50 protein-coding genes, 1 tRNA gene and 1 rRNA gene are annotated in these 52,968 nt (G+C 34.8%); 32 read left to right on the top strand and 20 right to left on the bottom strand.

What is annotated here, in order from left to right:
* Positions 1-73: ribosomal RNA gene (gene rrf / locus KM885_RS18330) — 5S ribosomal RNA — on the top strand; the annotation flags it as partial.
* A 635-nt stretch (positions 74-708) separates the two neighbouring features.
* On the opposite strand, the gene motB is transcribed toward rrf, so the two are convergent.
* Positions 709-1,476 (bottom strand): flagellar motor protein MotB, encoded by a 768-nt coding sequence (motB, locus tag KM885_RS12450; protein WP_047185563.1) that lies wholly within the window; start codon positions 1,474-1,476, stop codon positions 709-711.
* Positions 1,466-2,266 (bottom strand): flagellar motor stator protein MotA, encoded by an 801-nt coding sequence (gene motA / locus KM885_RS12445; protein WP_216884075.1) that lies wholly within the window; start codon positions 2,264-2,266, stop codon positions 1,466-1,468. The genes motB and motA overlap by 11 nt, the downstream gene beginning before the upstream one ends.
* A 431-nt stretch (positions 2,267-2,697) precedes the next feature.
* Here motA and KM885_RS12440 point away from each other — a divergent pair, with 431 nt between their 5' ends.
* From KM885_RS12440 to KM885_RS12425, 4 genes are all read left to right on the top strand, one after another.
* The gene (locus tag KM885_RS12440; protein WP_060668715.1) at positions 2,698-3,978 is read left to right on the top strand and encodes an ABC transporter substrate-binding protein; all 1,281 of its coding nucleotides are present in this window, start codon (positions 2,698-2,700) and stop codon (positions 3,976-3,978) included.
* A 71-nt stretch (positions 3,979-4,049) separates the two neighbouring features.
* Complete coding sequence (locus KM885_RS12435) at positions 4,050-5,138, top strand: ABC transporter ATP-binding protein (RefSeq protein ID WP_047185560.1); 1,089 nt, start codon at positions 4,050-4,052, stop codon at positions 5,136-5,138.
* Positions 5,135-6,004: a carbohydrate ABC transporter permease gene (locus tag KM885_RS12430; RefSeq protein WP_047185559.1), complete on the top strand. Its 870-nt coding sequence runs from the start codon at positions 5,135-5,137 to the stop codon at positions 6,002-6,004. Before KM885_RS12435 ends, KM885_RS12430 begins: the two co-directional genes overlap by 4 nt.
* A gap of 15 nt (positions 6,005-6,019) precedes the next feature.
* On the top strand, positions 6,020-6,844 hold the full coding sequence (locus KM885_RS12425) for a carbohydrate ABC transporter permease (RefSeq protein WP_275276477.1): 825 nt from the start codon (positions 6,020-6,022) through the stop codon (positions 6,842-6,844).
* Between the two features lie 113 nt (positions 6,845-6,957).
* On the opposite strand, the gene KM885_RS12420 is transcribed toward KM885_RS12425, so the two are convergent.
* Positions 6,958-7,791, bottom strand: a complete 834-nt coding sequence (locus tag KM885_RS12420) for a metallophosphoesterase family protein (RefSeq protein ID WP_052771736.1) — start codon at positions 7,789-7,791, stop codon at positions 6,958-6,960.
* A 251-nt stretch (positions 7,792-8,042) separates the two neighbouring features.
* On the opposite strand from KM885_RS12420, the gene KM885_RS12415 reads away from it, so the two are divergent.
* From KM885_RS12415 to KM885_RS12390, 6 genes are all read left to right on the top strand, one after another.
* Positions 8,043-8,119, top strand: a tRNA-Met gene (locus tag KM885_RS12415).
* Between the two features lie 357 nt (positions 8,120-8,476).
* Positions 8,477-8,929, top strand: coding sequence for a tRNA (adenosine(37)-N6)-threonylcarbamoyltransferase complex ATPase subunit type 1 TsaE (gene tsaE, locus KM885_RS12410; protein ID WP_216884074.1), 453 nt, complete (start codon positions 8,477-8,479; stop codon positions 8,927-8,929).
* A 12-nt stretch (positions 8,930-8,941) separates the two neighbouring features.
* A complete protein-coding gene (gene tsaB, locus KM885_RS12405; RefSeq protein WP_204798634.1) occupies positions 8,942-9,640 on the top strand; it encodes a tRNA (adenosine(37)-N6)-threonylcarbamoyltransferase complex dimerization subunit type 1 TsaB in 699 nt (232 codons plus the stop codon).
* Between the two features lie 2 nt (positions 9,641-9,642).
* Entirely contained in the window at positions 9,643-10,092 is a 450-nt protein-coding gene (gene rimI, locus KM885_RS12400) for a ribosomal protein S18-alanine N-acetyltransferase (RefSeq protein ID WP_047185555.1), read from the top strand.
* Positions 10,089-11,099 (top strand): tRNA (adenosine(37)-N6)-threonylcarbamoyltransferase complex transferase subunit TsaD, encoded by a 1,011-nt coding sequence (tsaD, locus tag KM885_RS12395; protein WP_060668712.1) that lies wholly within the window; start codon positions 10,089-10,091, stop codon positions 11,097-11,099. The genes rimI and tsaD overlap by 4 nt, the downstream gene beginning before the upstream one ends.
* A 294-nt stretch (positions 11,100-11,393) precedes the next feature.
* On the top strand, positions 11,394-12,566 hold the full coding sequence (locus KM885_RS12390) for an FtsW/RodA/SpoVE family cell cycle protein (protein WP_060668711.1): 1,173 nt from the start codon (positions 11,394-11,396) through the stop codon (positions 12,564-12,566).
* Between the two features lie 132 nt (positions 12,567-12,698).
* On the opposite strand, the gene KM885_RS12385 is transcribed toward KM885_RS12390, so the two are convergent.
* On the bottom strand, positions 12,699-14,624 hold the full coding sequence (locus tag KM885_RS12385) for an ABC-F family ATP-binding cassette domain-containing protein (protein WP_145524115.1): 1,926 nt from the start codon (positions 14,622-14,624) through the stop codon (positions 12,699-12,701).
* A gap of 155 nt (positions 14,625-14,779) precedes the next feature.
* On the opposite strand from KM885_RS12385, the gene KM885_RS12380 reads away from it, so the two are divergent.
* Positions 14,780-15,415, top strand: a complete 636-nt coding sequence (locus KM885_RS12380; RefSeq protein ID WP_047185551.1) for a redox-sensing transcriptional repressor Rex — start codon at positions 14,780-14,782, stop codon at positions 15,413-15,415.
* 31 nt (positions 15,416-15,446) lie between these two features.
* Here KM885_RS12380 and KM885_RS12375 read toward each other — a convergent pair whose 3' ends face one another.
* Positions 15,447-16,148, bottom strand: coding sequence for a CPBP family intramembrane glutamic endopeptidase (locus KM885_RS12375; protein ID WP_060668709.1), 702 nt, complete (start codon positions 16,146-16,148; stop codon positions 15,447-15,449).
* Positions 16,149-16,472: 324 nt separating this feature from the next.
* Between KM885_RS12375 and groES the strand changes: the two genes are divergently transcribed.
* Positions 16,473-16,757, top strand: a complete 285-nt coding sequence (gene groES, locus KM885_RS12370; protein WP_047185549.1) for a co-chaperone GroES — start codon at positions 16,473-16,475, stop codon at positions 16,755-16,757.
* Between the two features lie 47 nt (positions 16,758-16,804).
* Positions 16,805-18,436 (top strand): chaperonin GroEL, encoded by a 1,632-nt coding sequence (gene groL / locus KM885_RS12365; RefSeq protein WP_060668708.1) that lies wholly within the window; start codon positions 16,805-16,807, stop codon positions 18,434-18,436.
* Positions 18,437-18,542: 106 nt separating this feature from the next.
* Here the strand turns inward: groL and KM885_RS12360 are convergent, their stop codons facing one another.
* Complete coding sequence (locus tag KM885_RS12360; RefSeq protein WP_216884073.1) at positions 18,543-19,700, bottom strand: site-specific integrase; 1,158 nt, start codon at positions 19,698-19,700, stop codon at positions 18,543-18,545.
* Between the two features lie 29 nt (positions 19,701-19,729).
* A complete protein-coding gene (locus KM885_RS12355) occupies positions 19,730-20,731 on the bottom strand; it encodes a helix-turn-helix domain-containing protein (RefSeq protein WP_216884072.1) in 1,002 nt (333 codons plus the stop codon).
* Between the two features lie 174 nt (positions 20,732-20,905).
* On the opposite strand from KM885_RS12355, the gene KM885_RS12350 reads away from it, so the two are divergent.
* The 8 genes from KM885_RS12350 to KM885_RS12315 all read left to right on the top strand — a co-directional run bounded on the left by KM885_RS12350 (position 20,906) and on the right by KM885_RS12315 (position 26,085).
* Positions 20,906-21,208 (top strand): helix-turn-helix domain-containing protein, encoded by a 303-nt coding sequence (locus KM885_RS12350; RefSeq protein ID WP_057994667.1) that lies wholly within the window; start codon positions 20,906-20,908, stop codon positions 21,206-21,208.
* Between the two features lie 79 nt (positions 21,209-21,287).
* Complete coding sequence (locus KM885_RS12345; RefSeq protein WP_216884071.1) at positions 21,288-22,103, top strand: phage replisome organizer N-terminal domain-containing protein; 816 nt, start codon at positions 21,288-21,290, stop codon at positions 22,101-22,103.
* A 13-nt stretch (positions 22,104-22,116) separates the two neighbouring features.
* Positions 22,117-22,908, top strand: a complete 792-nt coding sequence (locus tag KM885_RS12340) for an ATP-binding protein (RefSeq protein ID WP_216884070.1) — start codon at positions 22,117-22,119, stop codon at positions 22,906-22,908.
* Between the two features lie 486 nt (positions 22,909-23,394).
* Positions 23,395-24,270, top strand: coding sequence for a VirB6/TrbL-like conjugal transfer protein, CD1112 family (locus KM885_RS12335; RefSeq protein WP_216884069.1), 876 nt, complete (start codon positions 23,395-23,397; stop codon positions 24,268-24,270).
* Positions 24,271-24,561 carry a hypothetical protein gene (locus tag KM885_RS12330; protein WP_216884068.1) on the top strand — a complete coding sequence of 97 codons (291 nt, stop codon included), beginning with the start codon at positions 24,271-24,273 and terminating at the stop codon, positions 24,559-24,561.
* The gene (locus KM885_RS12325; RefSeq protein ID WP_216884067.1) at positions 24,558-24,911 is read left to right on the top strand and encodes a hypothetical protein; all 354 of its coding nucleotides are present in this window, start codon (positions 24,558-24,560) and stop codon (positions 24,909-24,911) included. The genes KM885_RS12330 and KM885_RS12325 overlap by 4 nt, the downstream gene beginning before the upstream one ends.
* A gap of 31 nt (positions 24,912-24,942) precedes the next feature.
* Positions 24,943-25,131: a hypothetical protein gene (locus KM885_RS12320; protein WP_057994670.1), complete on the top strand. Its 189-nt coding sequence runs from the start codon at positions 24,943-24,945 to the stop codon at positions 25,129-25,131.
* A 243-nt stretch (positions 25,132-25,374) separates the two neighbouring features.
* Positions 25,375-26,085: a plasmid mobilization protein gene (locus KM885_RS12315; RefSeq protein WP_206271138.1), complete on the top strand. Its 711-nt coding sequence runs from the start codon at positions 25,375-25,377 to the stop codon at positions 26,083-26,085.
* Between the two features lie 377 nt (positions 26,086-26,462).
* On the opposite strand, the gene KM885_RS12310 is transcribed toward KM885_RS12315, so the two are convergent.
* A complete protein-coding gene (locus KM885_RS12310) occupies positions 26,463-26,681 on the bottom strand; it encodes a hypothetical protein (protein ID WP_206271139.1) in 219 nt (72 codons plus the stop codon).
* Positions 26,682-27,428: 747 nt separating this feature from the next.
* Between KM885_RS12310 and KM885_RS18110 the strand changes: the two genes are divergently transcribed.
* Both KM885_RS18110 and ltrA read left to right on the top strand, forming a co-directional pair.
* Positions 27,429-27,560, top strand: coding sequence for a hypothetical protein (locus tag KM885_RS18110; RefSeq protein WP_257457360.1), 132 nt, complete (start codon positions 27,429-27,431; stop codon positions 27,558-27,560).
* Between the two features lie 12 nt (positions 27,561-27,572).
* Positions 27,573-28,841: a group II intron reverse transcriptase/maturase gene (gene ltrA / locus KM885_RS12305; protein ID WP_216884065.1), complete on the top strand. Its 1,269-nt coding sequence runs from the start codon at positions 27,573-27,575 to the stop codon at positions 28,839-28,841.
* A gap of 165 nt (positions 28,842-29,006) precedes the next feature.
* Here ltrA and KM885_RS12300 read toward each other — a convergent pair whose 3' ends face one another.
* The 4 genes from KM885_RS12300 to KM885_RS12285 form a co-directional block, all read right to left on the bottom strand.
* On the bottom strand, positions 29,007-29,597 hold the full coding sequence (locus KM885_RS12300; protein ID WP_216884064.1) for a class I SAM-dependent methyltransferase: 591 nt from the start codon (positions 29,595-29,597) through the stop codon (positions 29,007-29,009).
* Between the two features lie 223 nt (positions 29,598-29,820).
* Positions 29,821-30,438 carry a CadD family cadmium resistance transporter gene (locus KM885_RS12295; protein WP_216884063.1) on the bottom strand — a complete coding sequence of 206 codons (618 nt, stop codon included), beginning with the start codon at positions 30,436-30,438 and terminating at the stop codon, positions 29,821-29,823.
* 77 nt (positions 30,439-30,515) lie between these two features.
* Positions 30,516-32,696, bottom strand: coding sequence for a cadmium-translocating P-type ATPase CadA (cadA, locus tag KM885_RS12290; RefSeq protein ID WP_216884062.1), 2,181 nt, complete (start codon positions 32,694-32,696; stop codon positions 30,516-30,518).
* Complete coding sequence (locus KM885_RS12285; RefSeq protein ID WP_206271143.1) at positions 32,689-33,054, bottom strand: ArsR/SmtB family transcription factor; 366 nt, start codon at positions 33,052-33,054, stop codon at positions 32,689-32,691. Before KM885_RS12285 ends, cadA begins: the two co-directional genes overlap by 8 nt.
* A 369-nt stretch (positions 33,055-33,423) precedes the next feature.
* On the opposite strand from KM885_RS12285, the gene KM885_RS12280 reads away from it, so the two are divergent.
* The 4 genes from KM885_RS12280 to KM885_RS12265 all read left to right on the top strand — a co-directional run bounded on the left by KM885_RS12280 (position 33,424) and on the right by KM885_RS12265 (position 40,354).
* Entirely contained in the window at positions 33,424-34,056 is a 633-nt protein-coding gene (locus tag KM885_RS12280) for a recombinase family protein (protein WP_206271144.1), read from the top strand.
* A 14-nt stretch (positions 34,057-34,070) separates the two neighbouring features.
* On the top strand, positions 34,071-36,065 hold the full coding sequence (locus KM885_RS12275) for a site-specific DNA-methyltransferase (RefSeq protein ID WP_216884061.1): 1,995 nt from the start codon (positions 34,071-34,073) through the stop codon (positions 36,063-36,065).
* Between the two features lie 11 nt (positions 36,066-36,076).
* Positions 36,077-39,124, top strand: a complete 3,048-nt coding sequence (locus KM885_RS12270; RefSeq protein WP_206271146.1) for a type III restriction-modification system endonuclease — start codon at positions 36,077-36,079, stop codon at positions 39,122-39,124.
* A gap of 180 nt (positions 39,125-39,304) precedes the next feature.
* Positions 39,305-40,354 (top strand): CHAT domain-containing protein, encoded by a 1,050-nt coding sequence (locus KM885_RS12265; RefSeq protein WP_206271147.1) that lies wholly within the window; start codon positions 39,305-39,307, stop codon positions 40,352-40,354.
* Positions 40,355-40,809: 455 nt separating this feature from the next.
* Here the strand turns inward: KM885_RS12265 and KM885_RS12260 are convergent, their stop codons facing one another.
* Together KM885_RS12260 and KM885_RS12255 are read right to left on the bottom strand one after the other, a co-directional pair.
* Positions 40,810-41,031, bottom strand: coding sequence for a hypothetical protein (locus KM885_RS12260; RefSeq protein WP_216884059.1), 222 nt, complete (start codon positions 41,029-41,031; stop codon positions 40,810-40,812).
* A 22-nt stretch (positions 41,032-41,053) separates the two neighbouring features.
* On the bottom strand, positions 41,054-41,767 hold the full coding sequence (locus tag KM885_RS12255) for a GAP family protein (protein ID WP_216884058.1): 714 nt from the start codon (positions 41,765-41,767) through the stop codon (positions 41,054-41,056).
* A 101-nt stretch (positions 41,768-41,868) separates the two neighbouring features.
* On the opposite strand from KM885_RS12255, the gene KM885_RS12250 reads away from it, so the two are divergent.
* The gene (locus KM885_RS12250; RefSeq protein WP_216884057.1) at positions 41,869-42,462 is read left to right on the top strand and encodes a TetR/AcrR family transcriptional regulator; all 594 of its coding nucleotides are present in this window, start codon (positions 41,869-41,871) and stop codon (positions 42,460-42,462) included.
* A gap of 455 nt (positions 42,463-42,917) precedes the next feature.
* On the opposite strand, the gene KM885_RS12245 is transcribed toward KM885_RS12250, so the two are convergent.
* The 4 genes from KM885_RS12245 to KM885_RS18105 form a co-directional block, all read right to left on the bottom strand.
* Entirely contained in the window at positions 42,918-43,829 is a 912-nt protein-coding gene (locus tag KM885_RS12245) for an alpha/beta fold hydrolase (protein WP_216884056.1), read from the bottom strand.
* Positions 43,789-44,370, bottom strand: coding sequence for a PadR family transcriptional regulator (locus tag KM885_RS12240; RefSeq protein ID WP_216884055.1), 582 nt, complete (start codon positions 44,368-44,370; stop codon positions 43,789-43,791). Before KM885_RS12240 ends, KM885_RS12245 begins: the two co-directional genes overlap by 41 nt.
* Before the next feature lie 1,242 nt (positions 44,371-45,612).
* On the bottom strand, positions 45,613-45,705 hold the full coding sequence (locus tag KM885_RS17940) for a putative holin-like toxin (RefSeq protein WP_222115735.1): 93 nt from the start codon (positions 45,703-45,705) through the stop codon (positions 45,613-45,615).
* Between the two features lie 345 nt (positions 45,706-46,050).
* The gene (locus KM885_RS18105) at positions 46,051-46,179 is read right to left on the bottom strand and encodes a hypothetical protein (RefSeq protein WP_276202691.1); all 129 of its coding nucleotides are present in this window, start codon (positions 46,177-46,179) and stop codon (positions 46,051-46,053) included.
* Between the two features lie 408 nt (positions 46,180-46,587).
* On the opposite strand from KM885_RS18105, the gene KM885_RS12230 reads away from it, so the two are divergent.
* Positions 46,588-47,547, top strand: coding sequence for a PD-(D/E)XK nuclease family transposase (locus KM885_RS12230; RefSeq protein ID WP_060668796.1), 960 nt, complete (start codon positions 46,588-46,590; stop codon positions 47,545-47,547).
* 375 nt (positions 47,548-47,922) lie between these two features.
* Positions 47,923-48,249, top strand: a complete 327-nt coding sequence (locus KM885_RS12225) for a hypothetical protein (RefSeq protein WP_047185546.1) — start codon at positions 47,923-47,925, stop codon at positions 48,247-48,249.
* Between the two features lie 349 nt (positions 48,250-48,598).
* On the opposite strand, the gene KM885_RS12220 is transcribed toward KM885_RS12225, so the two are convergent.
* A complete protein-coding gene (locus KM885_RS12220) occupies positions 48,599-49,237 on the bottom strand; it encodes a YczE/YyaS/YitT family protein (protein ID WP_145523819.1) in 639 nt (212 codons plus the stop codon).
* Between the two features lie 778 nt (positions 49,238-50,015).
* Here KM885_RS12220 and KM885_RS12215 point away from each other — a divergent pair.
* A complete protein-coding gene (locus KM885_RS12215) occupies positions 50,016-51,554 on the top strand; it encodes an AbgT family transporter (protein ID WP_216884054.1) in 1,539 nt (512 codons plus the stop codon).
* Between the two features lie 113 nt (positions 51,555-51,667).
* Here the strand turns inward: KM885_RS12215 and KM885_RS12210 are convergent, their stop codons facing one another.
* On the bottom strand, positions 51,668-52,534 hold the full coding sequence (locus tag KM885_RS12210; protein WP_047185542.1) for a Cof-type HAD-IIB family hydrolase: 867 nt from the start codon (positions 52,532-52,534) through the stop codon (positions 51,668-51,670).
* Between the last annotated feature and the right edge of the window lie 434 nt (positions 52,535-52,968).

The following is a 52,968-nucleotide window of genomic DNA, read 5'->3' as shown; positions in this document are numbered from 1 at the left end:
AACACAGAAGTTAAGCTCTCCAGCGCCGATGGTAGTTGGGGGTTCCCCCTGCGAGAGTAGGACGCCGCCAGGCAATATGGAAAGACAGGATATGATAGAAAAATCATATCCTGTCTTTTTTGCAGATAGGAAAACCACCATAGCGTCCAAGGGTATGCCACCGCCATTTATCATGAAAATGGATTTCTAGCCAAAAAAAGAAGTATAAACTTCAATTGTTTCTAGTTATACCAACATTACAACTGGTTCAAAAAAATTTGGCGGACTTTTAAAGGGGATACGCTATTAGGAAACGGTCGGAAAAAGTTGTTCCATAATTGTACGGCTGAACAGAATCACATCCATCAGATACTTCATGATGTGAATATCAACTTACTTCTGTTCTTTCTTATATTTTTGGTAAGATAGGGCGTAAAATCTTGGAAGCTATAATAAATAAGAAAAGAATCTAGTATATCATCTTTAAATCAACAAACGGCTAAAAGCCCTTCAAAAAATAAAAATGAGGGGCCTGGCTTAGTGCTGCCTTTGTAGATTAGTATTTTTTATCCTATCTAAACGGGCAGTAAGACTCCCACCTTAAGCTTCTGGGAAAACAAAAGGTGGGTGGGAGTCTTACTGCCCGTAAAGGTTCGGTAAGTGCGAATAACCATCAGTGGGGGATGAAGGAAAGCCTCACTAACGGAAGTCTTCTTTATACAAAGATATTTACTCTGTGATATTAATTTCATAATTAGGCAGAATTAGTACTTCTACGCGTCTATTTTTCTCCCTGTTTTCTGCACTTGTATTGGGAACAACAGGCTTGTTTTCACCATATCCTTTCGCACTAAACAGGGCAGGATCTAATTTCTCGTTTTCTAGGATAATTTGCATGAAATTAAGTGCTCTAGTTACACTTAGATCCCAATTTGATGCATAGCCAGAATTATGAATTGGCACATCATCACTATGTCCACTAATTACGATTTCATGCGGTGGATCGGCAACAAGTAAATTAGAAACCTCTCTTGCCACCTTTTCTCCATCTTTCTTCACTTCAGCACTACCAGAGTCAAAGAAGACATTATTTACAATCGTAATTAATAGTCCTTCTTCCGTTAATTTGGTTCCTATATCCCCTTCAAGATGTTGCTCCTGGATATAGGTATTAATACTACCCTGAATGCCTTGCAACTTTTCAAGCTCGAGTTCACTACTTGTTTTATTTTTTTCTTTATTTTCATCATTTTCATCGTCTTCCTTTTGTGCTGTAGGTATCTCATTAGGTTGCTTATTCTGGTCTAGAATTCCAATTCCACCAGAAGAAAACTCACTTTCAAACACTTGGGAGAGTCGTTCGTATTTCTCAGCATTAATATCACTCATGGCAAAAAGTACAATAAATAATGCAACTAATAATGTCAACAAATCAGAATACGGAAGGAGCCATGATTCGCTAATGTGATTACTTTTCTTTTTCTTTCTACGCATCATGATCCTCCCGTTGATTATTTTTTTTTTTTAGTTCAGCAAGTTCCTTTGTTGCGATAAAAGCTCCTAATTTATCTCTCACCATCATCGCAGAATTTCCATTAGCAACGGATAGAATCCCCTCTACAATCAGCTCTTTTTGCCGAATTTCTTGTTTTGACTTTTCCCGTAATTTATTAGCAAACGGATGCCATAAGACATATCCAGTAAAAATTCCTAATAATGTTGCGACAAAAGCAGCAGAGATTGCATGGCCCAGCTTCTCGATATCTGTCATATCCCCTAATGCAGCAATCAATCCAATTACGGCTCCTAATACTCCCAGTGTTGGTGCATAGGTTCCTGCTTGCGTAAAAATTGCCGCACCTTCTTCATGCCTTGCTTCCATTGCATCGATTTTTTCTATCAACACTTCTTTAATATAGTCGGGAGACTGCCCATCTACAACGAGTTCAATCCCAGACTTAATAAATGGATCATCCATGTTAGTTAATTGACTTTCCAAAGACAGTAGTCCTTCTTTACGAGTTTGATCTGCCATCTCTCCAAATGTTTGGATTAATTCTTTATTGTCCGTTTGCTTATTCTCCGTAAATAGTATTTTTAAGAGCGCTGGTACCTTTTTTAAAGTGTTCATTGGAAAGGCAATAGTAACGGCTGCTATCGTTCCTAATAGGATAATTAAAATGGCAGCTGGATTGACTAAGGCACCTAAACCAACACCTTTAAGTACCATCCCAATACCTATTGCAATTATCCCTAAAATTAAACCAATGACCGATGTTATATCCATTAGTTGTTATACCTCCTTAAAGTTTAACAATAGGTTGATTTTAATTAGCAACCTATCCCATAACTTATATATCGGTAAAAATAACAGGATAGTTGATAATAGGATTATATATTTTTCGTAAAGTCTGTTGTTAATCGGATACCGTATTCCGTCTATAACTTCTTCTGCAAAGACATTTTCAGCAATGTCCGTTCTTCTATGCAAAAATCTGTTCTATACGTTCATTCCCTAGAACATATTCTTAGTCAATTTTTCATCCTTCATTTTGAATACGCACCTTTAGATAGAAGCTACTATTAACAAAAGTTAACATTGACTTTAAATCTAGTTAATAGTTATCTGTTACATTAATAATTGTATTCACGGAGGAGAAGCATTTCATTAATCGGTAACTAGAATTCCAATTTTAAAAACAATGGGGGAATGGGAATATGAAGAAGGTTTCGTATTTATTAATATTCATTGCGATGATGCTTTTACTAGTGGCTTGTGGAGATGGTGAGGCAGCTAATTCAGACCGTGATGGCCCAATTGAAATTACATATTGGTATGCATGGGGAGATAAGATTGGGGAAAACAATGAAAATCTAGTGAAACAATTTAATGAAATGCAGGATGAAATCCATGTTACTGCGGAATTCCAAGGTAACTATGATGAGTTACAATCAAAAACACAAGCAGCGTTTGCAGCTGGTAATGCTCCTGAAGTAACACAAAATGAAATTTCTTCAATTGAAACATTTGCAAAATCCGATATGATCCAAGATTTATCAAAATTTGTGGAAGAAGATGCGGAAGAAATTAACATGGAAGATTTTAATCCTGGTTTAATGGGGAACTCTTATGTAGATGACAAGCTCTATGGCCTTCCTTATTTAAGAAGTACTCCTATTGTCTATATTAATAAGACGATGTTTGAAGAAAAAGGGATTGACCCTGAGTCTATTCAAACTTGGGAGGATTTTCAATTAGTAGCAGAAAAATTAACAGATGATGAACATGTTGGGATTTCGATGCCGGTAGATATTTGGTTCTATGAGGCATTTGTTGCTCAAGCTGGTGGAGAAATGTTCGATAAGAATGGAAAGATTGCTTTTAACGGAGAAAGTGGAGTAGAGGCTCTAAATTTTTGGAAGGAAATGGTGATAGAGGGAAGGATGCGTGTTCCAGGTGGAGAACCACAACAAGCAGCTGACATGGCAAGACAGGATTTTGCTACTGGTCGTGCGGGAATGTATTTCTCTTCTACAGCTGACTTAACTTTAATGATGCAACTAGCGGAAGAAAATGGGTATAAATTAGAAACGATTATGTTCCCTGAAAATGAAAAACGTAGTGTCCCAACTGGTGGAGCGAATTTAGTTATGACTTCTGGATTGGATGAGAAAAAACAACAAGCTGCATGGGAGTTCATTAAATTTATGACTGCTCCAGAACAGACCGCTTATGCAAGTAGCTACACTGGATATTTGCCAAGCAGACTTTCTTCTGTGGAATCTGATACGATGCAAGAGCTCTATGAGGAAAAACCGCAATTTAAAGTTGCGGTAGACCAATTACAATATGGAAATGCCCGCCCAATGATTGAAGGATATCCTGAAGTACAAAAAATTCTTATAGAAGAAATTCAACGTTTAATGCTTGATACAAGCCTAGATGCACAGGATGTGTTAGATCAAGCCGCTGAGCGTTCAGCAAGTTTGATTAAATAAATGGTTTCACATAGGAACGGGCGTTTTGTGTCACGTTCCTATGTATCAATTTAACGTTAAGGGGTTATAACATGGCTAAAATCCAATTAAAAAATGTATCGAAAGTATATGGGAATAACAAAGTAATGGATGACATGAATTTGGAAATTCAAGATGGATCGTTTACTGTTTTGGTTGGTCCTTCAGGATGTGGGAAATCTACGACACTACGACTTATCGCTGGTTTGGAGGAAGTTACTTCTGGTGAAATTTGGATTGGCAATCATTTAGTGAATGAAGTGGCGCCTGGGAAAAGAGGAATTTCCATGGTTTTTCAAAACTATGCATTATACCCAACGATGACGGTGCAAGGGAACATCGAATTTGGCCTGGAAAATATGAAAATACCAAAAGCAGAGCGGAAAAAGATGGTAGATGAAATCGTGGAGATTGTGGACCTTACCGAGTATTTAGATAAAAAGCCACAAAACTTGTCTGGTGGACAGCGTCAACGTGTAGCATTAGCTCGAGCAATGGTAAAAAAGCCAAATGTCTTTATTTTTGATGAACCATTATCTAATTTAGATGCGAAATTACGGGGGCAAATGCGGACGGAGTTAATCCAATTACACAAACGCTTAGGAACTACTTTTATTTATGTGACTCATGATCAAGTGGAAGCAATGTCGATGGGAGATGAGATTGTTATTTTAAATAAAGGTCACATTATGCAGCAGGCAGCACCGATGGAAGTGTATCATAATCCGGCAAACCAATTTGTAGCGCAATTTATCGGTACACCAGCAATGAATGTTATATCAATCGCAATGTTAGAAGGAAAACTTGGAAAGATAATCGATGAGCGAATTTTTTACATTGGTTTTAGGCCGGAACATGTGGAAATACAAACAGCAGAGGAAACGACTTCCGGAATACATCTACCTTGTGAATTGTTGACAATAGAAACACTGGGATCTGAAACATTGTATTTGGTGAATAGCGATGCAGGGCAGTTTCAAGTAAAAAGCTTTAACAACCCATTAATGAATACAGAAAAAATTCATGTCACCATTCCATTTGATAAATTGTATTACTTTGACACACAGGGTAATCGGGTTTATGTGGATGAACTTCCTTTTGAAAGTATGGGTAAAGAGGTTAGGGGAGAGGTGCTCATATGAAAGTAGCGAAGTGGCGCCCATACCTTTTAATCACGCCCGCAATCATCGTTTTTTTAGTATTTTTCATTCAACCGATTTTTTACATGATTTATTTAAGCTTTCATGATTGGAATTTCATTAGTCCTGATAAAACATTTGTTGGCCTTGAAAATTTCAAAGCATTGCTATCGGATCCGATGTTTTTGCAAGTAATTCGCAATACGTTGATGTACACCTTTTTCACGGTGTTGTTTTCAATTAGTATTGCGCTCCTTATGTCTATTTGGTTAAACAGGCGAGGCTGGATGTACAGCTTTGTTCAAGGTGCGGTTTTCAGTCCACATATTATTTCCCTTGTATCGATTGCGATGCTGTGGATGTGGATTATGGATGCGGACTATGGTTTACTAAACTGGATTTTAAGTTTGGTTGGGATGGATAAAGTGCCATGGCTAACGGATCCAAATACAGCTTTAGCTTCACTTATTATTATCGCGGTGTGGAAAAATATTGGGTACTATACTTTAATTATTATTGCAGGATTACAAAGTATTCCAAAACATTTATATGAAGCGGCTGCCTTGGATCAAACTAGTAGCTTTCGACGATTTACGAAAATTACGTTTCCCATGTTATCGCCAAGCATATTTTTCCTAACAATTATTGGTATTTTGGACTCCATTAAGGTGTTTGAAACGATCAGCATTATTACAAAGGGTGGACCGCTTAACTCAACGAATACCCTTGTGTACTACATATATGAAAATGGTTTTATCTTCTTTAAAATTGGCTATGCTTCTGCAGCTGGTGTGATATTACTAGTCATTCTAAGCATTGTTACATTGATTTATTTTAAAGTTCTAGGTAAAAGAGTTCATTATCAATAGAAGGGAATGTATACGTTGAAAACATCCTTACCTATAAAAATATTGAATGTGATTGGTTTGATTGTGGTCGTTATTATCTTCGCTATGCCGTTTATCTGGATGATTTCCACAAGTTTAAAAACATTAGGAGAAACGATGATTTTTCCACCAAAATGGCTTCCAGATGAACTTATATGGGAAAACTTCATGGAAGCATGGAATTCCGGGCCATTTCTGCAATATTTTATAAATAGTGTCATTGTTTCGGTTGGTATTTTAATGTTGCAATTTATTACGGTAATTCCTGCTGCATATGCATTTGCAAGGTATGAATTTCGCTGCAAAAATATCTTGTTTGGGTTAGTTATGGTGACTATGATGATTCCTGCTCAACTTATTTTCTTGCCTGTGTTTTTAAATTTAAGTGAATGGCGGCTTCTTGATACCTTATGGGGATTAATCTTGCCATTTGCGACAAGTGCATTCGGGATTTTCATGTTGCGCCAAACGTTTAAGCAAGTTCCGGAAGAATTATTAGAAGCGGCACGTTTGGACAATTCATCGGAGTTTAAAATAATGATGAAAATGATGGTGCCAATGGCCAAACCAACATTAATTACATTGGGGCTATTCAATTTTATTACACACTGGAACGATTATTTCTGGCCACTTGTTATGACAACAACGGAAAGGGCACGTACCCTTCCTGTTGGAATTGCGCAGCTGCGCCAAGTGGATGGTGGTGTCGCGTGGAATATTTTAATGGCCGGTAACGTTATTCTAGTTATCCCGATTTTGATTACTTTTTTCTTTGCACAACGTCAAATTATTCGGGCATTTACGTATACAGGGGTTAAGTGAATAAGGGAAGTGGGCTTTGAGAAGAGGCTCACTTTTTTCTAAATAACTTTGTAGTCGCTAAGATCTAATCTTTTCTAAAAAACCAAGGCACCGAGTAGGGGCCTTGGTTTATCTTAGACATATAAAGTTTTCCTAATTATTTTTTCCCGGTTTGGTGTGGTGCCAATACCTAGAGGATTCAATTGAAAATGATTCATGTTTGAACCGATTATTTCCGCAAGTCCCCTTAGTTCTGAGTTCCCTATATGAATAGATTGAATGGATATTTCTTTATCATCTATTTCCAATAAGCGGATACTTTGATCATCTAGTACAGCACTTGTTTGAACAAAGGTCCAGTTATCTATCGTTTCAATCGAATCTTTGTGATTATGGCCATTTATATAAATTCCGTTCCCTTTCTTTTTACGTAAAATATTAATAATGGGTACTTCAGGTACGATTGATAGGTATGGATAATTCGAATTTGCTGTTGTGTCGTAAACCGGATGGTGGGCCAAGATAACTACAAGTTTTTCCTCACTTTGTACAAGTTCATCTTCCAACCATTCTAACTGCTCGTCGCTTAAGTAACCGCTATGGTCTTCATGATTGTGATCACGGGCCGTTTCTAAGGAGATAAGGTTTACTTGATCGGTCTCAATCGAAATATTTTGTTTCATATTGGAAATGTTTAATGCCTCTACTCTTGGAATACCGTATAAATCATGATTGCCAAAAGTGTGAATAAATGGTTTATCGTATTTTCGAATGATTTCATAGACTTCATGCCATTCGTCATCTTTTCCAAAGTTGGTTAAATCACCGAGGGAAACATAGTAATCTGCTTTAATTTCAAAAAAGGATTGAAGAAATTTAGCATAAAATTCATCTCTAGCTTCTTTTACCTCCTTATCTTTATGAATCATAGATGGGTAATGTAAATCTCCAAAAATAGCAATTCTCAAAATTATCCTCTCCTTATTTTTTGTTATCTTCATTATAGCGGTGGAATATTAACGGAAAGTGGATAATGTGTTAAGATTGGTTAAAGTTAATAGAAATTGGTATCATCAGTTTGATTCTAAAAACTTTATTGACAGAACAGTAAGCAATATGGTATATTATATTGGTCCTATTTGATTAGGGTTGTGTATGAGTAACCTCATAAGCACATGGTATCTTTAAGGACATGCATATCATAAAATATCTCTCATATCGCGGGGTGGAGCAGTCTGGTAGCTCGTCGGGCTCATAACCCGAAGGTCATAGGTTCAAATCCTATCCCCGCAACCAAAATATTCCAATTAACTTCGTAAGCTAATTAGGAATCAAGTATGATTAAACGACTCATCTTTATGAATATTCTCTTGTAGCGGAAATTTACTATAAAGGAAATGACCGCCATTTTTAAATAAGATTACTTTTAAATACACATGATTTAATCATAAAATCATGTGTTTTTTAGTATTCAAAATAAATAATTAAGCTATTTTTATACACACTGAAAAACATAATAAATCGGTATTAAAATTCCTTACTTTGCCACATTAATTTTTTCTTTTCTTATTCTTTTTGCTATCATTAGGGTAGTTTGAATAAAATAGTTTAAGTTCTTGAGATAGAGCTAAGGTATAAAAAGTAGGTGAATAAGTGAGTAAACACCAAATGGTTTCGAATAGTGCGGAAGAAACTAAATTAATAGGAGAAAGATTGGCTTCTTTACTTGAAGCAGGCGATGTTTTAACACTTGAAGGTGACCTAGGGGCTGGAAAGACAACATTCACCAAAGGAATTGCAAAAGGCTTAGGGGTAAAACGTACAGTCAATAGCCCAACTTTTACCATTGTGAAGGAATATGAGGGTAGGCTACCATTGTATCACATGGATGTGTATCGATTAGAAGATTCCGATGAGGATATTGGATTTGACGAATATTTCAATGGTAATGGCGTGTCTGTTGTTGAATGGGCTCAATTTATCGAGAAATATTTACCGACAGATCGACTTGATATAAGAATAAAATATAATGGGGATTCGAGGATTTTAGAGTTTTTGTCGAATGGTTCCCATTTTGAATCTATCATTAATGAATTGATGAGTTAGGAGTTACAATATATGAACGTTCTTGCAATTGATACGTCTAATCAAGCAATGGGTGTTGCTCTATTAAAAGATGATGAGATAATTGGAGAAATGGTTACGAATATAGCAAAGAATCACTCCGTTCGCCTAATGCCTGCCGTTGAGAAATTGATGACGGAAGTCTCACTAACACCAGATCAATTAGATAAAATTGTCGTAGCTAAAGGTCCAGGTTCTTATACTGGAGTTCGTATTGGGCTTTCCATAGCTAAATCAATGGCTTGGGCTTTGGGAATTCCTGTAGTAGGTGTCTCAAGTTTGGAAGTACTTGCCTATCAAGGAAGATTTTTTGATGGATATGTATTCCCATTTTTTGATGCTAGGCGGGGGTTGGTTTATACGGGTATTTATCAATCCCAAGGTTCTAGGTTGAGATTAGTATATGAAGAAAAGAATTTATCAATGGAAGATGCTTTATTGAAGTTAAAAGAAGATCATAAAAAGGTATTATGTTTGAGTCCTGATATAATCAAACATAAGGATAGTATTCATCGTGTTTTAGGAGATTTAGCAATCATTCCAGAAGGGCCTTTTCATATAGCGAATCCAGGATTCTTAGGTTTAGCTGGGTTATATAAAGAAGCGGATCAGACCCATACATTAACACCAAACTATTTAAGATTGGCAGAGGCTGAGGCCAAATGGCTACAAGCGCAAAAGGAAAATAAGTAAAAATGGCAGAATTGGTTATTCGAGAAATGATATTTGCTGATGTGGAGCAGGTAATGGAAGTGGAAAAAGCATCCTTTACGACACCATGGACAACAGATATCTTTTATAAGGAATTAATAGATAATGAACATGCGTATTACTATGTTATGGAGATAGATAAGAAAATTGTCGGGTTTGTAGGAATGTGGATTGTGATAGACGATGCACAAATTACAAATCTTGCTATTCTACCGGAGTATAGAGGTAAAAAACTAGGTGAAAAACTATTCAAATTTGTCATGCAATGGCTTCAAAGTGTCCAGGTGAAGAGACTTTCTCTTGAAGTACGTGTGTCCAATATAGCTGCACAAAAGTTATACCGTAAGTTTGGCTTAGTACCCGGTGGGATTCGGAAAAATTATTATACGGATAGCGGAGAAGATGCTATTGTCATGTGGGTGAATATAGTATGAGTAAAGACACAATTATATTAGGAATTGAGACAAGTTGTGATGAAACAGCCGTTGCCATTGTGAAAAATGGGACGGAGATTATTTCTAACGTTGTTTCTTCTCAAATTGAAAGTCATAAGAGATTTGGAGGAGTTGTACCTGAAATTGCCTCCAGGCACCATGTAGAACAAATGACACTAGTGTTAGAACAAGCATTTGATGAAGGACAGATTACTTGGAATGAAATTGATGCAATTGCTGTTACAGAAGGTCCAGGGCTAGTAGGGGCTTTGTTAGTAGGGGTAAATTCAGCTAAGGCTTTGGCTTTTGCAAAACAAAAACCTTTAGTTGGTGTGCATCACATAGCTGGTCATATATACGCAAATCGTTTGGAACAGGAGTTTGATTTCCCTCTATTAGCATTAATTGTTTCTGGTGGACATACAGAGCTTGTCATTATGAAAGAGCATGGACAATATGAAGTTATTGGAGAAACTCGTGACGATGCTGCTGGTGAAGCTTATGATAAAGTAGCGCGTATGCTAGGACTTCCCTATCCAGGTGGTCCACACATTGATCGATTAGCACATGAAGGAAAAGAGACAATTGATTTTCCACGTGCTTGGTTGGAAGATGGAAGTTATGATTTTAGTTTTAGTGGATTGAAATCAGCAGTTATTAACAAAATCCACAATGCCAAACAACGTGGTGAAATGTTAAAAGACGAAGATATCGCTGCTAGTTTTCAGGCAAGTGTAGTAGAAGTACTTACCAAGAAGACGTTAAGAGCAGCAAAGGAATACAAGGTAAAACAGGTAATTGTTGCAGGAGGCGTTGCAGCAAATAAAGGGTTAAGAACAGCTTTGGCGAATGCTTTTTCCGAAACGGATATCCCTTTATATGTTCCTCCATTATCGTTATGTACGGATAATGCAGCAATGATTGCAGCAGCTGGAACGATTAATTACTGGAATGGAAAACGCGCAGGTCTCGATTTAAACGCTAATGCTTCCTTGTTATTAAAATAAAACGAGTTATCAACAATATTGTGGAAAAGTTGTGTAAAACTTAGTATAAAAGCACTTTGTGTGTGAATAACCTTTGTGGGTAACATCGGTTGATTTTGTGGATAATGTGTATAAACATGTTCACAATTAGATATTACAGGGAATTTTGAGATTTCCTCTTGTGGATAAGTGAATTGTCATCCTTTGAAAGGTAGTTATCCACAAACGTAATGGGAGTGAAATCTTTTTACTGTCATTTTCGTCTAGTAACTTGTACTATAATTCGATTTAGATTAGAAATTTGGTGATTGTTAAATGAATAAGAAACAATCTTATTATATGCAGACAGATTTAATTATGTTATTTATCCTATTTGTCTGTGTTAGTTTATTAGCAATTTATAATGCACAACAACTTGAACAGTATGGTGGAGAAAATTTTGTTCTTAAACAAGTTGTTTGGTTTACAATCGGTGCATTAATAGTAGCAGCAGTACAGTATTTTGATTTAGAACAGATTTATAAAGCAAGTCTATATATTTATATTGGTGGAGTTGCTATTCTGGCTTTATTATTAATAAGTCCAGATTCCATAGCTAAGCCTGTAAATGGAGCAAAAGCTTGGTTCACGCTACCAGGGCTATCTTTACAACCCGGAGAATTCGTGAAAATCACGACGATTTTATATCTTGCACGAGTCACTAGTCATCATAAAGAAAAATATGAAGCTAGTAATTTAAAAACGGATTTTATGTTACTGTTAAAGTTAATTGTCGTTACCGCTATTCCTGTTTTTTTGATTATGGAGCAACCAGACTTCGGGACAGCAATGGTGTACTTGTTCATATTAGGTATGATGATTATCCTTTCCGGTATTAGTTGGAAAATTATTTTGAGTTTAATTGGCGCAGGAGCTGCAGCCGGCGGGTCATTGCTCTGGTTTATTATAAAATTCCCGGATATTGCACAAGAAGTGATAGGAATTCAACAATATCAAGTAAACCGTATTCTTACCTGGTTTGATCCTACGCAAACGAGTAGTGATGCAAATTGGCATTTTGATCGTGCTCATATGGCCTTGGGTTCAGGACAGTTAATGGGTAAAGGACTGAATGGTATAGAAGTTTATTATTCCGAAGCGCAGACGGACTTTATTTTTTCTGTGATAGGGGAAAGCTTTGGATTTATTGGTAGTGCACTTGTTATTTTCCTATACTTTATTCTTTTGTATAAGTTGGTTACGTTAGGTTTAAATATAAACAAGCATTCTTCATTTGGTTCTTATTACAGCTTTGGAATCCTTAGTTTAATTCTCATTCATGTCTTTCAAAATATTGGAATGACATTAGGGATTATGCCGATTACCGGTATTCCATTGTTGTTAATAAGTTATGGAGGAAGTTCGGTTTTATCCACAATGATAGGACTGTCTGTGATCTATCGAATATCTGTGGAACAAACGATTCAAAATGATTATTTGTTCAAATAAGCAAAGGCGGAAGCGCCCGTTTCTTAAGACAAGATCTAAATAAGCTAAATTTATATATTTTCTTACTTAATAAAAATAGTGTTGGAGCTAAATAAAAAGACGGTGGTATCTTTATTACATACCACCGTCTTTTTATATTTCTTCTTGTAATGTCGTCCATTCTTCCATATATTCTTCAACGTTATTTTTTAATGCTATCATTTTTTCGTTTAATTCAAAGGATTTTTCGTGGTCTTGGAAGATTTCTGGTTCCGCCATTTTTTCCTCTATTTCGGATATTTTTAGTTCTAATGAGTCGATGAGTTCCTCTAATTCTGTAATTCTTCTTTGTTTTTTTCGCAATAAACTTTGCTGCTGCTTATCTAATTTAAAATTCCGCTTTTTATCTTCTGTGTTCTGAATCGGTTGTTTTTCCTGTTCTAATCGCTTGTGTTCAGCTTCTTCAGCTTTCTTTTCTAAATAGTAGTCGTAATCACCAAGATAGACAGAAATCCCGTCACGGTTCATTTCAGCAACTTGATCCGTTATTTTATTAATAAAATAGCGGTCATGCGAAACAAAAATAATGGTTCCCGGAAAATCAGTTAACGCAGCTTCTAGAACTTCTTTGCTGTCGATATCTAAGTGGTTAGTTGGTTCATCAAGAATAAGGAGATTAGCTTTTTGCATCATAAGCTTAGCAAGGGCGAGGCGTGCTTTTTCTCCTCCACTTAATGCTTGTACTGGTTTTAACACATCGTCCCCACTAAATAAGAAGTTTCCTAGAACCGTTCGGATGTCTTTTTCATTAATCGTTGGGTATTCATCCCACAGCTCATTTAAAACGGTTTTGGTTGAGGACAATTCCGCTTGTTCCTGATCATAGTACCCAATTTGTACGCCTGTTCCGATTTGGATATCACCAGAGGATTTTTTTAATTTGCCTAAAATGATTTTGAGCAAAGTTGTTTTACCAACCCCATTTGGACCAACAACTGCAATTCTCTCCCCGCGATTGACATCCAAATTAATATTGGAAAATAAATTCTCATTTTCTCCGTCATAACGAAAAGCGAGATTTTTAATTTTAAGTACATCATTCCCACTTCTTTTTGTGATTTGGAAGGAAAAAGAAGCTGATGATTCATCACCAAGAGGTCTGTCTATTCGTTCCATCTTTTCAAGTTGTTTTCTTCTACTTTGGGCCCGTTTCGTTGTGGATGCTCGTACAATATTTCGCTGGATAAAATCCTCCATTTTTTTGATTTCAGTTTGTTGCTTTTCAAATGCTTTTAAAGCTTGCTCATATTCCTGGCTTTTTTGATCCAGATATTTACTATAGGAACCATAATATTTCTTCGTTTTATGTCGAGAAATTTCATAAACAATGGAGACGGTTTTATCCAAGAAATAGCGGTCATGGGATACAATGACTACGGCTCCGGGATAACTATTTAAATAAACTTCTAGCCATGAAAGAGTGTCAATATCTAAATGGTTGGTTGGCTCATCTAGTATAAGTAATTGTGGTTTTAAGAGTAGTAATTTACCTAATGCTAGCCTTGTCTTTTGACCACCACTTAGATCGGTGATTAGTGTATCATAGTCATAATCTTGGAAGTTTAATCCGTTTAATACGGCTTTAATGTCAGATTCATATGTGTATCCACCGTTTGTTTGAAAATCAACTTGTAACCGATCATATTCTTTCAATAAATTGTTATAAGCTTCACTAGTAAAATCTGTTACTTGTTCCATCTTCTTTTCTACTAATCTTAACTGTTTTTCCTGTTCTAATAATGGGTTAAAAACTTCAAGCATTTCATCCCATATGGTTTTTCCAGATTCTAAAGCCATATGCTGGGAAAGATAGCCAATCGTTACATCTTTAGGTTTAATTAACTCACCTTCATCATAGGAAAGTTCGCCAGCCATTATTTTCAATAGCGTCGACTTTCCAGCACCATTTCTTCCGACAATGGCGATACGTTCCTTATCTTTAATTTCTATTTTAATATTGGACAGAATTTCTTCTGCACCAAAGGATTTCGATAGTCCATTCAGTTGCATCAGTATCATTGTGATTTCACCTCAATATCTTTCATTCTACCTTACCTACAAATATAGAAGCAACATAATTAATTTGTGAAAAACATCACGACTTTTTGTTGTAATTCTGCTAAAATGAAAGAGACTATAGAATAGATGATTATGAATTGAAGAGAGGAAAAGCAATGGATCAAAACAAAATACCACAAGCTACTGCAAAACGCCTGCCATTGTATTATCGTTTTCTAAATAATTTGAATCAGCAGGGAAAAAGACGCGTCTCCTCAAAAGAACTGAGTGAAGCGGTAAAGGTTGATTCTGCAACAATCCGTAGAGACTTTTCTTACTTTGGAGCTCTAGGTAAAAAAGGTTATGGATATAACGTAGAATACTTGTTGGGCTTTTTTCGAAGTACATTAGATCAACATGAAGTAACAGAAGTAGCATTGATAGGTGCGGGTAACTTAGGTACAGCGTTTTTAAAATATAGTTTCTTGAAAAATAATAATATACGTATTACAAAGGCATTTGATGCAGATTCATCGAAGGTTGGAAAAGATATTGACGGTGTACCTATCTTTCATGTAAGCGATTTAGAGGAAGAGTTAGAAAATATTCGTGTTGTAATTTTGACAGTACCCGCTTCAGAAGCCGAGGAAATTGCGGAGAAATTAGTTAATCTAGGTGTGAATGGAATTTTAAATTTCACTCCTGCAAGAATCACGGTTCCAAGTCATGTTCGTGTTCATCATATTGATTTAGCGGTTGAATTACAATCACTTGTATATTTCTTAAAACATTATCCATTAGAGAAAGAGTAGAAGGAGTAGCGGATTCGCTACTCCTTCTTTATTATCCTAGAAAAATCATTTGCAATTGGTCAAGCTGCCGTTGAATTTCCTCGGGTGTTAAGGAATATTGGGCAATGACAGTCGTTGTATTTAAAGCAGCATGAACAATGATTGGTGTTAAAATTCGCTTTGTTTTTACATATAAATAGGCAAACACAAACCCCATGGATGAATAGATAAGTATATGTTGAAACTCTCCATGAATTACTCCGAAAATAAAAGCAGAAAGAAGCGCTGAGATAAAAAAGTTCAGCCTTTTGTATAAACTTCCAAAAATAATTTTTCTAAAAATAACTTCTTCTAGAATTGGAGCAATAATGGCAGGTATAATCATAAACAAGGGAATGGTTCTAGAAATATCCATAATATTCTGTGTATTGCTAGACCCTGTTGAAATACCTAAAACTTTCATTTCAATTAACGATGCAAGCACTTGTACAAAATATGCCAAGAAATAACCGATGACCGACCACAAAATGATATTACTAGTTGTGGAAGCTTCCCGGTGAAGTGGCATTTTCATATCTGTTTTAAGAAGCAAGAGTGTAATAAGTAATGCTAAACAGAAACTGATAATACTCCAATAAATCACTATTTCCGTATAGGAATTCGGAAAGTAATTTAGGGCAATTAGTGCAGCGGGGAAGCTTGATAATTGTGTAATAATATACGTCAAAATGATATACCAATATCTTTTAGGCAATATAAAACGACTCCTTTTAATTAAGTATAGCGATGGTGTTAGTATAAGTATATGAACGACCTTTAATAGGTATAATGAGAAAGTTCATTTTTATAGAGAAAAATTTACATGTTTCTTCACATAGTTGTTATTTTAACATAGGTATTTTGTTTACTATAGTAAGAGGTGCTTCTGTTTATAAAAATATATAATTTTTTAATGAACAATGCTTGCATTTTTTTTAGGAATTCATTATTATATTAATTGTGATTAGCACTCGTTAATGGTGAGTGCTAATAAATAAATGTAAAATAAAAAATGGAATAGTCAAGGAGGCTAATGTACATGATTAAACCACTAGGAGATCGTGTTATTATCGAGCTTGTTGAACAAGAAGAAAAGACTGCAAGCGGTATCGTACTTCCAGACTCAGCGAAAGAAAAACCGCAAGAAGGTAAAGTTGTGGCGGTTGGTACTGGTCGTGTTTTAGATAATGGTGAAAGAGTACCCCTTGAAGTAGCTGAAGGTAACCAAATTATCTTCTCTAAATTTGCTGGTACAGAAGTTAAATACGAAGGTACTGAATACTTAATTTTACGTGAAAGTGATATCTTAGCTATCGTCGAATAAGTTGAGATCTTATAAAAATACTTAAATCAATTTAAGGAGGATGTTTCATGGCTAAAGAAATTAAGTTTAATGAAGACGGACGTCGCGCAATGCTACGTGGTGTAGACACATTAGCTAATGCTGTAAAAGTAACTTTAGGGCCAAAAGGTCGTAACGTTGTTCTTGATAAAAAATTCGGTTCACCTCTAATTACAAATGATGGTGTTACGATTGCTAAAGAAATCGAACTAGAAGATGCATTCGAAAACATGGGTGCTCAGCTAGTATCTGAAGTAGCATCTAAAACAAATGATGTTGCTGGTGACGGTACAACAACTGCTACTGTTCTAGCACAAGCAATGATTCGTGAAGGTCTTAAAAACGTAACTTCTGGTGCAAACCCAGTAGGAATTCGTCGCGGTATTGAAAAAGCAGTCGCAACTGCAGTAGAAGAATTACACAATATTTCTTCTTCCGTTAACAGCAAAGAAGAAATTGCACAAGTTGCTGCTATTTCTTCAGCTGATGATGAAGTAGGTCAATTAATTGCAGAAGCGATGGAACGTGTTGGTAACGATGGAGTTATCACAATTGAAGAATCTAAAGGTTTCTCTACTGAATTAGATGTTGTAGAAGGTATGCAATTTGATCGTGGATATGCTTCTCCATACATGGTTACAGACCAAGATAAAATGGAAGCTGTTCTAGAAGATCCATACATCTTGATTACAGATAAGAAAATCTCTAACATTCAAGAAGTTTTACCAGTGTTAGAACAAGTAGTTCAACAAGGTAAACCATTACTTATGATTGCGGAAGATGTAGAAGGGGAAGCTCTTGCTACATTAGTAGTGAACAAACTTCGCGGAACATTCAATGCTGTAGCTGTTAAAGCTCCAGGATTTGGTGACCGTCGTAAAGCTATGCTAGAAGATATTGCTATCCTAACTGGTGGGGAAGTAATTACTGAAGATCTTGGTTTAGATCTTAAGAGCGCTAGCATTGAACAATTAGGACGTGCTGCTAAGGTTGTTGTTTCTAAAGAAAATACAACAATCGTAGAAGGCTCTGGTAACCCAGAAGCTATCTCTAGTCGTGTAGCTCAAATCCGTGCTCAAGCAGAAGAAACTACTTCTGAATTTGATAAAGAAAAATTACAAGAGCGTCTTGCTAAACTTTCTGGCGGTGTAGCAGTAGTTAAAGTTGGTGCTGCAACTGAAACAGAATTGAAAGAACGTAAACTACGTATTGAAGATGCATTGAACTCTACTCGTGCTGCAGTGGAAGAAGGTATTGTAGCCGGTGGTGGTACTGCATTCCTTAACATCTACAACAAAGTTGCCGAATTAAAACTTGAAGGTGATGAAGCTACTGGTGTAAGCATTGTACTTCGTGCGATTGAAGAACCAGTACGTCAAATCGCTGAAAACGCTGGTTTAGAAGGTTCTGTTGTTGTAGAACGTCTAAAAGGCGAAAAACTTGGTATTGGATTCAACGCTGCAACAAACGAATGGGTTAACATGGTTGAAGCTGGTATCGTAGACCCTGCTAAAGTTACTCGTTCAGCACTACAAAACGCTGCATCTGTTGCTGCAATGTTCCTAACTACTGAAGCGGTAGTAGCGGACATTCCAGAAGAAAACGCTGGCGGCGGAATGCCTGATATGGGCGGAATGGGTGGAATGGGCGGCATGATGTAATAACCGCCCGAATCCCTTGATATTAAAGAGTTTGAGGGTTGGTTAGTGGCGAAATGCTAACTTTTTGCTAACTTCCGTAATTTTGATACGCCATGCAATAAAATTTTTAGAGAAGACCTTTCGTTAGTTCACTGAACTTTTGAGAGGTCTTTTCTTCTATATTTTTGGTCATATGTGCGTAGATATTCATCGTTGTATTAATATCTGAATGTCCTAACCGTTCTTGGATTTCTTTTATACCTGCACCAGCTTCAATAAGTAGAGAAGTGTGCGTGTGTCTAAATCCATGAGGGGTAATGTGTTTATCTGTATTCATAAGCTTCATAAGACGTTGTAACCGGATTGCAACCATCTTCATTACTCTTGGATCCCCTGTATTCTCTGCAAAGATGAAATTCTGATCTTTATATACCATTCTATTTTTCATTTTTAGTTCCATTTGTTCTTTGCGGTGTATTCTAAATAGGTTTACTAAGTCTTTATCAATCATAATTGTACGAATGGACTTGTCTGTCTTAGGAGTTAGCAATTGAAATCCATCTTTTTTATTATTCGGGTTGTAATAAGTTTTGGAAATACGAATTGTATATTCATTAAAATTCAAATCTGACCACTTCAAGGCTAATAATTCACCTAATCGCAAACCCGTATATGCTAATGTTGTAAACATTAAATAATCCATACTTAGCCCGTGCTTTTTTGCTAAAGTAAGAAATTCCTTTAGTTCATGTAACTCAAGAAATTTTTCCTGTATATTTTCTTGTTCAATTTCTTCTACTGTAACTTGCTTTTTGGGCATGATAAAAGCAGAAGAAGGGCTACTATGGAGCAAATCTTTTCGAATCGCATATTTAAAAATCATATTTGCTGTACTATGGATACTTTCAATATAATTTCTGCTGAATTTCCTGCTAAGCTTATCAAGTTCCGTTTGATACATATGTTTTGTAATTCTCTTGATAGCCGTAGCTCCCCAAATATCCAACAGATGTTTAATTGCGTATTTTCTAGCTCTGACACTGCTAATCTTAACCTGTGATGCATAATGTTCAAACCATTCATCAGTCAGCTCTTTAAACGTGATATTCGATTCGAATAAACGTGTACCATTAGCAATTTCATTTTCCACTTTATTCGCAGCAAGTTGAGCTTCTTTTTTAGTTTTAAACCCTGATTTGGTAATCTGTCTACGTTTTCCATTGAAATCTCTTGCAATATTAACAATATAAGCCCATTTGGAGCCACGTTTATGAATGTAAGCCATCCCTTTTCACCTCCTTTCATTAAGACATATTAGTCAAAAATGACATCCAACATGGTTTTTATTTTTTCTATATCCTCTTCTGTTAGAACTCTATCTTTATAAAGTACCTTGTGTTCATTCTGATTTATTAGGTGATCTAAGTCAAAAAGTTTTCTTTTTAATTCTTCATCAGAATATTCCACGTAATACTCATGCCCAGATTTGTTTATTTTCTTTTCCACTTTCTTTACATTTAGGGAGATTTCTGTATATATGCTCTCTTTTCTTTTCGTCCCGTAATTGTTATAACTTAACTCTTTTTGTCTTCTGATGAAATTGTACCAATCCAAGAAGTTAGATACATTTAGTATTTTTCCAATATCTTCACTATTTTTTACTAAATAAGGTGAATCTTCTCTTAACGTTGCTTCTAAAGAAATGTAAGTTTCTTCTTTAATTTGTAATAAATTAGCCATCTCCTTTTGGTTAATGGCATTAAAAATTCGAAGATACTTTAAATAATGACCTGCATGTGCATTGGATTCTAGAAAAGATCTAAAGTGATTGTCTAATTCTTCTAGAGTCAGACCATGATAATTAATTTGTCGTCTTTCATAAAGGAATTTATCGAATTTGGAATGCACCGTAGAATTGACTTTCTTTTCATACTCATTCTCAATTTTCTTGTCGTGTTCGATCATGTCATTTATCTTTTCTTCATTCGGAACTTTCTTTATTAGTTGTTCTAGGGTAATAAAGTTATCCTTATCGGGGTTCAAATATCCAGCTATTCTCATCATGTGATAATAGTCAGTTGATAAACCATGAGCTAATTTTTTAATTAATTCTGGTGTAGGAGTGTCCCTTTTTCCATTTTCAATCTGTGAGATATAAGAAGATGAAACAGAAGATTTTTCACTTAATTCATTAATAGTCATTTTTTTCGACTTTCTTATACGTTTAAGTTCTTCTCCAAAAAATTTATTTTTAATTTTTTGTTCCATGTTTTTTTTTAGTTTTAGTTCATGTTCTAGAAAATCATTTTTAGTCATTTGTTTTACCTCTTTTATGAATTTATAAATTAATAATAACATAGCTTACAAAAAGTTTGCAAATGTGAATTTTTATGTAAATATAATTTACATTGAATTTGATATTGTTGTAAAATACAGTTTTTTACAATTATATTCACAAATGTGAAAAAATATAAAAAGGAGTAGATACAAATGATACATCTAGAAATCGATGAAGAACAATTGAAGGATCTTTATCTTGAAAAAGTGGAAGAAAAGCTGGAAGAGTTAGAAGCTGACGTATTCTTTATGAATTCAAAACAACTATCCGCTTATTTAAACATGTCCTGGAATACGATTGTCGAACATTTATTGTACGATGAAGAGTTTCCAAGTATTCGTTTAGGGTCAAAATGGTTATTTAATCGTAAAGAAGTAGAAAAGTATATGGATAAATATTACGTGGCAGTTAGAAATAATGGTGGAGACATTATACGTTACAAAAGAAAGGGTTGATCCTATGAAAATATTAATCAGATTAATTCCATCAAAATGTAAGCACTTGCAGAAGGGATTATAGAAGGAGATTAGTAGATTGGCGAAATATGAGAAAAATAGAAGGTTTTACTGGCTGCAATTAAAAGAGGACTTTTTTGAAGAAGATGCGATTGATTGGTTAGAGGAGCAACCAAATGGCAAAGAATATTCCTTATTCTATTTAAAATTATGTTTAAAATCTCTTCGAACTAATGGAATACTAATTAGGAAAGTTGGTCAAATGCTCATTCCTTATGATCATAATAAATTAGCTGAACTTACAAAAACTAATCCAGACACAGTTCTTGTTGCTATGAAATTATTAACTAAGATTGGCTTAGTGGAAATATTAGAAAACGGTGAAATATACATGAAGCAGGTAGAAGAAATGATAGGTTCACAAAGTATTGGTGCATTTAAGAAACAGCAACAAAGAATGGCACAAAAACAACGGCAACAAGAACATAAACTATTGGGTGGACAAAGGGAGGACATTTGTCCACCAGATATAGAGAAAGATATAGAGATAGAAAAAAAGATAGATATAAATATAGAACAAGAACATATTAATCATTTAATTCAATTTTGTAATGAAAATGGATTTGGAGTAGAAAATAACCGATTAAAAAAACAATTGTTATTGTGGTTAGATATTTTTCCATTTAAGGAATCGGATAAGATCATTCTAAAAGCATTAAATATAGCATGTGAAAGAGATATTCGAAAACTAAAGTATGTAGAAGGAATTCTACGTAATTGGGAAAAAGAGTCGCTTTTAACACTTAAAGAAATAGAAATTAATGAAAATAAGTCTTTCAAGTCAAAGGAACATGAAGAAATAGTTGCTGATGATGGTTATAATTACGGTTATTAGGAGGTATTAAGGAATGGAGTTTGCTAAAAAGTATATAGCAAGTCCCGAACAAAAAACAATTAAAATATTCACTTGTGAAGGTTGTAAGCAATCAGTAGAACAGAAGGAACTTACTATCCCTATTGGACCTATGAAAGGGGAAAGGGTTATTGCTAATTATGGTTGCAAGTGTGAAGATTTGGAACTAGCAGAACAAGCTTTACAAGCTTCTTTTCTACAAAAACAAAGGAAATTAAAATTAAACTTTGACTATTATTCTTTAATAAACGAATCACTAAAACGAGCAACACTTGAAAACTTCGAATCTATTAATGCTGGGTTACATGAGGCTAAACAAAAGGTTTTATCCTATATTGATTCTTTTGATAAAAAACAAAATCTCTTATTTACTGGAAGTTATGGAACTGGAAAAAGCCATCTCTCTGTCTCTATTACTAAAAAATTGATGGAACAAGGATACGAATGCTTATTCTTATCACTACCTAAATTGTTGACTAAAATTAAACAGACATACAATAAAGAAGGTATAACTGAGGCGGAGTTATTACAGGTTATACAACGAGTGGATTTGCTAGTACTCGATGACATAGGAGCTGAGCAACGAACCGCATGGTCTAATTCAAAATTGTTTGAGATACTTGATGATCGTGCTGGAAAATCAACCATTTACACAACGAATCTTAACAGTAGAGAGCTAAAGAATCATGTGAGTGAACGAAATTTTTCTAGAATGATGGAAAGAACGAATGTAATTGTAATGAATGGTTCTGATTACAGAAGGAGGGAATTTAAATCTGATAAATAAGCCGCTAATGGTATTTTACACAGTTAATATTCGGTTAAGGAGAGTAGAAGCCAATGCATATTCAAAAAAGTCCGTTGGTGACAGTTTTGTCCCAACGGAAGCGACAATAAGACAGTCTCTCTTTAATTGGAAAATAGAAAGAAACGATACGTCCAATATCATCATTCATTTTCAGTCAAGAGACTTATGTATTATACCATATTAGGAGTTCGGGAAGATGTGGAAATGTGATATAGTGTACTATGTGTAGATAGTGATTTTGAGAGATTTCATAAAGTGTCGGTGCGGTAAAATATACTGGTATGTGGGCTAAGCTAAGAGGTAGTGTTATTTATAGGAGGAAAAGATGAGCATGTTAGGACAGATACAAAAGATACAAAAGATACGTGATATGTCAATAAGGTCAATTTTCTGGTGATTATACAGAGAATTGACCTTTTTATTTTGTTAGTGATACTAGTGATACTAAAAAGGGGTTGATGTAGAATGTGGGATTCTCTTGTCGAAAGAGTACAAGAATTTTTCTTCAATATGCTTGTCAGTGCAATTAATTCATTGTTAGGAACGACAGCTAATATTTTTGAAAAAAGCATTGATAATGTGCAGTCAGGAATTGTTGAAACTCCTGAACAGTTTTCGCCTACGCTTGTCGAAGCCCTACGCCTCATATCAGAAACGGCTGTAATGCCCGTTGCAGGCTTAATACTAACTTATGTTTTCTGTTACGAGATATATATTCTCTTAACAGAAAGGAACAGAGGGAATGAATTTGATACAGGGCAAGTGTTCTTCCTTATTTTCAAAGCAGCAGTGATTATTTTATTAATCTCAAACAGTTTTGATTTAACTCTAGCATTTTTCGATTTAAGTCAATGGATGATTAATCAAATACCAGTAGGAAGTCTTTCTGTAACAGATATATTTCAAACAGGTATTACAGATGGTTTGGAAGAAGGTGAAATAGGTACAGCACTTACTTTGCTGATTGTGGCATTAATAGCAATGGTATTTGCCTTTTTTATAGCAGGTATTATCTACCTTGTTGCCTGGAGTCGAATGATTACGATCATGCTTTATATTTCAATTTCGCCACTGCCTTTTGCAACACTAATGAATCGTGATTGGGTTGGATCAATCGGACAAAATTATCTAAAACAATTAGTTGCTCTAATGCTTCAAGGTTTCTTTATGATTATCTGCTTAGTGGTATATGCAGGATTAATTGAAAAGGTAAGTGTTTTAATTATTGATGAAGGAGCTACGGTTTACGGCATATTACTAATGTTGGTTTCAATGGGAGTTCTCGCATTGATGTTAACTCGTACACATACTTTAGCTAAATCAGTTCTAGGAGTGATTTAAATGATTACCTGGTTAGAGAATAATAAGCGTTTTATCATAGGGTTTCTTGCGACAGTTACCACGACAATTCTCTTTTATATTTTTTATCTAGTAATTGTTAATCAAAATGTTGGTTCTATTGAAAGCTTCGTAGAAAATCAAGTAATAGATAACCAGTTACTATTCATGGTGACATTAGATATTTTAGCAAAAATAATGATTGGTATAAGTGCTGTTTATTTTATCTTAGTAGTTTTAAAATTTTTATTTGATAATTTAAGAAAACAAGTAAAGGGGAGGGAAAAAGCATGAGAAAAATACTTTTAGTTATTTTTTCACTTTTGATTTTAGTTGCATGTGGAAATGGTGTTTCTGGTGAAAGTTTATCCGAAGATTTACAGTCAAAAAAATGGAACGTTGTTGCTACGAATGGAGAAAGTTATACAGCTGAATTTGCCCAGGATACCGTATCATTTCAAATGGGGTTTTTTACTCTGGGAATGCATTACGAGCTAGATGGAAATACAATAATCTTGACTGAAGAAGATAAAACATACAGCTATGAAATTAAGAAAGAAAACGAGGAATATAAGTTTACTGCAAGTACAGCAGAAACAAGGGATAAATTTGGTGATTTAACTTTATCACCAGCGAAAGAATAAAACAACAGGATAAACAGCAGGAGGAAGAAAATTGAGTCGAGAAGAGCCAATTAAGAAAAGAACAAAGTTGATGATGGATCCGACAGATTTAATGATGTTTTTTGAATATATAACGCAACAATCGGAAAATAAAGAAGAGCTTTATAAAGATTTTTTTAACTTTTTAAGTGAGTATACTCAACCAGTTGTAGTTGAAGTAAAAGATAAAAATAAAGAGTAGTTTCTAACTGCTCTTTTTTGTCGAAAAATGCTGATTATAACTTTAAAATGAGGGTGTATTGTGACATCGTTCTAGTCAAAATAAATATTGTAAATGCGACAGGCAAGCTACGGGAGTGTGGTCACACTCCCCGAAAACAAGTTTTCGTCTTGTTAGGATTAAATCCTAAAACCTTCAGTGTCGCTACGCTCGAAAATGTCGCTTATCGCTCGAAATAAAATATAAATAATGGGGTGTTTTTTATTGGCTAGGATTAAAACATCTTTAAAGATTTCCTTAACAGAAGAAGAGAAGGAATTTATCATCAATAAAGCAGAAGAATATGGTTATAATACCGTTTCAGCTTTCCTGATTGATAGTGCAGAAAATCATTTCAAGCTTGAATTAGATTTAAGTCATTATCGGGAGTTGGCAAAAGAAATAAATTACATTGGAAAAAATATAAACAACTTAGTTAGACATATATTTACTGTCGGTGTTTATTCAGCAAATGATTTAGATAATATAAAACGAAATCAAGAAATTATTATTGAAAAGTTGAATAAGAAATATGACCATTTATTGAGTTTGAGGAAAAAATATTCAAGTAGCAATATGACATTAAAAGATAAAGAGAAATTGATAATTGAACTATCAAAACATGAAATTGAAATACCTAAAAAATTAGTATTAGAGGAACTTTATGAACGGATTAGAGAGGACATCATTTATATATGTGAATCAATAGAAAACTCCCCTGAACAAGAGGAAGGGATCTCCGATTATGTTTATGAATATATGTATGGTTATACGCTTTATTTTTTGGAAGAAAAACAACTAAAAGAATTAGCGGATAAAATATTTTTCTTTGCGGAAAAGTTAAAGATGAAATTATTGAAAGTAGACAATTGTTTTGATAATGATGACTGGTTTGAGTTGAAGGATATTTTAGATGAATATGAAATTATGGGTTAGATAACTAAAGTTCGATTAAAAATCTCGCAAACTCGTATATTATTGTAAACATAAGAATCCATTTTGAAAAAAGATTGTTCAAAATGGATTCTGCATTTTGGGTATAACGAGGTTTTTTATAACAAAGTTTCTATTTCTAAGATTTTCTAATTCAATTAAATGCACCCGTTTAGTGAAATAATTTCGAGCTTCTATTGACTGATAGTTTTAAACACGCATCCGTATTCAAACTTGTTTCCATTTTATACTTGAAATAATGGTAACTATAAACTAAACTGTTCACCCCCTACTTGTATAAACATGTTTCAGGCTGGTTGGGACATTATGATCCCGTTTAGTTCAAGTGTAATATTTGACATTCCCTTGTTTAGCACCAATTATTTCAAATAAATTTGCATAGAAACATTATTATTCGCATAAGACCAGACAGTGTTTTCTATTTTTAAGTTACTACTAAATTTTTCAATCCAAACCTGTTTTGAATTTAATAATGCCGTTAATTGTGCTGAATTAAGTGTCACTTCTTCAACTTGTTCATCTCTTTGAAAAACAAACACTACATTTATTGAATCTCCTTGATTTGTAACAACACTCATTTAGTTTCACTTCCTTTTATTTGTTATAATTAAATACGATTAACCTTCGAAAAATGTTTCAATCTTTCACTATCCTGCCCCGATACTTCAACAACTGTCACCTTAATACTGACATAATATTATGAAAATAAAATCAGATATTCTAAACGGATAAAGACGATCAATTACGATCGTCCTCTTTTGCGAGTGGCAGCACATACATCTTTAGGGTGAGAGTCCCGAATGCGCCGTACAGCGGGTAAGCATTAGCTGACAAATAGTGCGCTGACTGCGAGGTAGCGTGCGGAGGATTTGAAGGCAAACCTCTGAACAGAGCTGATATCCCATGTTGGCACGAGAGTCGGATGACTGTGCAAGAGAACAGGAAGTCCAAGTAGCTGGGTGACTCGAAGTGTTAGGAGGGCTGGGTTAGAGGGAAAGTGTATGATGTGACCCATTGAGGCCTCCCTGCTTCCTGAATAGGTATTGATGTCACAAGGCCAAGCCAAGGGCAACAAGATGAGCTTTAAAGGGAGGAGTCAGAGATCGCCATAGTAGTGAAGAAGCTCATGCCGATGAATTTCTGGCGACAGAAGCGAGGACAGCACATGAGTGAAACTGTACCAAGATACAGTTGCGAACCTTCACCCAAAAGGTAAGGAATTCGTGTGAAGGGCGTGACCCATAGAAGAACAATGTAAGTAGACTTACTTATGACTGCGGAAATAGACAGGAGCTGGACAAGAGCCAAGATGGGCTGATGCCAGGGTGGAACAAAAGGGTACACCGTCTATCACCAAAATGAGGAATGCAAGGTATTGCCATGGGCTATCAACCTTGGAATTTACATTTTATGTAGGAGAAGCAGAAACAGAGGAAGAAACGAAAGCAATGACGTAAGGGGAGTAACAGATGAAGAATCGCATATGGTATAGCCTATATGACAAAGTTTACAAGCGAACGAACCTAATAAGTGCTTTTGAACAAGTTAAGAAGAATAAAGGTGCACCAGGGGTAGATAAGGTAACGATTGAAGATTATGAATGGCTGTTGGAGGACAATCTAGAAGTGCTTCAACAGAAGTTAAAGACTAAATCATACTGCCCAAAACCCGTACGGAGAAAGATGATAAAGAAGGAAAATGGCAAACAACGTCCACTCGGGATACCAACGGTAGAAGACAGAGTGGTACAAGCAGCCATACGGAACATCCTGGAACCAATTTTTGAGGAGGAATTTCTTCCATGTAGTTATGGATTTCGTCCAGGGATAAGTGCACATATGGCTTTAGATAAGGTAACGGAACATTTGAGCGCTGGTTACCATTATGTCATTGATGCCGACTTACAATCCTACTTCGACACGATTCCCCGTGACAAGCTAGAACAACAGATAAGGAAGCGAGTGACAGATGGTTCTGTTATTCAACTTATCCACCAATTTCTTAGTGCTGGTGTCATGGAGGGAGAACGATATCAAGAAACTCCAGGGGGCGCTCCGCAAGGTGGCGTGTTAAGTCCGTTACTTTCAAATATCTACTTACATCAACTTGACCAATTGATGACGGAACGTGGACACAGAATCGTCCGCTTTGCGGATGACTTTATTATTCTATGTAAAAGCCAAAAAGGTGCGGACCGAGTGATGCGAAGTGTCACAAGGTTCCTAGAGGAAGAACTATGTCTAACGGTTAATCAAGAGAAAACCAAAGTAGTCTATGCCAGAAAAGAGCCGTTCACATTTCTAGGCTATGAATTCATTGGTGATATTCGGAGAATAGACCCAAAGAAGGAAATAAAATTCAAGAAACGGGTAAAAGAAATTACTCGAAGAAATCAAACGGTGGATATCGAGACGCTTATTAAAACAAAGCTAAACCCATATCTGCGAGGATGGGCGAATTATTTCCGTTATGGGAATGTAAAAACCAAATTTAAAGATTGGGATAGCTGGATAAGAAGAAGGCTCAGAATGGTGCAACTAAGAAGTTGGCGAAAAGTAAAAAACCTCCATCGTCTTTTGAGAAGAAAAGGATGGAGGGAAGAAAGCCTGAGAGGAATTCGCATGCTTGCATGGAGAAGTTCCAAAAGTCCCATGGCTCATGCGGCACTAGACAATCAATTCTTCTCAGAACTTGGTTTAGTGAGTCTTGTATCTGTTTACGATGAACGTTATCTCTAAAAGAGATATATGGGAAGAGCCACATGCGAAGATCCGCACGTGTGGTTCTGTGAGAGGCGTGGTCAGTAATGGCGACGCCTACTCGGTTAACTCTTGCACCCGTTAGTTTAATAAGAAATGTTCTCTATTTGTCTTACAATATATTCCGCATCATGTCCAATAAGATCATTTCAAACACAGGAAAGAACCACAACCATTTGAAATAATCCTTTTTTGCTCTAAAATATCGAATCCTGTATCCCTTAGATGATCAGTAAAATCTTCCCAAGTAAAATAGGCTTCTGTTGGATGATCAAATTTCAAATAGGTTGTAAAAAAACGAGAAGCATCCTTGTTCAAGTCCTCAACTAAAAGTACCCCTCCAGGCTTCAATACTCGATAGAGTTCAATAATGGCATCTTTCCATTGGGGAATATGGTGTAAAATACCGAAAACAAAAACAGCGTCAAATTTATTAGAAGACAATTGCGTTTCTAACACATTACCAACAAAAAAATTCAACTCAGAATATTTTTGTTTAGCCTTCTTTATTTGTGAGGGCATTAAATCAAACCCGATAAGTTCAGCAGGGGAGAATTGACTAATTAACTTCGTACTATATCCAGAACCGCAACCTGCATCTAATATGACTTTTCCCTCTAATGAGAAATTGCGCTTATCTAAAAACTCTTTAAAAGTTTTGAATTCGATGTTTTTCTGTAACCAACGTCTCAACGGATTATTCATAAGGTAAAATTCAAACTTATTTAACTCCACAATATATCATCCCTTTTTCATCATTAGCCTTATTCGTCATAACGTCACCTCATTATCATTCAAATAAATACTTGAATGATAAATAAAAAAAGGAGGAAAACACCTGGAATGGAAGTGCATACGTTTTTAGGCGTAAGCCGTATATGAACATTGCAGTGTTTTCTTCCTTTGTCTAATCCCTACCGATGTAATTACATCGATCGTTACTTACATTGAAATTACGTTAAAATAGGAATGAGAATAAAGCATTGAATGTGCCATTTTCAAACAATATATAAATACCTAACCCAATGAATACAATTGGTACAATCCAACGTTCATATTTCTCAATTGTTTCCGATACAAAATCGAATGAAGCTAGGCGGTAACTGACATAGCACAAAACTCCAACCATAATTAAAAAGACAATAGAAGCAATAAAGATTTCAGACATATTTAAGGTCGTGAAGTACGGTATATAAATGGAAAAGTCATCCGCACTGGAAGCCAATACGATGAAAGTCATCGTCAAAAATAATTGATTAAATTTTCCAGAGGAGAATAAGGATAAAATGCTGCTTTCATCTTGATCCTCTTCTCCTTTAATCCATATTTTCACACCTAAGTAAAGTGGTAAGAGTCCAAGTAGTCCGATAACCCATTGTTGCGGAATTAAATTCACAACCCCCTGTGCAACTAAAAGACTTGCTCCTATCACAATTGCAGTCCCTATATATTGTCCTATCCAAATATGTTTTACCTGACCTTTTTTTACTTGCGAAAATAAAAGAATTAATATGACGAGATAATCAATTCCTGTTGCTACATATACCGCGGTAGCCGTCAGTATCGTTGCGATCATATTTCCATCTCCAATATTTTAGGGCAGGACTTTTCTTCAAATTGAAAAGCCCTTCCGTAATTTCACACATATAGTACCTATTTATCCTTCACTCTCATCAGTCGTAAACTATTTAATGCTACCAAAATAGTAGCTCCCATATCGGAAAGAATCGCAATCCAAAGGGTTAGCCAGCCTGGAATAACCAATAGTAAGGCAATTACTTTAATTCCGATAGCAAACGTGATGTTTGCTTTGATGATATTTAGCGTTTTCCTGCTAAGTCTTACAGCAAATGGAAGCTTACTTAAATCATCTCCCATTAATGCGATGTCAGCTGTCTCGATGGCAGTATCTGTTCCAGCACCGCCCATTGCAATGCCAACAGTGGATGCAGCAAGTGCAGGAGCATCATTGACGCCATCGCCAATCATAGCTACATTACCATGCTCAGCTTTCATTTTTTTAATATAGTCCAATTTATCCTGTGGCATCAATTCGTACTGAATATCAGAAACACCGACATGAGCACCGATTGCTTCTGCGGTACCTTGATTATCACCCGTCAGCATAATTGTTTGCTTGATTCCTAACTGATGAAGTTTTTGAATGACATTTTTACTTGTTTCACGGACTTCATCTGCAACAGCAATCACACCAAGGATTGTTTGATTGGTTCCAATAATCATGGCAGTTTTCCCTTGGTTTTGTAGAACCTTCACCTTATTTTCAAATGCTGGACTAAAATCGGAAACATTTAATTCTTTAAAAAGCCTTGGACTGCCAATATAATAGGTTGTTCCGTTTATAGTCCCTTGAATACCTCGCCCCGTAATCGAAGTGAAGTCCTCCACTCGAACATCCGAATAAGAAATAGTATCTTGCTCCGCCTTCTTCATAATTGCTGAAGCGAGTGGATGTTGGGAACGGTATTCTAACGCTGTAATGATGGAGAATAGCTCTTTTTCTTCCACTTGATCATTTAATACTTTGAAATCTGTTACCACAGGGACACCTTTTGTCAGTGTTCCTGTTTTATCAAATGCGATTGCTTTAATGGCTCCTAATTCCTCTAGATAGACACCGCCTTTAATCAACACACCTTTTTTAGCTGCATTTCCAATTGCCGAGACAATCGAGATTGGAGTAGAAATAACTAATGCACACGGACATCCAACTACAAGTACCGCTAATCCTTGATAAACCCAAGTATCCCAACTTCCACCAAAGAATAAAGGTGGAACGACTGCAACGAGGGCCGCAATAACCATAATGATCGGCGTATAATATTTCGCAAATTTATCTACGAATGCTTGCGCTGGAGCGCGCTCCCCTTGTGCTTCCTCAACCAGATGAATAATCTTGGCGATGGTTGTATCCTCTACGTATTTGGTGATTTTTACTTCAAGTAGTCCCTCTTCGTTAAGCGTACCTGCAAATACTTCATCATCTACCGTTTTGGCAACAGGGACAGATTCTCCTGTTATAGCAGCCTGGTTGACAGCCGACACCCCATTTATAATGATCCCATCCATGGCAATTTTCTCCCCTGGTTTGACGATCATAATATCACCCACGGCGATATCGTCCACATGGATCATTATTTCCTGACCATTCCGCCTAACAAGTGCTTCTTTTGGGGCAATATCCATCAATGAACGAATGGACTGTCTTGCTCTATCCATAGAAAAACGTTCAAGTGCTTCACTGATTGCAAAGAGAATGACAACAATGGATGCCTCTGCCCATTCACCAATGATGGCAGCTCCAATAACTGCAACGGTCATCAGGGTTTTCATGTCGAAATCAAAGCGTATCAAATTTTGAAAACCAACTTTAAATAGTGAATATCCGCCAATTACAATCGAACTTACAAATAACATGGAAGTTACGAGGTTATCTTCTCCATTTACAAAGTGAGAAAGGTAACCAAAAGCAATCAGTAATGTGGCAAACAGCAATGTGCTGTGTTTTTTATAAAACGGTATTTTCTCTTCTTTAGGAGCCTTAGTGTCTTCTTTGACCGCTTGTATCGATGGATTCGCCAGTTTTTCAGGAATTACCTTAAGATTCTCGAAAGCACCTGCTTTTTCAAGCTCTTCAACCGATGCATTTCCATATACATCAATTTTGGAAGCGCCAAAGTTCACTTTTGCATCCTGAACTCCAGCTAGTTGTTTTACATTTTTTTCAAACTTCCCAGCACAATTCGCACACGAGAAACCCTCCACACGGTAAACCTGTTTATCTTCTGTTAATGTTTTTGCTGAACTATCCAATACTAGCAACCTCCCTTTGATGCAAGAAAGCTTTTTCTACAAGCTGTTTAACATGCTCATCATCTAGTGAATAATAGACTAATTTTCCTTCTTTACGGTATGTTGCTATACCTAAATTTTTCAATAATCTTAAATGATGGGATGCCGTAGCCGTTGAAGATTCAATGATATTAGCTACATCACAAACACATAACTCTCCCTCTAAAGACAAAACATAAGCAATTTTAACTCTTGTATCATCTGATAGAGCCTTAAAAACTTTCGCTACATCCATAGGATTCTGTTTAGCAAGGTCTTTTTTAGCCCTGTTTACCTTATCTTCATGAATACAGGTAACTTCACACATATCTTTTGTCATAATTACCCTCCTTATTCAAATGACTGTTTGTTTGATGATTATAATATATCCCACCATAAACAAATAGTCAAATGATTGTTTGATTGATATATAATTAATATTAAAAAGGATTGGTTTCTAATGTTAGAAACCAATCCTTTCGGAGATTTTAACCAAATTTTAAAGTATCTTAAACATAACTGCCCTGTTACTTTAAGTAGGTTTCTTCACAATCTACGTTTATTTTAACATATGGTTAAATCAAAATCTGGAATTACTTACCTAAATTTGTTCAATTAGAGTACACTCTGTCCAAACAGAAAGAAGTGTAGTATTATAGGTATATAGAAATGTTCAAACAGACTTGTTCATTACATAGAGGTGAGAAATTTGATTTTTGGCTATGCGAGAGTTAGTTCAAAAAGTCAAAACCTTTCAAGACAGGTAAAGGAATTAGAAGAGTATGGCTGTGATAGGATATACGAAGAAAAACAATCTGGTAAAAATTTTGATCGACCAGTATATAAAGAAATGCGTTCCAAAATGCGATTTGGAGATGTATTGGTCGTCCATGATTTAAGTAGATTTGGGAGAAATAAGCAAGAGATAAAGGATGAGTGGGAAGCTCTAATTAAAGAGGAAATTGATATTGTAGTATTAAATATGCCGATTTTAGACACACGAAAGTATAAAGAACTTGAAGGTGTTGGGGAGTTAGTATCTGATTTAGTGCTTTCTTTATTGTCGTGGATGGTGGAAGAAGAGAGAAATCGCATAAAAACTGCTCAAAAGGAAGGCATAGAAATTGCAAAAAAACAGGGTAAGTTTCGAGGAGGAAAAAAAAGATATCATAAAGGGGCGACAGGAAGGGATAAAGTTTTATATGATGAGGTAGTTAGATGTTTAAATGCCAATGTAAGTGTGATGGATATCCATCGTAAAACAGGTTTATCTAGAAATACAATTTACTCTATTAAAAGAGAAAATGAAACAGATAAAAAAGGAAAATTAACCACCATTTAACGGAGGTAACAACTATGATTAAAGAGACATTGGATAGTAACGGAAAAGGAAAACTGAATGATAAGAAAATTGCTATTTTAAAGAAACATTTCCCAAATTGTTTTTCTGGGGAAACTCTCGATATTGAAAAGTTTAAAAAGGAGATTAACCAAGATTTAGATTTTTCTTCCGAAGGTTATGAATTAAACTTTCTAGGGAAGAATTATGCCAAATACATTGCTGACTCTATTGATACAGAAACGGTTTTGATTCCAAATTTAGATCATAATTCAAAGAGCGAAAATAAAAAGTCAGAGAATGTCTATATTACAGGAGATAATTTAGAAGTATTAAAGCATTTGAGGAAATCTTATACTAATACAATAGCATGCTGTTACATTGATCCTCCGTACAATACTGGAGGTGATGGATTTGTTTACAATGACAGTTATACATTCACAGCGAGAGAATTAGAGCAGATTTTAGATATTGAAGAAGATGAAGCAAAACGTATATTAAATATGACTTCTACAAATTCATCTTCTCATAGTGCTTGGCTGACTTTTATGTATCCACGTCTATATTTAGCTAGGGAATTATTGAAGGATGACGGGATAATTTTTATATCTATTGATGATAATCAGCAAGCACAATTAAGGATTATTTGTGACGACATTTTTGGTGAAGAAAACTTTGTGTCTCAAATAATTATACAATCAAATAAGCGGGGACAAACATACAAGGATATTGCAAAAACCCACGAATATCTATTTGTTTATTCTAAGAGTGAAAAAGCAATTATAAACAAACTCGAGAATCCTAATCATGAGTTTAGACATTATGATAATATAGGTGGATTTACAGAAAGAGAATTAAGAAATAGAAATCCAAAATTCGGTAGATTTAACAGACCAAATTTGTACTACCCAATCTATGTTAATCCAAATAAAGTTGATAAAAATGGATATAACCCCGTTTCTATCACGAAAGATGAGGACTTTTGTATTGAAGTATTGCCAAAAAATAGTAAAGGTGAAGATAGCTGTTGGAGATGGGGAAGAGAGACATTTAAAAGAGCTAATGATAAAAAAAATACACTTAATAGCCATGTCGTGGGAAAACTAAAAACTACAGGTGAATATGGTGTATATGAAAAGTATCGTGAGGATAAAGTTACTGCAAAAACTATCTGGTTTTCTGATGAGTTGTATGTTGAAAATGGTACTGTTTGGGACGAGACAGATGTTATAACTGAAAAAGGGTCAGTTGAATTAGGGGAATTGGGACTTTCAGGTGTTTTTGATTATCCAAAACCTGTAAGTTTAATTAAAAAATCTATCCAAATCGCTATGAATTCAGAAAATGATGATCAACAAATAATATTAGACTTCTTCTCTGGTTCTGCTACAACAGCACATGCTTTAATGGAGCAAAATGCTAAAGATAAATCCGACCATAAATATATACTGGTTCAATTAGATGAACCGGTAAAACAAAACTCGGTTGCAGAAAAACAGGGCTATAAAACAATTGACGAAATAGGCAGGGAAAGGATTGTTCGTGCTGCTGAAAAGGTCAAGAAGGATACAAATGAGGAGATTGATTATGGATTTAAACACTTTTATGCAAAAGTATTAAATGAAAACATTATTGATCAAATCAAGGAATTTGATCCAAACCTTCTAGCATCTGAATTTGAAGTTGAATTCGATAAAGAGACAATCTTGACGACATGGATGAATCAAGATGGCCATGGACTAACTCCTTCAATCGAAGAGGTCAACTTAGGTGGGTATACTGGTTATTATATGCAGGATTATCTCTACCTACTGGATAAGGGCATGTCGCAACAGCATATTGATATCCTGTTATCTAAAATAGTTGAAGAGAAATACTTCAATCCTACAAATGTAGTTGTTTATGGTTATAACTTTACGGATTTTAACATTTTGACACAATTAGAAACGAATTTAAAACAGTTAAGAAATGAAGAGAAAAGTATCGAAGTATCTCTAATTAAGCGATATTGAGGTGAACAAAGTTGGAACTAATCTTAAAAAGAAATTTAGAACATCAAACAATTCCGATAGAGAGACTTTGTTCAATATTCTCAAACGTCGGTATACAAAAACCAATGAATAGTATTGAAAATCCTATTATTGATATTGGTAGTCCTTATTTATATCAAAATATTAAGCGGGTACAAGAAGATTTGCCTTCTAATATGCAGGGAGTTAGTCGAAAAGAAGTAGATTATTTGAATATTGATATAAAAATGGAAACTGGTACTGGTAAAACATATGTTTACACAAAGGCTATTTATGAATTGAATAAGTTGTATGGTTTTAAAAAGTTCATTATTGCAGTGCCTTCATTAGCTATAAAGGCTGGAACAGCAAATTTCATGAAAGCACAAAGTAACGTCAATCATTTCAAAAATGTGTGTGGTTACAATACAGAAATAAAACTGAGGACTGTTGAGAGTATTAAAACAAAAAAAGGTAAAAAGAAATATGTACCGAACAGCATCCGTGACTTTGTAACATCTTCAAATCTCCAAAGAAATACGATAGAAGTATTGTTAGTTAATATGCAACATTTGAAGGAGAGCAAAAACGGGGTTTTGGTACGAGATGATTACGATTCTCATATTGAAGGATATTATAGACCGATTGACGCAATTTCTGCCACTAGACCCATTATGATCATAGACGAACCACATCGTTTTAGTCGTGACAACGCAACGTTCAAATTTATAGAAGAACAGGTAAAACCGCAGATGATTATACGTTTTGGGGCTACCTTTCCAAGTGAATTCATTGGTAGGGGGAAAAATAGAGTTGAAGTAAAAGATTATCAAAACTTAATATATGACTTAAACATTCATAAGGCATTTGAAAACAATCTCATTAAGGGTGTAGCAAAAGAACATGTCGAGAGTCCCGACAATGAAGAAGAAGTATTTAAAATCCTAACAATGAAAAAGGGCGAATTTGTTCGTTTTCAAAAAACAGAATTAAATGAGCAAGGTCAAATAATTAAAACTACAAAAGAGTTGAAAACACATGATTCGTTAAGTCTGCTCTCTCCAAAGCTTTCGGGAATTACTATAGATGGTATTTTAGCCACTAAGGTTATTTTAAGTAATGGAGAAGAAAAGTTCACAGGTGATGTATTTTTTGCGGATGTATTTGCAACTTCTTATGTAAGGGAATCCATACGATTAGCCTTAAAAAGGCATTTTGAAACAGAGCGTGAGAATTTCAAACGGAAATTTAAAATTAAAACTCTAGCTTTATTCTTTATTGATGATATTCATTCTTATCGAGATAATGACAAGAAAGAACCTTATCTAAAGAATATTTTTGAAGAAGAATTAAGCAAAAAATTAGAAGAAGAAATTGATAAATGTAATATTTTTGAATCGGAATATCAAAAATATCTGGAGGAATCCCTTGCGAATATAAATGAAACACATGCAGGATATTTCTCACAGGATAACTTTTCTTCTGAAGAGGAAATTGAGAGAGAAGTAAATACAATTCTTTTCGATAAAGAAAAGCTCTTGAGTTTAGTACATAAGGATGGCAAAGCAAATACAACACGCTTCATCTTTTCTAAATGGACGTTAAAAGAAGGTTGGGATAACCCAAATATCTTTACAATTGCGAAGTTACGATCTAGTGGAAGTGATAACAGTAAATTGCAGGAAATTGGACGTGGATTACGTCTACCTGTAGATGAGACAGGAAATCGTATTGAAAATGAAACCTTTATGCTAAATTATATCGTAGACTTTACTGAAAAAGACTTTGTCAAAAAACTGGAAGAAGAAATTTATGGTGAAACATCATTTGAGCAAAAGGAAATCACATCAGAACAAATTGAAAAAATTGCAACAAACAAAGGATTAAGTAATGAAGAAGTTCTTATAGATTTAATGAGTAAAGGGTATATTTCATTTGATAGAGAAATAAAAACAGAAAAGTTACAAAATTTCATGACGGAGTATCCTGAAATATTTAATAAACTCGATAAAAGTAGAATTCGTGATCGAAATATTGATAAAAATAAAGAGGTTGCCATTCGCAAGGATAACTATTGGAAGTTAAAAGAACTCTGGGAACAGTTAAATGAAAAATACTATTTACATTTTGACACAATCAATAATGATGTACTTATAAGCATTGTTTCCGATGTAATCACGGAGGATTTGATAAATAAAACGGTTAGACGAACTAAGAGAGAAACATCAGAAATGGTGCAAGGTGAGTTAATATTTAATGTAACCCTAGACTCAATTGATAGTTCATATGGTGAAACCTTGAATTATGGTACGTTTTTAAAAGCTATAGCTGAAAGTACAAATTTATCTATTCCTTTAATACATGCAGGGATAGTAAGAGCATCAAAATTGAAAAAGATAGAAAAGGCCTTCTTTACAAAGGATACAGTTAGAAGTTTCTCTATATATTTTAAGCAGCGAATCTATGATGAACTTTTGAAAATATATTCGTACAGAAAATTACCAAACACAACTGTTCACCCTACAGAACTCACAGAAGAAAATGGGCACCCTAGGGATTTCGTAAAAACATCTGCTTATTTAGGTGTGAAAGAAAGAAAAGGAACTCCCTTGGAAACTTATTTGTATGACACAATTTTATTTGACTCTGAAATTGAAGAAAATAACATAATTGAGAATATCAGTAGCGTTGAGGTATATGGAAAAATACCAAAACGCACCATGCAAATACCTTTCATAGATGGAAGTACATATAGCCCAGACTTTATGTATGTAATCAAGGATAAAGAAGGCAAACCTACAATTAACCTTGTTGTTGAGAGTAAAGGTGTTAAGAAAAAACAAGATCTTAGAGGTACAGAGGATCATAAAATAGAAGCTGCAAATAAACTCTTTGGCATGGTTAAAGAATCAGGAATTAACGATGAATATGAAGGACAAGCGGGGTTAGGAGAGCTAGGTGATAAGCTCAATAGAAATGGAATCAGTGTTACCTATACAAGGCAAACAAACAATGAGAAGATACTTGATATTGTTAATCAACTCATTGAAAAAAAGCAGTAGCCAAGAGGACTACTCTCAGCAAAAGACAACGTAAGTATAAACATCAGAAGGCAGTTCCTATCAATAATGGGACTGTCTTTTTAGTGATAATATACGGAACGTATGTTTGCAACAATAAGATTTTACGTGTAGAATATTAAGTATAATATAATGAAATTAAATTTTGGGAGGTCGGACATTTTGTCGCTCATTGAAACGTATAGAAGAACAATCAAGAGAAAAAAGGATGAGTTAAACAGATTAAGGAACTCTAAAGCCACCGAATTAGGAAAAATACCGTCACATAAGAAAAAAATTACATCAGCTAAAGCAACTATAGGAAGAACAAAGTCAACTGCCACCATAAATTCCAAATATAGAGAAATTGGACGTGAAGAAAAGAAACTAGCAGATATAGATAAAAAGGTTGCGGATATTGATAAAAAAATAGCAAGAATTGAGGGAGATGTAGTAGCTGCAGAAAAGAAGCTGGGTCGTGAAGTTGAACGTGAGCAAAAGAAAAGAGATGATGCCGAAAAAAGAAGACTAGCAGATAGCGAAAAACGTATGAAGGAGTTTAGTGGAATGCTGAATAGACATGGTGAAATGCACGAAGAGACAAATAGGGTATTAGGAGAATTGAAAAATTTACCAGAGGAAATTACTGTCCTATTTATGGCATCAAATCCATTAGATGCACCACAGTTAAGATTGGATGAAGAGGCTAGAGCCATTCAAGAGATGATAAGAAAATCAGAACATAGGGATTCTGTATCATTCGATACTCGGTGGGCTACTAGAGCTTTGGACGTAATACAAGCAATTAATGAGGAAAATCCTGCAATTATTCACTTTAGTGGACATGGATCTGAGGACGATGAACTCGTCTTCCAAGACAATCAAGGTAATGCAAAACTTGTTTCTAAAGAGGCTATAGTTCAAACAATGATGAGTACATCAGATGAAATTAAATTAGTGTTTTTTAATACCTGTTTTTCTTATGGACAAGCACAAGAAGTAGTACAACATGTGGATGCAGCCATTGGAATGACGACTACCATTGGGGATGAAGCAGCCAGGGTCTTTGCTGCTCAGTTTTATTCTGCTATTGGATTTGGACTCTCGGTGAAAAAAGCATTCGAACAAGGGAAAGCTGCTTTAATGCTTGAAGGTATTCCAGAAGAGGATACGCCAGAATTGTATGTGAGAGACGGACTTGATCCAAACGAATTAATTATAGTAAAACCTTAATTTTATTTTTGAATTGTATTTGTCGTTCAACTATAGATAGAACATATAATACTAACTTTTTGCTAACATCCATAATTTTGAAACGCCATACAATAAAATTTTTAGAGAAGACCTTTCGTTAGTTCACTGAACTTTTGAGAGGTCTTTTCTTCTATATTTTTGGTCATATGTGCGTAGATGTTCATTGCTACAACTAATAGAAAGGGAGCTATGATATAGAAAGCTCCCTCTATCCATCCTCCTAGAAAAATTTTAAACCCTCTTGAAATGTTTTTGTTGATTTATTATTCTCACTTCATAGTACATATAAATTTTCGTATCAATCGATCATCATTATTCCATTTTAGACTTACATTCGATGCCAACAACGCTAAGATAAACAAGGTTTTTTAACCTATGAATTTAAGTTATTTTATTAAGAAAAGCTGTGAAGGGAGAGAAAATCATCTCACTCTTTATTTACCATTTCTAGATGAACTAGATTTTTTCATAGAAAATAAACCAATAACCCCACCAATAACAATCAATAAAATATCTATCGCAATTTCCCAACCTTGAAACACATCAATATAATTCACTAAAAACCAACTTTTTCCACCATTTGTCAAATGATTGATTAAACCTCCTACTCCTTGGATTACGAAAAGTAAACCAATTCCACTAATAACTTCTTTCATATTAAACACCTCGTTCATTTTTTTAATTTAAGATACCTCTAATACCAATATTAAAAAATACTGCACCTACTACACCTATTGCTACTAATAGTGAAGAAATTGGTGCTTCATTTAATTTTGTTTTTATATTCTTTAGAAAGTTCTGCAGTTTATCTTTAAACACAATACTAATTCCTAACAATAATAGAGAAGGAAGCACCATTACAAGATTGTACCCAATTATTACAAATATAGAAGAAAAGGAATTAATTGACAGATGATTTAATAAAAAAATCGAATAAAAATAAGGCAATGCCGTTACAAATTCAATAAGAAACACAATAATACCCAAAATAATTATTCCCTTTATTGTTGTCTGTCTTGGAATCCATGACGTAAGACGTTCTATTGTGCCCTCTTTTGGTTTTATGAAGCTAACCAAAACAAGAAGTGTTCCCGTGACAGTATAAAACCAATTGATAAAATCAAATTCTGATAAATTTTCAATCAACCCCAATAGTGTGTCCCCACCAAAGTACAGTAATATACCAATCATGAAATAACCTAACTGAATAACAAATAAAAATACAAATAGACGAGAAGAAAGCTGATTAGGTTGTGTAAGTAATAAATAGCCCGTAATAGCTAGCACACCAGGACTTAATATATCAACTAATGCACAAATAGAGATAATTAGTAGGGCTACGGATATATCTATTGATGAGGAAGGCATCATTGTTTCAATGATTTCAATCAAATAATTAGTCCCCCTTTATAAAGTGTGATATCATCAAAATAACACACTGTGCTAAAAAGATAATAACACATTGTATTAAAAAAAGGAAGTGATATTTATTCATGCCAAAATTTATTAATCATGACAAGAAACGAAAGTTAATTGCTGAAGCTGCATGGAAGATTATTGAGAAAGAGGGTATTGAGAAAGCATCAATACGAAGAGTCGCTGCTGAAGCAGGAATGTCTCCTGGTGCGTTAAGACATTATTTTTCAACTAAAGATGAAATGCTGCTGTTTATTATAGAATACTACATAGAAGAAGGAAAAAAGCGTTCTGATCATAAAGAATGGTCAAAAAATCCATTACAGGCAGTTGAGGAAGTGTTACTGGAGCTTGTACCAATCGACGAAGAAAAGAAGATTGAAACGAGTGTTTGGTGGATTTTTGCACTCCGTTCCCTAACAAGTGATGCATTAAAAGAGAAGAAAGACGAAATGACGGATGGTACATATGATTTAGCAAATTCAATGATCAAGATATTAACTCTAAAAGGAATATTATCGGAATCAGTTAATGCAGATTTAGAAAGCAGTCGGTTATCTGCATTGATTGAAGGGCTGTCATTCCATACCTTGTTAAGACCAGATGTGTATACTCCAGAAAAGGTGAAGGAAGTAATCAGTTATCATTTAAAAACACTCGGTAATAAATAAACAATACTCGGAAGTAGATAATTCATTCTTATTAGATTTCTACTTCCATCCTTATGGTTATTAATGTTGATTTCTTGTTGGAACTTATATTGAAGAATCTTATTAAAAAGATATTGAATAGGTCATGAATACGCTCGGGCTCCTATTAAGGAAGACCCGAGTTATTGTTGAATTTTATATTGAAAAAACAATTGTTTATTATTACAAAATTGGTGGTGAAATTAGCAAAAGTTTATTATGACTGCGAAGGGTTAAATATTGGTATACACATACACTTATTAATAAATGTGAGCTAAAAACAGAAACCCATAATAAATCATGAGTTTTGCTGATATTATTATTCTAATCCAGCTAACCATTAAATTCTTTAAATGATGGAGCTTCTTTGAAATAAAAGACTCCATTTGATAAGGATTGGATAAATATTGGATAAAAAGAAAAGGCTGAAAATTTATTTATTCAGCCCGTAAATTAATAAACTTCAAAATCCGATCATTAACTAAATCTGCTGGCAATTTATGTCCAGCTTTAGGAAGAATTTCTACTTCAACACCCTGTAATAGTTTTTGTGCACGATTAGCTGCACTTTGAGAATTGTGCAGGGGGCTTTTCTCTCCCAAAAGCAATAGGACGGGCACTTTTACTAATTGAAGGTCCTCATCACTGACATATTGTGGAGAAATTCGTAGCATCTTATAATCACGCATTGCTGAAACAACTAACTCTAACTGTTTTTCATTAGTTGACGAACCTCGACTAGTCCAACGGATAAATGAACGACGAACAAAATCAGGTCCAATCATACTTGCCCAAAGCATAAACGGCCATGCGATCTTCCTTATACCTGCAAAAGCTCTTGCTGGTTCAATCAGTGTAATTGATTGGAGTGTCCGTGAAGAATGAATTGCTTGATTAAGGGCCATCCAGCCACCATAGGATGCTCCAACTAGATGCACCCTTTTCAATTCCAGAGTGTTCAATACTTGGTCTAACCAGGCACTATAATCTTCAACACTCTGAATAGGTTTCTTTTGAATGCTTCTACCTGCATCACCGATTATATCTACAGCATATACTGGATGTTTTTTTCCAAACTCGACAACAAAATTTGCCCATGATGCAGAAGTGCCATTAGCTCCATGAAGTAAAAGAATGGGATTCCCTTCTTTTTTTGCTCCATAGTGATAAACATGTGTCGGACCGTAAGCTGTTTCTATGTCTATTTCCTGACGTGAGTTTGGCCATTGTTCCATTGCTTTATCATAAATTTTTAGGAATTCTTTCTCTGCCTCAATATTGATAAAATGCCCCACAAGATTTTTCGGTTCATCCTTCTTCTTTGGTTGTTGTTCTTTTTGTTGAACCATCCATATTACTCCTCTCTAAAACTTTTTTTGTCTCCTCACACCATGTAAGTGTTGCTTCATTCATACGTTTCCCGTAATCCAATATACATAGCCAGAAAGGTGTATCGTCACTATACTTTTGTTCCATAACAGTTTTCTCAAGCTCAGTTAAAATGACCTGTTTTGCTGTCACAAGTTCTTTTTGTATGTCAAGATTTGCTTTTATTTTTTCTTTTGAAAGATGTCTACCAAAAAATAATTTTACCAGTAGTTCATTACGTTGAGTCCCTTGATCCATAACAGGCATTTCAAGCCATTCTAAAAGTTTTTCACGTCCTTTTTCCGTTATTTCATACCGCTTTCGATCCAATGGGTCAGCATCATCTTGAATCATATTAGCAAGATTTTCATCGACAAGTTTTTTCAATGCAGGATATATTTGGCCATAGCTCATTTTCCAGAAAAAGCTGAAGCTCGTATCAATTACTTTCTTAATCTCATATCCGGTATTACATCCAATTGTTAACATCCCAAGAATAATATATTTGGTTTCAGTTTTCATTTTTTAAATTCCCCTTATATAATCATCAAATATATCTTTAAAATATATCTTGAAGATATATTATTTTTTCTTCTAAGTCAATAAGAAAAACACCTAAAATCGGAAATGTTTATATTTAAAACTCTGAACCAAATACAAGAAAACATCCCCGCTCCATCGCACTTTTTTCGTAAACAAGAATGGCAAGAAGTTGAGTAATAATTGAACACAAAAAAGACTGGACACTTTATTGAACCAGCCTGAATCAGAAAAAATTTAAAGAGGTTAAATGGTACAACTTTTTATAAACGATTAAACTAAATTTTAAAACTACAGTACTCTTATAAAAATAATCTAAAATAGAATATTTTAGTAATATCCCGTCGCTAACTTTTTGCTAACTTATTATTAATTTTCATTGAATGTCGTGGAATATAAAGATAGGAAAAAGCTTGTAATATCGCACTTTTGCTGTTGTATATTGCTGTAAAATATCCCCTCAAAGATGGGCGGCATGATGTAAATCATCCCCCATGAACACTGTTATATCAACGGTTGATTAAGTTTTTAATCATAATTTTGATGAAAATATCACCAAAATATCACATTTATTTTGGTGATACCATTAATCAACCTTTTGAAGGATGTTTCCGTAAAGATTTGTTATCTTATCGGAAGCATCTTTTTTCACTTTATCTGTTATGTGTACGTATATAAAACATATTTTTATGATAGTAGTATATTCAGGAAGCGATTTAGATTTCATCAAGAGAACCAAGAAATCATTATTGAAAAGTTAAATAAAGAATACGATTACTTATTGAAATCCAGGAAAAAATATTCCAGTAGTAATATGAGTTTTAACATATAAAAAAAGATTAATAAATAATTCAATTTTTATAATAAAGTTTGATCAATTAAAGTGAAGCATTGTTAAATAAAGGTTTTTTATCAAATACAACATATATTTTGATCAATCCTTTTTCAAAACGGTACAACTTTTTTTATAATAATGATCAAACTTTATTTCAAATCAACATCAATAATTAGAAGCGTAATTTTCATGATAATTAATAATGTAACATGTTTTCTTTTTTATCAAAAAAGGGTATACTGGTAATAGAAAATGAATACATTAAAAAAAGACCAAAGGTGCGCTAACACCTTCAGTCTATACAATAGCTAGGTTCCCCCCCAAGGGGATCGACACGTATACGAGAATAAAACCTACCCTCTAACGAGCCGGAAACTCAAGGGTAGGTTTTATTTTTTACTGTTTTTTTCTGACATAATTGCAACTATTAACGCTCCGAAACTAATCATTAGCATTAATCCTTCTGCAACTGTCATTAGCATCACCCCCTTTCGGGAGTGTGCCAACCATCCTTGAGTTAACCTATTCAGCTATTGTCCTATAATTATAACATTTCCAATGCTTCTAAATCGACCTAGAATGAAACTACTTTTTAATAGCTTCGCCATTCTATTTCATGAATAGCTGTAAATTCCCATTGAAGATATACAACCAATAATATCCCAAACGTTGATTTACCACACTTTTTGCACCTCTTTTTAACGATATTACATACTCTCATTTCATAGGCGGCATGATGTGGATGCCCCTCAAACCCTCGTATAGAAGAATTTTATGTAAGAAGTTAATATTTTTTAGTACCCTTTTGATGTCATTCGGGCAGAGGGTCACTTGAAAACGTTCATTTCTTTATCAAGAATGCTTTTTAGTTTTTCTCCACATTCATGACTGCAGATAACAAATAGCCCGTCTTGTCCATTTTTCTTAGCTTCGGAATCGGCTGTGGTAACAATCATCGGGACGCTTCTATCAATTTCTCTTAAGTAAACAGGAATGATTTCCCCTTCTTTATTGGAAAATCTTCATCCCCTCATTAAATTTTACTTCCAAGGCACTTAATGGATCGTTATCGCCAATTTTCTTATTACACCAGGCACAGTTGAACATGTCGTATCTCTCCTCTCCAAAATAGTTATTTTCACCATGGACACTTTTAATTTTATTTTAAAACTTATGACTATTATTACCAAGTTTTAAAGGCATAAGACCGTTCACTTGGTAGATACGGATAGAAATAATGTTATTAAAAAAGAACACTCCTGTAAACGATGACTGGTTGGTCTTTCTTAAAAAATTGACGCATAAAGTTTGTCAATAAGTATTGTATTTCATGTACATTACTGATAAAATAGTCCTAGGTAATAATGAATATTCAGAAAGGTTGCAAGTCATTGTTCACTTCGTCTATTATATTAGAAGACAAACAAACTTATACGGATCATGACCGTTTATTTAAAGAGCTCATTCAAACATTCTTTAAAGAGTTCATCGACGCATTTTTCCCCGATTTATTCCCGAAAATTGATTTTACCACTGTAAAGTTCCTAGAACAGGAGGTTTATACAGATATTTTAAAAGGTGAAAAAAGAAGAATAGATATACTTGCTGAGGTTAAATTACAAGAGGAAGAACAGCTAATCCTCATTCATATTGAGCCACAGGCAAGTTATCAAAAGGAATTCAATGAACGAATGTTTATCTACAGTTCCCGCCTCTATGAAAAATTCCGCAAAACAATCCTTCCAATTGCCGTTTTCAGTTATGATGACAAGAGAGATGTACCAGACATTTTTACTACGGAAATCTTCCATTTCCAAGTTTTCCAATTTAATTATCTTCAAATTCATTTAATTAAAATGGATTGGCGAAAGTTTATTAAGATGAACAATCCTATAGCTGCGGCTTTATTAAGTAAAATGGGGTATACTAAAGATGAACGCATTCAAGTCAAATTAGAATTCTTAAGAATGATTAGTAGAATGGAATTGAATCCGGCAAGAATGGATCTCTTATATGGTTTTTTCAATACTTACTTACATTTAAACAGTGAGGAGGAAGAGCAAATGAGCGAAGAAATTGCAAAACTTCCTAGAGAAGAAGCTAATCGGGTACTACGACTTCCGAACTCGTATTATGAGAAAGGAAAGAAAGAAGGAATTGAGGAAGGTATAGAAAAGGGTATAGAAAAAGGTATAGAAAAAGGTATAGAAAAAGTAATCTATAAGATGCTTCAAAAAGGATTACCAGAAGAATTAATTGCTGATGTGTCGAATGTACGAGTCGAAGAAATCTCAAAGATGAAAGAAAGATGGGGCTTTGATTAGATTAAAGGAAGTTGGCAGACATCATAGCCAATAGATAGAGAAGGAAATTTAAAACGTCATTGCTATGGTGTCAGTCACTTAAACCGCAACCATGTAAGTGTAGTGGGGGAGAGGGCATCAAAAATTTCCTTTAGCTCTTACCCACTTATAACCTAGCAAACCTGAAAACCTCATGTCCTCTGTTTTTGAACTACTTCATTCAACCTTGATTTATCACCGAGAACCCCCTTTTTTATCCATTCTGTTTCAAACAAAAACCTTTCCATAAAATAAACTTGAAAGGGGTGATATGTAAAAAATCATTTGTTACGACGCTCTAGGCTATGTATATTGTTTCTAGTTTATTAGATTTAAAATTAAAAAGGAGGACTTTTCATGGGTCATGATATTTTAGGATACAATAAAGCTGGAGAGGCAATTGCTTATGCACGTTTTAGCATGGGAAATTCTAATGCTACAATACTGTACGATTTACTTGATTCCATTGATTACCATGCAGGAGTTAGTGGGACAGGCGCCGTTACTACTTTTTCAAAGCAACAAATCGAAAAAGCTTTGCATGCTTATAAACAACAATACGGTAATGATGTTCCCAGTTCGCCGAAGGGTGATTCCTTGGATCTAAAGCAAATCCAGGATTTTCTATCAAACTGTTTAGAGGAAGCACAAAAGGAAAAGAGTGTAACCGTCTTTTTTGGTTGATGTTTTTCAAGGTTGCTTATTAAACTCCTCCATGTTCACCCTTATAACTGCTACGAATTTAAGTTCCCCAGAATAAATGGAAATAAAATACTACTCCTGTCAAAAAAGTGGATGGGATGGCCTTTCTAAAATAACTCCTTTATCCATACAAAAAATATGGAAGTTTCCTCTAGTATGGACAGGGAACACACACATAATTATTACATGAATTTAAAAAACTTTATTATAGAAGGATGTTTCCGTACAACTATTTATCTTGTCGGAAGCATCCTTTTTTAACTTACCAAAAAGTAAAAGCAGCTTCATTCGATTGAAATGAAGCTGCTTTAATAAGGAAATTCTTGTTTAGTTAGTGGGCAGCTACGTGTCCATGATGTTTGTCGCTCAGGCATTTATCCAATAATCTTTGGCTATACCCTAACGATACTTGAATAATTGGACCAAGTGCAAAAGCCATAATAACGGTACCGATTCCGAAAGGTCCACCTAATAAAAATCCAACTATCGCGACGATTACTTCCATGACAGTACGTGCAACCATAATACTACAACCAAATTTCCCCACTATTAATAACATTAAGCTATCCCGCGGGCCTGCACCTAGATTAGCAGAAATATAAATGCCTGCACCAATAGCTAACAACACAATTCCAAGAATAAAATCAACAAACTGCATGGAAAAGGTATGTGGGTTTGGTATGACCCAGTTGAAAAAGTCGATAAATAAACCAACAAAGATCATATTCATAAAGGTTCCGATTTTCGGGAACTCGTGTAAACCAATGGAAGAAATAGTAATAATGATAACTCCCATAATAATAGACCAAAGTCCAATGGATAGTCCGAAGTTTTTGAACAAACCAATGTGCAACACATCCCATGAACCTACACCAAAACGTTGCCCTTTGACCGTCAATGCAACTCCAATTCCCATAACCATAAGACCTACAAAAAAGAAAAGCCACTGAATGCTAGTTCCCTTTTTCATCAAAATCCCTCTTTCTTTTGGTAAAACAGAAAAGCCATTTTATGTATAAACATAAATGGCCTCTTAATCAACTAATCTATTATAACAGTTTTTTACTAATTTGCTAAGAAAAATAATTAGTTCAAGCAGGGAAGGCTTATAAAATATTTTCTTCCTTGAAAATGCTATAAAAGATATTTTATTAGAGTCAATTTTTGTGATTGTACAATTGAGAAGTCAAGACACTAATGAATTGGAGGACAGATGTTCATGAAACGAGTCTTGAGTTCGTTAACATTTTCCAGACTGATAGTTATAATTGTACTATGTGTAAAATAGTTCTCGGGGATTTGAAACAAAATTCTAGAAAAAAAAGAAAAGGCGCTCTATCATAAATGTATGCTGACCGGCAAATACATTTGAAAGAGGCCTTTTCATGAATACAATTATATCAAAAATTAGCGAATTATTAAAGGGTGCAAATGACTTAATGAGTTTGAAGAACAAGTTTAAATTAGTATATATGATCTCCTTACTACAATTTGAGCTTGAAATATTGGAAATAAACTGGTATCCTTTCCTTTGTATGAAAAGCAGGGGAAATCATGCGAATTTATTTATTTTGAATTTTCTGTAATATCATTCTCTTTCTATAATATAATACTCTTAGAGTAAGTTAATATTGTGGTAGACTTTTAGGGACTTCTAGTGAATATGCATAACTATTATAGTATAGCTAGTAATTTTAATTTAAATTAAAATAGTATTTTTGTAGATTATATTGGAGGATTTAATTTTTATGGCAAAAGGGAAAAAAGGAATATTTGTACGATCTTTAGACAGAATTGAATTAGTTGGAAATAAATTGCCACATCCGGCAACATTGTTTGCAATTTTGGCACTTTTCGTTATTCTACTATCAGCAGCTTTGCAACCATTGGGAATTAGTGTTGAACATCCTGGTGAAGAAGGAACAATAGTTGAAATCAAAAATCTATTGAGCGCGGAAGGAATTGAATATATATTTTCAAGTATGACGGGTAACTTTATCGGATTTGCTCCTTTGGGCGTTGTACTGTTAACGATGTTGGGGATAGGAGTGGCCGAGCGTACTGGACTCATTAGTGCACTATTGCGAGGCTTTGTGTTGTCTGTACCTAATAGATTCATTACGTTAGGATTAGTTTTTGCTGGTATTATGTCTAGTGTGGCATCTGATGCAGGGTATGTCGTATTACCGCCACTGGGTGCGCTTATTTTTGCGGCACTTGGCAGGCACCCACTCGCAGGACTAGCAGCGGCGTTTGCTGGGGTGTCTGGAGGATTTAGTGCTAACTTATTATTATCTGGTACGGATGCTATGCTAGGAGAAATGACTATTGCGGCTGCTGCAATCATTGATCCTGGATATGCAGAAACAATGAACATAGCGATGAACTGGCTGTTTATTGCCGTTTCGGTATTTGTATTAACATTTCTTGGTGCTTGGGTAACAGAACGGATTGTAGAACCTCGTCTTGGTACGTATAAAGGCGATCAAAAAGAAGAATTGGAAGCCCTTCAACCAATTGAGAAGAAAGGTCTTGTCTGGGCTAGTATAGCGGTAGTTATCGGCATTGTGCTTGCATCATTGCTTGTAATACCATCCAACGCACCGATGCGCGGTACAGAAGGCAATGCAATGGATCAAATTATTCAATCGCCATTTATGAGTTCATTAGTTCCGATTATCGCTATTTTATTCTTTATCCCTGGTCTTACATATGGAATTGTTACGAAATCTATTCGCAGTGATAAAGATGTTGCAAGCCAAATGTCAGACACGATGGCATCTATGGGAACGTTTATTGTTTTGGCATTTACTGCTGGACAGTTTGTAGCATTTTTTAACGAAACGAATATGGGATTAGTATTGGGAGTATATGGTGCTGAACTACTAGGTAGTGTTAATTTAACTGGAATTCCGTTAATATTACTGTTTATCCTAATTACAGCAGTTATTAACTTGTTTATTGGAAGTGCTTCTGCAAAATGGGCTATGATGGCACCGGTCTTTGTACCAATTATGATGCAGCTTGGATATTCTCCAGAATTGACACAAATGGCGTATCGCATTGCAGACTCTTCTACAAATATTATTTCACCATTAATGACTTACTTTGCGATTATTATCGCTTTCGCACAGAAATATGATAAGAAGATGGGTATTGGTACCTTAATTTCTACGATGATTCCATATTCTATGATTTTCCTAATAGGCTGGACAATTTTGCTAATTATTTGGATGCTATTAGGTATCCCACTTGGACCAGGTGGACCATTGTATTATCATCCATAAATTTTAAAAAGCATTGCTTCATATGAGGCAATGCTTTTTGTATAAGGAGAGCATAAGATATTGGCTAAGTGGTCTTTCAAAAGAACTTAATGCCTAGAGATCCTTTTTAAAATTTAAAGGTTATACTCCTTAAGCATTTCGTTAATCGCAAATGCAAACCCATTATCATTATTTGTTTTGGTTGTATATGTACATAGTTCCTTGATTTCCTCAGCTGCATTTCCCATTGCTACACCACGTCCAGCTTGGAGAAGCATACTTTTATCATTCAGATTATCTCCCAAAGCCATAACGTCCTTCATTTGTATACCCAACTTATTTGCTAGATCCTTCAGAGCTGTACCTTTTTGCGCTTTTGGATGATTGAATTCAAGATTCAATGGGCCTGAAGAAGTAATAACCGTTCCTGGTTCATCTTTTAGTTTCTCATAAGCTTCATTTAATTCTCCTTGTTGATTAGCAAAGCTTAGAATTTTGTACACCTTTATATCCTGGCTGGAAAGTAACTCCTCAAAATGATTAATAAATTGAACATTTTCATCTTGAAAACGTTGTTCAATGAGTTGTTGAATATCCTCTTTTTTGGAATCAGCATGAGCTGTTTGTAGAACATGGGTGATGACTTCCATGAAATTCTCACGACTAAGCGAATAGATACCATAATTTGTAAATACTTCAATATACATATCAGCCTTTTGGCAAACGGATATGATTTTCTGACAAACAGGAAATTCCATGGTTACTTCATGTATTAACTGCCCATTAACATCAAAAGTATTAGCTCCATTTAAACAAATAAATGGGCATGATAGTCCTGTAGATTGAAATGGTTTGTTAGCCGCATCATAGGATCTTCCCGTTGCTACAACAAACTGAATCCCCTTTCCCTCAATCTTTTTAATTGCTTGTAAATTATCTTCACTAATTTCCCCTTTTTCGTTTAAAAGTGTTCCATCTAAATCTGACGCAATTAGTTTCATTGTTGTGACCTCATTTATTTAGTATTGTACATTCACTATAACTTAAATTATAAGGTGTTTGCCAACTGAGCGAACTGGAAAGTGAAAAGTTATTGGTCTAAGGAATTTGATATTGAATGGCTAAAAGAGGAAATGAAAAATTAATTGTAAATATTTCATAAGTTAAATCAATTTATGGAAAACTTTTTACTTTTAGCTAGCCCCAAGCTTTAATGATATTTTGGGATTGAAACTACTAAAATACCTCGTATTTAATAGATTCCCCGCTTCAACTAATGCGGGGAATCTTGTTTGGATTCATGATCGTTCCTTCTGTACATAGTTATCGGCATTCACTTATGAGATATCAGCAGCTCGCGGCTAGGCCCCCTTATTCCGGACACTAACTGGATATTTCTTTGTTTTTCTTAGAATTCCTAAAGTATATTGGAAAT

This window comes from Oceanobacillus caeni, from assembly GCF_019037185.1.
GTDB lineage: Bacteria > Bacillota > Bacilli > Bacillales > Amphibacillaceae > Oceanobacillus > Oceanobacillus caeni.
Note: the sequence above shows the minus strand (reverse complement) of the source record. Positions and strands in the feature narration are given on the sequence as shown.

Excerpts from the sequence above, each read along its gene's own strand:
- KM885_RS12250 (WP_216884057.1), top strand. The coding sequence starts at position 41,869 with ATGCCAAAATTTATTAATCATGACAAGAAACGAAAGTTAATTGCTGAA.
- KM885_RS12430 (WP_047185559.1), top strand. The coding sequence starts at position 5,135 with ATGAAAGTAGCGAAGTGGCGCCCATACCTTTTAATCACGCCCGCAATC.
- KM885_RS12350 (WP_057994667.1), top strand. The coding sequence starts at position 20,906 with ATGATACATCTAGAAATCGATGAAGAACAATTGAAGGATCTTTATCTT.
- KM885_RS12335 (WP_216884069.1), top strand. The coding sequence starts at position 23,395 with ATGTGGGATTCTCTTGTCGAAAGAGTACAAGAATTTTTCTTCAATATG.
- KM885_RS12310 (WP_206271139.1), bottom strand. The coding sequence starts at position 26,681 with ATGAGTGTTGTTACAAATCAAGGAGATTCAATAAATGTAGTGTTTGTT.
- KM885_RS12380 (WP_047185551.1), top strand. The coding sequence starts at position 14,780 with ATGGATCAAAACAAAATACCACAAGCTACTGCAAAACGCCTGCCATTG.
- KM885_RS12435 (WP_047185560.1), top strand. The coding sequence starts at position 4,050 with ATGGCTAAAATCCAATTAAAAAATGTATCGAAAGTATATGGGAATAAC.
- KM885_RS12285 (WP_206271143.1), bottom strand. The coding sequence starts at position 33,054 with ATGACAAAAGATATGTGTGAAGTTACCTGTATTCATGAAGATAAGGTA.
- KM885_RS12295 (WP_216884063.1), bottom strand. The coding sequence starts at position 30,438 with ATGATCGCAACGATACTGACGGCTACCGCGGTATATGTAGCAACAGGA.
- KM885_RS12330 (WP_216884068.1), top strand. The coding sequence starts at position 24,271 with ATGATTACCTGGTTAGAGAATAATAAGCGTTTTATCATAGGGTTTCTT.
- KM885_RS12210 (WP_047185542.1), bottom strand. The coding sequence starts at position 52,534 with ATGAAACTAATTGCGTCAGATTTAGATGGAACACTTTTAAACGAAAAA.
- motB (WP_047185563.1), bottom strand. The coding sequence starts at position 1,476 with ATGATGCGTAGAAAGAAAAAGAAAAGTAATCACATTAGCGAATCATGG.
- KM885_RS12220 (WP_145523819.1), bottom strand. The coding sequence starts at position 49,237 with ATGAAAAAGGGAACTAGCATTCAGTGGCTTTTCTTTTTTGTAGGTCTT.
- KM885_RS12225 (WP_047185546.1), top strand. The coding sequence starts at position 47,923 with ATGGGTCATGATATTTTAGGATACAATAAAGCTGGAGAGGCAATTGCT.
- KM885_RS12440 (WP_060668715.1), top strand. The coding sequence starts at position 2,698 with ATGAAGAAGGTTTCGTATTTATTAATATTCATTGCGATGATGCTTTTA.
- KM885_RS12355 (WP_216884072.1), bottom strand. The coding sequence starts at position 20,731 with ATGACTAAAAATGATTTTCTAGAACATGAACTAAAACTAAAAAAAAAC.
- motA (WP_216884075.1), bottom strand. The coding sequence starts at position 2,266 with ATGGATATAACATCGGTCATTGGTTTAATTTTAGGGATAATTGCAATA.
- ltrA (WP_216884065.1), top strand. The coding sequence starts at position 27,573 with ATGAAGAATCGCATATGGTATAGCCTATATGACAAAGTTTACAAGCGA.
- KM885_RS12275 (WP_216884061.1), top strand. The coding sequence starts at position 34,071 with ATGATTAAAGAGACATTGGATAGTAACGGAAAAGGAAAACTGAATGAT.
- KM885_RS12340 (WP_216884070.1), top strand. The coding sequence starts at position 22,117 with ATGGAGTTTGCTAAAAAGTATATAGCAAGTCCCGAACAAAAAACAATT.
- KM885_RS12325 (WP_216884067.1), top strand. The coding sequence starts at position 24,558 with ATGAGAAAAATACTTTTAGTTATTTTTTCACTTTTGATTTTAGTTGCA.
- rimI (WP_047185555.1), top strand. The coding sequence starts at position 9,643 with ATGGCAGAATTGGTTATTCGAGAAATGATATTTGCTGATGTGGAGCAG.
- KM885_RS12240 (WP_216884055.1), bottom strand. The coding sequence starts at position 44,370 with ATGAAAACTGAAACCAAATATATTATTCTTGGGATGTTAACAATTGGA.
- KM885_RS12260 (WP_216884059.1), bottom strand. The coding sequence starts at position 41,031 with ATGAAAGAAGTTATTAGTGGAATTGGTTTACTTTTCGTAATCCAAGGA.
- KM885_RS18105 (WP_276202691.1), bottom strand. The coding sequence starts at position 46,179 with ATGATTGTTACCACAGCCGATTCCGAAGCTAAGAAAAATGGACAAGAC.
- groES (WP_047185549.1), top strand. The coding sequence starts at position 16,473 with ATGATTAAACCACTAGGAGATCGTGTTATTATCGAGCTTGTTGAACAA.
- tsaB (WP_204798634.1), top strand. The coding sequence starts at position 8,942 with ATGAACGTTCTTGCAATTGATACGTCTAATCAAGCAATGGGTGTTGCT.
- KM885_RS12245 (WP_216884056.1), bottom strand. The coding sequence starts at position 43,829 with ATGGTTCAACAAAAAGAACAACAACCAAAGAAGAAGGATGAACCGAAA.
- KM885_RS12215 (WP_216884054.1), top strand. The coding sequence starts at position 50,016 with ATGGCAAAAGGGAAAAAAGGAATATTTGTACGATCTTTAGACAGAATT.
- tsaD (WP_060668712.1), top strand. The coding sequence starts at position 10,089 with ATGAGTAAAGACACAATTATATTAGGAATTGAGACAAGTTGTGATGAA.
- KM885_RS12360 (WP_216884073.1), bottom strand. The coding sequence starts at position 19,700 with ATGGCTTACATTCATAAACGTGGCTCCAAATGGGCTTATATTGTTAAT.
- groL (WP_060668708.1), top strand. The coding sequence starts at position 16,805 with ATGGCTAAAGAAATTAAGTTTAATGAAGACGGACGTCGCGCAATGCTA.
- KM885_RS12390 (WP_060668711.1), top strand. The coding sequence starts at position 11,394 with ATGAATAAGAAACAATCTTATTATATGCAGACAGATTTAATTATGTTA.
- KM885_RS12385 (WP_145524115.1), bottom strand. The coding sequence starts at position 14,624 with ATGATACTGATGCAACTGAATGGACTATCGAAATCCTTTGGTGCAGAA.
- KM885_RS17940 (WP_222115735.1), bottom strand. The coding sequence starts at position 45,705 with ATGCTAATGACAGTTGCAGAAGGATTAATGCTAATGATTAGTTTCGGA.
- KM885_RS12230 (WP_060668796.1), top strand. The coding sequence starts at position 46,588 with ATGAATATTCAGAAAGGTTGCAAGTCATTGTTCACTTCGTCTATTATA.